Source organism: Elusimicrobium sp., assembly GCA_015062115.1.
In the GTDB taxonomy this organism is placed as follows: domain Bacteria; phylum Elusimicrobiota; class Elusimicrobia; order Elusimicrobiales; family Elusimicrobiaceae; genus Avelusimicrobium.
In genome coordinates, this window is record SUVG01000002.1 from 114,736 (window position 1) to 172,406 (window position 57,671).

Genomic DNA, 57,671 nt, shown 5'->3' on the forward strand with positions numbered 1-57,671 from the left:
TGAAAAAGGGTTTTACTTTGATAGAACTTTTGGTCGTGGTGTTAATCATCGGTATCTTGTCGGCGGTAGCACTTCCGCAATATGAAAAAGCCGTTTGGAAAAGTAGAAATTCTCAACTAAAAACAGTGGTGCGAGCAATTGCGCAAGCCCAAAAGGTTTATTATATGGCAAACGGGGTTGTCTCTAATGATTTTTCTGCTTTAGATTTGGATCTTCCTCTTACCCCGGTTACTACTTCCGGAGGGACTGGGGGAAATGTGTGTCGATTAGCGACACAGGCCGGAGATTCTATCAGAAAGGGAGAGAATTTTATAGTTGTATTGAATAACGGGGGAGACTTTGAACAAGTTTCTGCGGTCTGGACAGAAGGGAAGTATAAATGTACCGGCTTTGCTTGGCGCTTGAGCGAGAGTGATCGAGATTTTATGAGATGTATGGAGGCTCGTCAAGGGACTTCTACAATTAAGGAAGGGGAATTTTGCAAACAGGTGGAGCAAGGAACTTATACCGAAACGACAGGGAGCTGGGCCAAATACAATCTTCCGTAAAATTCCTTTCATAAAAACCCCCGCTCTTTTGGGCGGGGGTTTTGATATGTTGGATAGTGGTTATTTGGACGGAAGGGCACATTTTTCTAGGGTTGTTATGCTTTCCATCACTTTTTTGCAGGAATCTTCCCCTGCCAACGGTTCGCAACAGGGCCACCCACTCCCTTCGGGCAATACTAAAGCAAAATCTTTATCGTTCAGCGGGGTGGCGCGAATACCGTCCTCATCAAAAGAAAAGCGGAACCCCCTTTCCTCAAAAGCGGGGCGCGTGTTGGGTAATTCTTCCTGTAATGTTACCAGGGTGGTAACGGCCCGGAGATTGTCGATTCTATCAAAAATTTCTTGATAAGTAGTATCGGACGAAGATTCCTCCAGGGCGTTTCCCTCTTGCATAATGGCCGTGGCAACGCCTAACCCCATCAGCACAAAGGGCATGATAAAGAAAAGTAATGCCGCCACGATGCCCAATCCCAAAAGCACCGGGTGGGTGGGAACTTCTTCCAACGGTTGCCCGGGCTGGTAGGTTTCGTCCACTACAAAGGTGGAACAAATAAAATCGTGCAGAGCTTGTTTTTTAGCCGTGGTGCCGGCCATCAAGAAGCCGATGTAAAGAATAGCACTGGAAATCCATTTACTGAAAGTACGGCCGGTGGCCCGCCAAAACGAGATGCGGCCCCCTTGGTGATCCACCACTTTTATTCCCATGCATTTCTTACCTAAGGTAGCCTGCCAGGAACTGCTTTCCAACCAAGCATTGTATAACCAAAAAAGAAGGAAGGAAAATACTTGAAGTAATAACACCCCTACATACATTTCCATCATGGTAGCAAAAGATTCCGGGTTACCGGCTGTAGTTTTGGTAGCCTCCAACGATAATATAGTGGAGGCAAATTTATGCATGATAATAGCAAAGCCGACTAGCATGGGGATAGATAAAACAACAGAGTCTATGATAAACGCAACGGTGCGTTTCCAAAAACCGGCATAGGGATAAATTTTAGACATATTTATTTTTCCTTTTATTAAGATGAAACTTCTTATTTTTATTATACTTTTTTCCAAGAAACAAAAAACCCGGTGCTTTGAGACACCGGGTTGAAACGGAACGGGCAGTGTTATCGGCAAGCAGGCAAGCCCGTTTGGGTGCAATCTTGCCCGGGCAGGGCTTGGCAACAAACTTGTTGGCTTCCTCTGGGAAGTAGCAGCATAAATTCTTCTCCTTCCATGGTTTCGAATACGGCGCGGTAACCGTTTGTCGTTCTGGAGTAAGTGGCTTCTTGCGCTTGAATCGGTTGGGGGAGGGGGGCCTGTTCGTTGGCTAACATTTGCAAACGGGTGGAAACCAGGGCCGCTTGCAACGAAGTGCTTTGCATTTGGAACACAAGCCCTAAAAAGAAAGAACCCAAAAGCACCAACGCACACAAAACGGAGAGAATCCACAACCAAACTAAATGGGAAGGAGTATCGGGCAGTTCATCGCCGGGTTGGAAGTCCTGATGCACTACATAGGTTTGGGCAATATAGTCGTGCAGGGCGCGTTTGCGGTTGGTAAGCCCCGCCATAATAAACCCGATGTAGAAAACGGCATAAGAAAGTGATTTGGCAAAGAAACGCCCCGTTGCATGGGCAAAAGAGATGCGGTTGCCGTCTTTGCCGACTACTTTAATACGCAAAAGGCGTTTGCCGTAGGTGGCTTGTTTTTTGCCGCTTTCCAAAAGGGAAAAATAGAGCCAAAAACAAACGGAAGTTAACAAAAGCCAAAAAGCATAAACGAGCATCACTAGCGCCGCTATGCCGGTCATTGCCGGGTCGTTTTCGCTCATTTGGCCCAGTGCTTCTATTTGTTTATACAAAAACGGCAAGCACAACAAAGCCGCCGGGATAGAGGCAATAATTGCATCTACCACAAACGCACATACGCGTTTCCAAAAACCGATGTAAGGATATTTATTCATTTTTTATTCCTCTGCGATAATTAAATGGTACATAAACTGCGCCAAAAGGCTTTTAGCGCGGTTTTTTGTAGCAACGGCGGCAACGGGCCTGGTAAGCGTCCGTAGTGCCTACTACAATGCGTTTTTTGTCTTTGCTGATGCGTTGGGTGAAACTGGCCGGATTGCCGCATTTGGTGCAGACAGCCAAGTTTTTGGTTACATATTCGGCTTTTGCCAAAAGGGCGGCGGTTACTTCAAAAGGTTCGGCGCGGTAATCGGTGTCCAAGCCGGCGGCAATAACGCGTTTGCCTTGTTTGGCCAGTTTATCGCACACTTCGATAATGCCTTTATCAAAAAAGTTGATTTCATCAATGGCTACCACTTGGGTATCTTTTTCGACAGCGGCCAAAATTTCGGAGGAATTTTTGACGCAGGTGGCGGCCACTTTGTTTTGGTTGTGGCTGGTGATGCTGTCGATGCCGTAGCGGGTATCGATTTTGGAGTTAAACAGTTGCACTTTTTGTTTGGCGATAAGTGCAATGCGTACGCGGCGGATGAGTTCTTCGGTTTTACCGGAAAACATACACCCGCAGATGACTTCTATCCAACCTTGTTTGTGGTATATTAACGGATTTGCCATGGTGTTTTCCTCTTTTTGTTAATCTCTTAAATCATACGGCCCGCGCCAGGGATAGTAGTAGGTATCCTCGGGCGTTTTGGCTTTGGCACGGTTGCCCGCGCCGCATAAAATGTTGATGCGAAACGCAAAAGAAAGGTTTTCGTTGCGGTCGCGCACGGTCAGTTCCATGCGGGCATCGTGGAAATCGTACGAGGCGCGTGCCAACTTATTAAACCCTTCAAAAGTTCCTCTAAATAAGGTGGCATCTATCCCAAAATCCAAGAACCATTTTTGGCTGGTCGGGCGGATACCCCAAGTGGTAGTGAGGGTGAAGCGGTCGGCATTGGTTTCGTATTCGGAGGCGGGGTCTGTGCGGTCTGCAAAGTTATTGAGCCCCAACCCGATTTGATGATTTTTGAAAAAGAAATTAGACTGTGCGATAAAGTTGATGTTTTTATCTTCCAAATCGTACTGGTCTTGAATAAAGAAATGGTACTTTCCGTTCGGGTCGGTATAACCCCACTCGAGTAAAATGGGTTCAATGCGCTTTCTTAAATGATCCCAACCGAGTTCGTACCCTTCCCCCGTGTGTAAATCATAAGTGTAATTGGACAAATTAAAGCCCGATTCAAAGCGTACATACGAATTGAAAGTAGGACGATAATAATTTTTGATATACAAACGGTTGGCTTCGATTCCTTTATCCGGAGAAATTTGATCGGAAGATAAAGTGCCGGTAGAAAGGCGTTTTACGAATTGATAGCCAAAGTCCGTAGTCCCCAAGAAAGAGTGGGTTTGAAGGTTTTGGTCTGTGCCGATGCGCCCCACCCAAGCATCTTTTCCGTTTTTATAGTTCTTGTCGGACAAGGTAACTTGTTGGTCGTAAAATACGCTGGGCAGATAAGTAAAGGCTTTATTTAAGCGGAAAGATTTTTCCGTTGTCCAACGGGCATGCATTTGGCGTTGATAAGGGCCTTCTTCATTGGGCATACCGTCTTTGTATTGCAGGGAGGACGTATTGTGGAAGTCCGCTTCGAAACGGTGTGCCAACTTGAAAATGGGGTCATTAAACGGCAACAAGGCATATTTAATTTCCGGCAGGGTGCGTTTTTCCGCCATGAATTTTTTCTTATCCCATGCAAAAATATCTTTCTGCTGATAACTTACACGCAAGGTAGATTTGCGGGTTTGGCGCGAAACGGCCACATCGGTTTCTTGGTCGGGCATAAATACATACGGGTTACTGCGGAAGAAAGTATCGTTAAAATACGGGTCGGATACCATGCGGAACTTCGTTTGGAATTGATAGAGGGCACCCGTATCGTTGTTAAAATGATCGGACGAGTCGTACATTTCCCACCAATATCCGCCTTGGAGGCCCCAGCGGTTACTGCTGGCCAAATCTAATTGGTCATTATCGGCATGGTCGTTAATGTAATAAAATTCACCCGTCCCGCGCAGTGTGGGGGAATCAACAGCCGTTAAACCAAAACCCATACCCACGCCGGACTTGGTGTAATAATCTAAATTTAAGCGCGGCCGCAAGCCGAGTACAGGCCCGAAAACGGTGGAGGTTAAAAGCCCAAAACCCGTTTTGTTGCTTTGGGTAAAATCTACATAAGTCGTCCATGGTTTTTGGGAATCAAGCGAGCGCCAAAAAACGGGCAAATACATAATGGGGAAGCCGTCCAATCTAAGCACCGCATTGGTGCCGAACACTTTTTGTTGGGGAGAAACCGACAACCGCCCGACAGATAGAGAATAGTGCGGGTCGGGTTTGTCGCAGCAGGTTACTTCGGCTCCTTTTAATACCTTTTTCCCGTTTTTGGAAGAAATTTCTTCGGCCCCCAAAATACGCAAGGGGGGATATTCGGTGGTAATGTTATCGGCGGAAAAATCTTTAGTAGTATAGTTGCCGAATATGTTTTCCCCGCGTAGCACCCCGCCTTGTCCGTCATCTACGGTTACCGGGCCCACGGAAGAAACAGTGGTGTTGGTTTGGTCAAAAGTGATGTTTTCCCCGGTAACGGTGCGTTTTTTTCCGTCGGGGGTTTTTTGTATAAGGGTTACATTGCCGGTAAGGTTGATTTTTTTATTGTTAGGTTCTACGGTAGCATTATCCGCCGTAAAATAAACAAACCCTTCTTCCCCGGGGGACGGCAACACATTATCCGCCCCATACAAAGAGGCGGATACACAAAAAAGTCCACAAAATAAAGCAACAAGTTTTAATCGCATTTGGCGTTATGAATACTTTCTTTTTGGGCTTGGAAAATGGCGTACATGGCGGCACCCACGCCCCCGATATTGGGGTTTTGGGAGACCTGCAAATTAAGCCGTTTGAAAGGCGTTTTGATTTGTTGGTTTTCCAATACGCGCTTTAAGGACGGCATAAAGAATTTAGCCGCGCCGGACACGCCCCCCGCCAAAACGACGGTGTCTATATCCAAAACCAAAGTAAAGTTGGCAATTCCTATTCCTAAATAATATCCCGTGTCTTCCCATACTTTCAAAGCCGCTTTGCAACCTTTTTCGGCCGCGCGGGAGACGAGTTCAATTTTGAAATCTTTGTTTTCGTTTACGAGTTTTGCCAGTTCGGATTCGGGATAGTCTAAAATAGCATTTAATACGCGGCGTTTGATGCCGATCGTGCCCACGAAGGCTTCCAAACAGCCGCGTGCACCGCACCCGCAAAGCGGGCCGTTGGTTAAATCGGCAATTTTGGTGTGACCGATTTCTCCGGCTGTACCGTTGGAGCCTTGGTAAAGTTCTTGGTTGATAATCATGCCGCCGCCTACGCCGGTGCCTAAGGTTACAACAAGTACATTGGTGCCTTGGCGTTTGAGGTCTGCTTCGTACACACCCCACGCCGCGAGTGAAGCATCGTTGGCTACATACGGCAAGATACCGGTGTACTTATAGAGCATTTGGGCAATCGGCCAATCTTCCACATCTTTGAACTTTAAGTTGGGGTTGTAGCGCAAGATGCCTTTTTGGTGGTCAACATCTCCGGGCGCACCGACGGCTACTGCTACGCGTTGGTCAGCAAATTCTTCTTTGATGGCATTGATAAAATCTCCGATTTGGGCAATAAAACCTTTGGCCCCTTTGGAATAGTCGGTTTCAATTTTTTCTTTGCGGAAAATTTCTCCGTGTTCGTTCATGACAAACAGTTTTACAAAAGTCCCGCCGATATCTACACCAATACCAATCATAAATTAAATCTCCTTGCTTTTAGGATGAGCCTGCCTATACACATTTTTTAGTTTTTCAAGCGACACATGTGTATAAACCTGCGTAGCCGCCAAACTGCTGTGGCCCAACATTTCCTGCAAACTTCTCAAATCGCACCCGTTGTTTAATAAGTGGGTAGCAAACGAGTGGCGCAAACTGTGCGGCGTAACTTTGCGCGCCAAATGGGCCGAAATGGCCGTGTTCTTAAAAATATAGGCAAGTCCGTCTCCGGTAAGGGGTTTGCCTTTGTTGTTCAAAAAAAGTGCATCTTCCGGTTGCGGGTTCGGCCTGGAGGCTAAATAATCTTTAATGGCTTGCAACGCCGCATCCGTTACGGGCACCAGCCGTTCTTTGTTGCCTTTTCCCAATACCTTCACAACCCCGTTAAAATAGTTTACATCTTTTATTTTAAGCCCGGTTACTTCACTTCGGCGCAACCCGCTGGAGTACATCAGTTCAAAGAGGGCTTTGTCGCGCGGAGCAAATTTTTTACTTTGCGCTGCCGTATCCAGCAAACGCTCGGTTTCCGGTTCGGTTAAAAACTTGGGCAAAATTTTTTGCCGTTTGGGAGCCGGGAGCAGTTTGAACGGGTTGACCGCTAATTTGCCTTGCGTCATCAAATAGGCAGCCAAACTGCGCAGGGCCGCTATTTTGCGAAGTACCGTATTGCGTGCGGGGTCTTTCCCTGTTTGTACGGAGGCCAAAAATTGGCGAATCCGTGCCGGGGTAAGAGCCCCCAAATCGTTCCAACCGCGTTGTTTACAAAAGAGCAAAAAATCGTTTAAGTCTGCGCGGTAGCCCCGTATGGTATGGGCAGAAAAATTTTTATTCTCTAAATGTACGAGGAAATCTTCCACCCATTTTTGCATACAGGCTCCCCGCGGTTATTTTTCCGCTTGTTTGGCCTCGTGTGCGGCTTTGAACTGCTCGATTTCCTGCGGGGTTACGGTTACGATGGTTTTACATTTCGGGTAACCGGAACAACCCAAAAATTCCCCGCGTTTGGAGTTGCGAAGTACCATGGGTTTCCCGCATTTTTCGCACATGCGGTCCGTTACAATCGGCCCTGCAGAAGCCACTTTGTTCCCTTCCGCATCGAGCGAATAGGTGTTTTTGCATTTCGGATAAGCCGAGCAGGCTAAAAATTTTCCGCGTCGTCCCATGCGAATTACCATGGGCGCGCCGCATTTTTCGCATTTTTCCCCGGTTTCCTGGGGCTGTACTTTTTCCCCGGAACTGCTGAGGTTTACTTTACCTTTGCAGTTTTCGTCACTGCAAACCAGGTATTCCCCGAAGCGGCTGCGCTTTTTGAGCATCATTTGTCCGCAGACAGGACATTTTTCGTCCGTTTTTTGTGCGCCGGGGCGTTGCATGCCTTTATCGGCAAGTTCAAGTTCTTTTTTGAAATTGTTGTAGAACCCGGATAAAAGCCCTACCCATTGTTCGGCCCCTTCTGCCACTTTATCCAATTGTTCTTCTACTCCGGCCGTGTAGGAAAGATCCATAATTTCTTTGAAAAAGTCTTTCAAACTTTCCGTTACGGTGATGCCCAAGTCCGTCGCCACGAGTTTGCTGCTTTTGGGTTGGCGGGCGATATACTTGCGGTCTAAAATCGTTTTGATAGTAGGGGCGTAAGTGGACGGACGGCCTATGCCGTGTTTTTCGAGCGTTTTAATCAAACTGGCTTCGTTGTAGCACGGAGGCGGCGTGGTTTTGTGGGGTTTTGTTTGTAATTCTAACAGGGTTAAAGTATCCCCTTCTTCCAAAGCGGGCAATAACGCACTTCCGTCCTCTTTATTATTGTCTTCTTCGTCGTCTTGGTCTTTATAAATGGACAAGTAACCCGGGAATTTGACCGTGCGGCCCGTAGCACGCAGGATACATTCTTGTTTTTCTCCGGCGGCAATATCGATGGACACGGTATTGAAAATCGCTTCGGCCATTTGGCTGGCTACGAAACGCAACCAAATCAGTTCATAAAGTTTGTATTGGTCGGCGGTCAAGTAAGGTTTCATCAGTTGCGGGGTGCGGCGCACATCGGTGGGGTGGATAGCCTCGTGAGCTTCCTGCGCACCTTTTACCTTGCTTTTGTAAACAGGTTGTTTGGCGGGCACAAATTGCGCGCCGTATTTTTCGCCGATAAATTTTTTGGTTTGATCTTGCAAGAGTTTGGACACATTGAACGAGTCCGTACGCATGTAGGTAATCAAACCGACGGTTTGCCCGGAAATTTCGATACCTTCGTAGAGGTGTTGGGCCGTCATCATGGTTTTTTGAGAGGCAAAACCCAATTTGTTGTAGGCGTCCTGTTGCATGGAACTGGTAATAAAGGGCGGTTTGGGTTTTTGTTTAACTTCTTTTTTCTCTACTTTGGTAACGGTGTTAGGGCCTTTGCGCAAAATGTCGGAAAGGGGGGCCAACTTTTCCGGTTTATCAAAAACGGTATTTTTAACTTTGTAATCTTCCGCAAACAAATGATAGGTGGTAGATTGTTCCACATTTTTCCCTTGCCATTTGGTTACGCGCGCCCAAAATTTGGGGGCGGTTTGCGGTTTTTCGAATTGGGCGCCGATAGTCCAGTATTCTTGTTCTTTGAATTCGGCGATTTCTTTGGCGCGTTCGGCCAACAGGCGGACGGCTACCGATTGCACACGCCCGGCAGAAAGACCGGAAGTAATTTTGCGCCACAAAAGCGGGGAAAGTTTGTAACCCACAATGCGATCCAAAATACGGCGGGCTTGTTGGGCGTTCACAAGGTTGTCGTCAATTTTGCGCGCATGGGCAAAAGATTCCTGAATAGCGGTGGGGGTAATTTCGTGAAAGAAAATGCGTTGGTAGCGTTCTTTGGGGAGTTTTAAGAGTTCCACCAAATGCCACGCGATGGCTTCTCCTTCACGGTCAGGGTCGGTAGCGAGATAAATTTCGCTGGCATTTTTGGCTACGGCGGATAATTCGGCAATTAAGCGTTTGGCGCGGTCTACCGGCACATAAGTGGGGGCAAAGCCGTGGTCGATATCCACTCCGATATCTTTGGAGGGCAAGTCGCGCACATGGCCAAAAGAACTGCGTACAATAAAATCGTTTCCTAAAATTTTACTAATCGTTTTTTGTTTGGTGGGAGACTCCACAATCACCAATTTTTTGCCTTTTACATTGGTAGTTGCCATAGTTCACTTCCTTATCAAATTAAAATTTGCTCTTACTGTAGAGGCCGTTTTCGCAGGCTAAAAAACCTTTTACCTCTAACTCAAATAAAATTCCAGCCGCCTCGGGCACATCGGCCCCGATGGCTTCGGCCACTTGGTCCAGGCTGGCTTGCCCGTCTCCCACCGCGGCCAAGGCTTCGCGTTCCCGGGGAGATAAATTATCCTGTTCTTTGTTGGGGGTAACGGACGGCGTTTCAAAGTAGCGAGCGTCCAACCCGAAACGAAGTTGCTGTGGTATATAGTCTAGTATATCTGCGACGGAAGTTACAACCCCCGCCCCGTCCTTTATGAGAGAATTGGGGCCTGCGGATTGCGGACTGTCTATCGGGCCTGGAACGGCTAATACATCTTTTCCCATCTCCAAGGCCAGTTTAGCGGTGATGAGCGCGCCGGACTTAATTTCTCCTTCCGCCACCACAACGGGTTGCGATAAACCGGCAATAATGCGGTTGCGGCGCGGAAAGTGAAAAGCATTGGGCGGCTTATTAAAGGGAAGTTCGGAAACAATGGCTCCGCCGTATTCCAAAATAGCGCGCGCCAGGGCTCTGTTTTCCGGGGGATAACAACGCCCCACCCCGGTGCCGATAACGGCTACGGTAGGTTTTTTCAGGCGAACTGCCGCCGCATGGCACTCGCTATCTATTCCGCGGGCCAAACCGCTGACAACCGTTACTCCGCAGGCGGTTAAGTCCCCCGCCAATTTGTGGGCAACACGGCGGCCGTAGGGGGTAATTTTGCGTGTACCCACCATGGCCACACAGGCTTGTTTGTCCGCGGGTAATTTTCCAAGCACATAAAGGGCAATAGGGGCCTCTTTAATGTTTCGTAAAGATTGGGGGTATTCTTCGTCTTCCGGCACATAAATGTGCCCGCCCAAAGCGGCTGTTTTATCCCATTCTTCTTGCGGGTTAACGGCAAAAGCATCTCGCAAAAGATGGGCAGCGGTATCGGGGTTTAGGTTGGCTTCGCGGGCTAAAGTGGGGGCATCTTGGCGTAAGATTTCTTGTGCGGAGCCGAAAATTTGTATCAGTCTTTCTAACCAATCTGCCCGAAAGTAAAGAAAAGCGTTTAATTGAATACGGGCCAACCGTTCGGCGGCGGAGATGTTTTCGTTCACAGGTCAGCCACTCCTTTGCGATCCAACGGACGGTATTGCATTACTTCTACCAAGTGTTTGGTTTCTATGGACTCTTTCCCTTCCAAATCGGCAATCGTTCGGGCCGTTTTTAAGATTTTGTCCAAACTGCGTGCACTTAAACCGAATTTGCGCATAGCCGTTTCCAAAATGGTATCGGCTCCCGGAGGCAGTGTGCAAAAATCTTTAATTTGTTTGGGTGTCATAAAGGCATTAGCCGTGGTGGGAGTGCCCGCAAAGCGTTTGCGTTGGATTTCACGCGCTTTGATGACCCGTTCGCGAATTTGACCGGAAGACTCCCCTTCGCTTTTTTGGTTCCAGTCCGTATATTTGACGGGATTTAAGTTGACGGTTAAGTCAATACGGTCAAGCAACGGCCCCGAAATACGAGATTTGTAGCGGTTTACCTGCATGGGGGAGCAAGTGCAGGGTTTTAACGGATTTCCCAAATTACCGCAGGGGCATGGGTTCATGGCGGCTACTAAAGTAAAGCGGGCCGGATAGGACACCGTTTCTTTCGCGCGGGAAATGGTCACACGGCCGTTTTCCAACGGTTCGCGCAGGACTTCTAAGGAAGAACGCGAAAATTCGGCAAATTCGTCCAAAAAGAGTACGCCGTTGTGCGCCAGGGAAACTTCGCCCGGGCGCGGAGAGGAACCTCCGCCGATAAGGGCAACATCGGAAATGGTGTGGTGCGGATCTCGAAACGGACGGCGGGTTAAGAGTTTGCTTTTTCCCATCAAATTACAAATGGAATAAATTTTGGTAATTTCCAACGATTCTTCCTGCGTGAGCGGCGGCAAAATACCGGGGAAGCGTTTGGCCAACATACTTTTTCCCGTGCCGGGAAGGCCAATCATCAGCACATTGTGCCCGCCTGCGGCGGCAATTTCCAAGGCTCTTTTGGCCAGGGCCTGCCCTTTTACTTCGCTGAAATCTACTTCCGGCAAGAGGTCTTCTTCCGCTTGGGGAAGGTAGTTGATTTTAAGGGCTGATGCATCTGTTTTTTCTTCCAAATAGTCGGCTAACTCTTTTAAGGTATGCGGTGTGATAAACGGCGCGCCCGATACTTGCCCTTCCAATACATTTTGAGGGGGGATAACCGCGGTTTTTTGCAGGCCTTTACAGGAAATCAGCATCGGCAGGACCCCGGCACACGGACGGAGCGAACCGTCCAATGCCAGTTCTCCCAAAACGAGTAAGTCTTTTAATTTGGCGGTGGCTTGAGGGGAAAGTTGTTCGCTGGCGGCTAAGATGCCAAGGGCAATCGGTAAATCGAATTGTGTTCCGCTTTTGCGCAGTTCTGCCGGGCTTAAATTGACGGTGATGCGTTTGGAAGGGAAGTCGAACCCGCTGTTACGAACGGCCGCCACCACGCGTTCTTTGCTTTCGCGCACTTCGGCATCGGGCAGACCCACCACGGCCAGGGTAGGAAAACCGGGGGCAATATCTACCTCTACGGATACGGTAAATCCGTCGATTCCTTTGATGCCCCCGGTAAAAACATTGGCTAACATAGTTAGTTAAAACTCAATACAATGGTGCTGGGTGTAATGTTTACTACCGTAAAATTAACATTGTACTTGCGGATAATTTTAGCGGCTAATTCTTCGGGTGTGGAAATGTTTGCCGAAATTTCAAACTGGGCGCTGGAGTTGGCATAGCGCACTAAGTTGAAATCTTCAATTTCTCGTAAGTCTTTGAAAATGTCTTGAATTTGTTTCAGGCGCTCAATGGTGTTAACATCTTTTACCGTCAGTTGGAAAACTTGGGCGGAGTTGATGGCCGCGTTAATGGGTTCCACCAATTGTTTGGCGGCGGCTTCACACGCGGCGGAGATAGATTTTTGAGCGGCGATATCTTCCAGCGGATCCAAACCGCTTAATTGTTGGGCTCCCTCGGCCACTAACGCGTAGTTATGGGTGGCATAGGTGCGGATATTGGCGCGGGCCCGGTAGGACTTAAAGGGAGAAGTTGTTCCCGGCAAGGCGGCCAACGGATTGGAAACAACATCGGCCATGATGACAAAACGGGCCCCTTCTTGGCGGGCTTTATCCACCACCGGGTTGGGGTTTTCGATGTTGTTTTGACTCAGGTTATCCCCGTTTACGAGAGCAAAAGATTGGTCTTTTAACGCACGGTAAATGGCTTGTTTGCATTCTTGGCGCAAAGATAAATCTTCGCCGACCGTTTCGCGGGAGGTAACCAAAATGTTCGTTTTTTTGGCAAACGCATCCGATTCGGATTGCTTGATAATATCCCCAATATCTTTTACAAGCACCATGGCTTTGATTTGGGTGTAAAATTCATCTCCTTTGCGGTACGACTTCTTAACAGCCGTGCGACGAATAAAACCGGCAGTTTTGGAGACGATTTTATCTTCCACCAGTTGGGCTTGATCCACGGTGGTGGCGGAGGAAATAAAGATGCCTGCCACTTTTTCTACGGCGGCTTTTTGGGCGGCTAAAATACCGTCTTTCTTCATTTGCTTTAGGTTGTTTTCATCGTAGGGGACTAACGATTCGGCCGTTACATACTCCCCTTCGCCTTTCGGGCCGATGCGTAAGGAACTGCAGGCAGACAAAGCCAAAGAGGCCGCTAAAAGAGATAAAACCAGTTTCTTCATTATTTACCCTCCGGGTCAATTCCGGCGGCTTTTAGGCGTTCGCGAGACAAGCGCATCACTACCGCACAACCGCCGTCTTGTAAGTATTCGGTGGAAATCAACTCCATTTGTTGCACGATTCCTTCGGAGGAAGACTCTATCGTGCTACCGGTGGAAAGTGCATCTACCACTTGCACATGGGCTTCCAAATGCGAACCGTAAAGCACTTCCGTGGCGCGTTGATACGCATGAGCGATGGCGGCTTCGCGGCTCATGATGCGGCGTTGCGAGTCGCTGGTGTGGGCCGGGTTGGCGGCTCCAAAACCGCGCACCCACAGGTAATCTCCCGTCAGTAAAGTATCATTAAAAGAAGGCGCAATTGCCCCGTCTTTTACCGCGGTTTTAAGCCCGCCCGCGCACGCGCACAGGCAACACACACAAGCACACAAAGCAAGCAGTTTTCTCATATACTACCTCAAGAGTTCCGAAATCACTTTTACATAGGTGCTGGGGGCTTTTACGTTTTCGTAATTGATAATACCGCAACGAATCAGCATGATTTCCAACATGTGCGTTAAAATATCGTAGAAGTTTTCACGCACGGACGGATCGCAAGCAGATTTTTGGGGCCCTAAAATAACAGCACCTTTCAATTTTTTATTATCGCACAAGTTAGCGATTTTGAAAGCGGAAGAGATAACATTTTCCGTTGCGTAAGAAGAACGAACCGCAATTTCAAACCCGCCGGGAACACCCAATTCTTTGGCGCGTTGTTCCAAAGCATATACCATCCAGTTCATCATGTGAGAACTGTTTTGCGGATAGAAGAAACCGATTCTTCCCCACTCTCCGTTTCCGGTAGTGGCTAAGGTGGTAATGGTTTCGGGCGATTGGTTCAACACTTCGCTGGTGGCATCTTCACCGGTGGTGGCCAAGAGTTTTTCAAAAATGTTGGCTTGAGAACGGTCATTTTCGTTCATATTGGCGAAGATTAAATTTTCCAATACTTTCAAGCGGCGGATGCTGCGGGTAACCGTGCCGAGCGTCATGTGCGGGCCGCTAAAGAAAGCGGTAATTTGGGCATCGTTCAAATCTACCCCGTTATCCAACAGCATTTTTTTGACGATTTTTAAGTGTGCCGCGCCTTTAGCCGGTTTTAATTCGCTAATCCAACCCGAATCTAACTTAAAGCGGAGGAGTTCTTCCAACTTGGCCAAACTTTCCGGCGGATATTTGGAAGTGATAACAATTTGCTTTTGTTCCTGGCGGAATTTGTTGAGCAAAGCGGAAATGTGGGCGCGGTTTTGTTCGTTAATGGCAATCAAGTGGATATCGTCGATTAACAATACTTTTACCGTATCCATGAATTTTTCGAATTTTTCGATGTTGCCTTCCATTACATAACGCTGAATCCCGCGGGAAAGACGGACACCGTTAGTCATGAAGATGTTTTCTTGTCCGTATTTTTTGGAGAAGGCATAGGCCATGGCATTTAGGAAGTGCGTTTTCCCTGTGCCGGTGGAACCGTGAAGCACGAGCGGATTGTACATTTTGCCGGGGGTTTCAATGACCGAAATGGCCGTAGCATGCGCAAAACGGTTTACCGACATTACCATATTTTCCAAGGTGTAAGTGGGCACGAGCGGCACTTCAAGCGGCCAGTTATGTTTTTTAAGTTCGGAAAGAGGGATTTCGATGGAGTGGTCGATGGTTTTGGTTTTTTCAATCGTAGTGTTAGCCGCCGCGGGTTCCGGTTGTGGCGTAGCAGGGGCCGGTTGAGCCGGGGTAGGAGGGAGCACCGGAGCAGGCGCGGGAGCGGGTGTACCGGGCGCGACCGGGCCGGCAGGCATAGCAGGAGTCGGCGGAACGGGTGCAGCAGGGGCCGGCGGTTGCGGCGTGGCAGGCGTTTCCGTCTTGCGTCTGATTCTAAAAGTAGTTTTTAATTCGTTGTTTTCTTCCATATCTTTTTCCCTCTGTATAACTGTTGAATTGTTTTGCGGTTGCTGCTCTTTTTTTCTTCCCACCAAGCGTAAAATTTTTTGTTTTCGTTTTGGGGGTGCGGCTTTTGTATCGGCGGCCGCAGGCGGCGGAGTGGAGGACGCGGTTTGAGGCGGGGCGGCAGGCTCCGCGGTAGGCCTTTCAACCTGTGCCTTCATCAGTTCCGTATTAAGAGTGGTTTCTAAATTGAAAGTTTTATCCAGCGAATCTGTTTTTTGCCCTTGAACGGTGTTCAACAATACTTCTTCCGGGCAATCGCTGATGAGTTGGCCTTCCGTATGCGCCGTAGCCGTTTCCGTCGGTTGAGACACAGGGGGTTCTTGGGCCTGCACGGCCAAAGGCTCGCTCTGTTCTGCTTCCGGTTCTTCCTCAGGCATTGCGTAAGAACGGGCATACTGCATTTGCATACCGGTATTGAGAGTCGTTTCCAAATTAAAAGTTTTATCCAAAGATTCTTCGTCCATACCGTCTTTAACGGGCGGTACGGTATTCAAAATTTCTTCTTCGTTGGGCAACTCCCTGGCGGATACAATTTTGCAATTTTCTTGCGAGAAAACAGTTTTTTGTGCCGCTTGGATAATCTCCTGTTCTTGGGGAGAGGTCGGCAACGGTACCGGAATTTTCCACCGCAAAGTGGCTTCCGCCACATCGGGGATTTCTTCCACTTTGGAACTTAAAGTAAAAGTTCCTTGGGTTGCAGTCATGGTATTGGCTAAATTTTCTTCTTTTTGATCTTCTTTTTCCGTTTGTTCCACGGGGCGAGCCTGAACGCGCAGTTCAATCGATTCGCCCGCATCTTTGCCCTTGTTCGGATCCGGTTTAGGGGCGGGCTTTTCTGCGGGAACTTCCGGCGCTTTGGGAGCGGCGGGTTCTTTGGTTGCGGAAGCGGACGGGGCGGCAGGCGCTTGAGGCGTCGGCTGCTGGGCATGTTCCACAAAGCCTAAATCTTTTTGAGCCAAGCGATCCGTTACGTCTTTTAAGTCGTCTAAATCGATAATACAAGTTTGATCTTTGATTTTCTGTTCAAAGACATTAAAAGAATCTTCTAAATGGGGTTTCCCGTCGGCGAGGACATCGATTTTTTGTTCGCGTTGAATTTGGGAATTTTTAACGAGTTTTTGATTTTCCAAATCTAAAAACATATCGTATTTTGTTTCCGCACCGAAAATATCATCTAAAGGCATTTGTCCGAGTAAGGTGCCTTCCATATCCTTGATAAGCATATCCTTATCGTTGATGGTAATTTCGTTGGAATTTTCCTTGGTGTTTAAGGAAGGGGTTTGCACGGTTTGGTGTTCTAATCCCATTTCGGCGGAGCCTTCCGGCGCAGAAACCTGTTGAGATTGCAAATCTTCCACGGGAGCCGGCGGTTGCGGCGCATCCTGCGGGGTGCGGAAAAAACTTTCGGAGGGGTCTAAAGTCATAAAAGTAGGGAAATTTTTATCTTCTTTGGTTACTTCGTTATTAAAAAGAGGGTCACCCAAAATTCCGCCCGGTACGAATTGGTTTACTTTGTTGGTTTGTTCCACCCCTTCGCGTACAGCGGTGCGAATTTTTTCCAGGGTGTCTTCGTCCAGGTCTGCAGGCAGTTCAAACGCATACACATAAGGCGCTACCGCCGGAGTGGGGGGGTGCACATAGCCTTGTAATTTTTTGGCAATTAAACGGGCATCATGCTCCGTCCCGTCCGTAACGAGCGTGTAACAAAGAGAACCCGCTTGCTGGTCCAGGCGGGAGATAATATCCCAGTTGTTAATCATTTTCCCTCTACAATTTTTACGCCGCTGCTGGCGCCGATACGGGTAGCCCCTGCGGCTACCATGGCATCAAAATCTTCCCGCGAACGCACTCCGCCGGAGGCTTTTACCTGCATTTCGGCCGGAATAGATTTTTTCATTAAAGCCACATCGGGTGCGGTCGCTCCGCCGCCGGTAAAGCCGGTGGAGGTTTTTACAAAGTCCGCCTTGGCCTCTGCGGAAAGTTCGCAGGCTTTTACTTTTTCTTCTTCCGTCAGTTGGGAAGTTTCGATAATCACTTTTAAGATGAACCCTTCGCACGCGGCACGCACGGCTTTAATGTCGTTCAAAACGGTGTCGTAATCTTTGCTTTTTAAGGCGCCGAGGTTGATGACCATGTCAATCTCTTCGGCGCCGTTTTTCAAAGCGTCTTGGGTTTCGTATGCTTTTACCGCGGAGGTATTGGCCCCCAACGGAAAACCGATGACCGTACATACTTTTACATCTGTTCCTTGCAAGAGTTCCTTGGCGTAAGATACCCAATACGGGTTTACGCACACACTGCAAAAGCCGTATTCGCGGGCTTCTTGGCAGATTTTGGCAACATCTTCTTTGGAAGCAACGGGTTTTAAGATAGTATGGTCGATCAGTTTGGCTAAGTTCATACGAAACCTCTTTTTAGTTAAAGTTGATGATGCGGGCAAATTTATCCGCAATTAAGGACTGACCGCCCACCAAGGCGCCGTCCACATCGGGTTTGGCCATGATTTCATCTACATTGGAATCTTTCACGCTGCCGCCGTACAAAATGCGGGTGGCTTCGGCATAAGCGGCGGAATAGGCTTTGGCCAAGTAAGCGCGGATAGTGGCGTGTACTTCTTGGGCTTGTTCGGGCGTGGCGGTTTTGCCGGTACCGATGGCCCAGACGGGTTCGTAAGCAATTACGAGGCCGGCCAATTGTTCTTCGGTAAAATCTTTCAAGCCGTTTTTGAGTTGGTTTTCAATAACTTCCAAGGTTTTGTTGGCTTCGCGTTCTTCCAAGGTTTCGCCTACGCAGAAGATTACTTTAATGCCATGGCGCAAAGCGGCGGCTACTTTTTTGTTCAAAATTTCATCGGTATCACCGAAAACGCTTCTGCGTTCGCTGTGGCCGATTAAGGTGTGGGTGGCGCCGGCATCTTTGGCTTGTACGGGGGAAACGGCGCTGGTGAAAGCACCTTTGTCTTCCCAGTGGACATCTTGAGCGGATACTTGGATATCGGAGCCTTTGGCGAGTTCGGCCACTTTGGCTAAAGAAGTGTAAGACGGGGCAACAATAATTTCTACATTGTTTTTATTGCCGGCTTTGGTTAAAGCAGTAATCAAGGCTTCGGATTCGGCCAAGGTGTTGTGCATTTTCCAGTTTCCGGCGATAATGGGGGTTCTGTTGGTCATAGATAAATTCCTCTTTATAAAAAGTGATATAGTGGCACGGCCTCGCGTTCGGGCGAGACTCTTCCTATTAAATACTATCATATAGAAAGCGAATTGAAAAGATGTTTTTAATTGTTTTTTGAGAGACCCCTTTTGCCGATGTGCAGAACACAACTTACATTGGGAAAAAAGGGTAAAAATTATCCATACCCAAACCTGACAGACTGCTCTGTTTTTTAGGAAGATTTAATATTCTTTGTTTGTGGCGGTGTTAACTCCACCATTTACCTGTTTATCAAATGCGCCTTGGGGCGACTACTTTTTATTTTTTTGGGGGCCGTAAAAGAAGGGGTTTCTCGCCCAAGGCTTGACCCGTTTTTTTTTCTTACAATAGTGCTAATCGGCAGGCAGGAAGAATTGTAGTATTGTTTGTTTGCCGTAAATCTGTTTATAAGAGGTTTTGTATGAAAAAGGGTTTTACTTTGATAGAACTTTTGGTCGTAGTGTTAATCATCGGTATCTTGTCGGCGGTGGCGTTACCTCAATACGAAAAAGCCGTTTGGAAAAGCCGTGCTTCTACCATGCTTCCCAATGTGAAGGCTTTGGCAAACGCGCAGGAGTTATATTATTTAGCGAACGGCACTTATGCTACGGCCTATGATCAGTTAGATATTTCTTTTGACAGTTTGCCCTATACAACTAGTAGTGACGGTCGTTTAACCGCGGCTTCCGGAAATGCTACTCGTGCAAACAAAGATTATAAATTGGTTATAAATTCTGTGCCTGCTAGATTTTTTCATAGCACGGCGATTTTTACTACAGGTCCTTATAACGGAGGTGGCTTGCTGATTCCACATGTAGTTTATAATTTAAGCGTGGAAAAAGGGGCTTTGTATTGCTTTGAATATGATGTGGTAAAAGATAAATTCTGTAAGCCTTTTTACGGGGGTATAAGTGTTGGGAAAGCCAACGAAATTACTTATTATAAAATTCCTTAGTATTATAACAATAAAACACCCCGCAGATAAGTCTGCGGGGTGTTTTTTCAAACTAACAAATTTTTATCTACACTGCCAACAAACAAAGGTGGTGTTTATCTGCCAAGGTAATTACTTCTTCCAAATCTAAAACTAAAGTTTTTTCGGCCTCAAAAGCCAGTACCGAAAAGCCGGCCTTCACCACGGTTTCTACGGTGCCTTTTCCCAGAACGGGTAAGTCGTAGCGAAAATCTTGGTTGGGGCGGGCCACCTTTACTACGGCTACGGCGGAGTGTTTTTCGGCCCCTTCGCGGTAGAGTTCCCCGGCGCGTAAAATACAGCGGTCGGTTCCTTCCATGCCTTCTACGGCTATCACGGCGTTTTGCCCTACCACACAGGTAAGGCCGATATCCATGGCGGCAATTTGTTTAGCCGTTTGATAGCCGAAGTCCACCACTTTTTGTTCTTCTTCGGTGGGTTTGCGTTTGGATAAAACGCCTTTGGCGGGCATAAAATCTTCCAAAAACAGAGCGGAACTGGTAAATTCTATTCCGTCTTTTTTGAACTCGTCCATCACACGCGAAAGCAAGTTTTTGGTTTGCATATTTTTTAAGGAAGCCAAAAATTTTGCTCCGCGCAAGTCCGGCATGAGGTTAGAGAAGATATTGGTGTGCTTTACGCGCCCGGCCATTACAATTTGCGTAACGCCGTTGTTTTTGAAGAAGGAAATGGCTGCGCCCAGTTGCCCCAATCTTAAGGATTGGAACACTGTGGCGCAGTGTTTGAAATCTTCTTCTTTGGCATTTCCTTTGGCTCCGGCGACAAAAACCTCATACCCCTTTTCCATGGCTTTTTGAGCAATGTAAACGGGCATTTTCCCTTCGCCGGCAATGATGCCAATTTTATTCTTCGTCATCGGTTTCGCTTGCTTTGCGTTTGGCCGCCGTAATACCGCGTTTGGTGGCTTTGCAGAAGTCAATCATATGTTGAACTTCGGCGCACGGGTTGGTGGCTTCCAATTCCGCAATGGCTTCTTGTAAGGTTTTATTGGTTCTAAATAGTGCTTTGTACGCGCGGCGGATAGCCATAATGGTTTCGCGGGCAAGGCCGGCGCGGCGTAAACCCACTACATTGAGGCCGATTAACTTGGCGCGGCCGCCTTGGGCAATACAGTAGGGGGGAATATCCAACGGGGCCATGGTGCCACCGGAAATCATGGCCATGGTGCCGATGCGGGAGAATTGGTGCACGCCCACCATGCCGGAAATAACGGCACGGTCTTCAATAATTACATGCCCGGCAATACCGGTGCTGTTGGCGATAATGATGTTGTTGCCCAATTGGCAGTCGTGTGCGATGTGCGAGTTGGCCATCAAAAGGCAGTTGTTGCCGATTGTGGTGGGTACATCTACAAAAGTGGAGCGGTGAATCGTTACGCATTCGCGGATTTGGTTGCCGTTGCCCATCACTACGCGGGTGGGTTCGTCGCGGTAGGACAAATCTTGCGGTTTTACGCCGATAAACGAACTGGCAATTAAGTGGTTGTTATCGCCCATAGTGGTGTTTTCAATGACGCAGAACGGGCCGATTTTATTGTTTTTGCCGATTTGTACATCGGCCCCGATAACCGTGTAAGGGCCTACTTCGGTAGAGGGGTCAATTTTAGCAGAAGGATCGATGATAGCGGTAGGGTGAATTTTAGTCATGGTTACGGGCTCCTAAGATAAAGTTTAGAGTGGCCTGCGCACACAGTTTTCCGTTTACATAGGCCTCGGCATAGATTTTAGAGATTTTACCTAAACGCAAAACCTCAATGGGCATTTCAAGCAAATCCCCGGGGCGTACAATTCCGCGGAATTTGGCGTCGTCGATGCTTAAGAAAAGCGGCAAACTGTTTTCGTCCGCCACTACATGCATCAAGGCTCCGCCAAAGGCTTGCGACATGCTTTCAACTACTAAAACTCCGGGCATTACAGGGCTGCCGGGAAAGTGCCCTTGAAAGTAATACTCCTCGCCGTTTACATGGCGAATACCCAGGTATTTTTTACCGGATTCCAACACGCGCACTTCATCAATCAGCAGGAACGGCTCGCGGTGGGGAATATTTCTTTTAATTTCTTCTTGATTGTACGTTTCCAAAACGGGAAGCGTCAAAAAATCTTTCAAACTGCTTGCTTTTGCGCTCATTTATCCTCCGAGTTGGCTAAGAGTATCTTAGCAAAAATAACATTGTGTTTGTGTCCGCCGCAGGCGCAGGTAATTTTGAGCGGGGGTAATTTCCGTCCGGTGAGGCTTAAATCTCCCACTAAATCTAAAATTTTATGGCGTACCATTTCATCGGCATAACGAAGTTCGTTTAAGAATTTTTCTTTTCCGATGATGACGGCATTTTCCAAGGAGCCCCCTTTCGCAAGGCCGTGGGCTTTCAAAAAGGCAAGTTCTTCTTCAAAACCGAAAGTGCGCGCGCGGGCAATTTGCTCGATGTAATTTTCGGTGGAAAATTCCAAGGTAAATTCCTGGCGGGCCACTAAAGGGTGTTTGTGCAAATACAGAAAAGAGAAAGTCAACTTATCTGCCGGTTCGGCTTCGTAAGAAATGTTACCGCTGGTGTAAGTAATTTTGTTTTTGATAACAAGCGGTTTTTGCTCTTCACCCAGTTCCGTGATGCCGGCTTTTTGCAAGGTTTCGATGTAGATATCGGTTGCGCCGTCCGTAATGGGCGGTTCGGGGCCGTCCATTTCCACGGCAACATCCGTAATGCCCAAAGCATGCAGGGCAGACAAAGCATGTTCCACCGTCCACACTTCGGCGGTTTCGTTTTTCAGGTTGGTTCCGCGCAGGGTAGAACCTACATTGTCCACATGGGCCACAATCGGCAAAGCGTGGGGAAGATCCGTGCGAAGAAAGGTAATTCCGTTTTGGGCAGGTTTGAAGGTCATGGTGGCCGGAACCCCGGTGTGCAGACCGATGCCTTTTACAACGGCAGTAGAGGAAAGTGTTTTTCTCATAATTAGCGTCCCATTAGTTTTTTAATTTTACCGAAGAAGGAAAGTTTTTTCGTTTCTTCCAGTTGTTTTTTGAAATTCTTAAATTCTTTGTGCATTTCGGGCAGTTTGCGCAAAATGGCTAATTGCTTGAAGGCTTCTTTTTGCGGCATGGCCGGATAGCCGAAATAGGTTTGCCCGGCAGGAATAGAACTGATAACCCCCGATTGGGCCCCCACTTGCACACGGTCGCCTATTTTCATGTGTCCGGCTAAACCCACTTGACCGGCCAAAATAACGCCGTGGCCGATATCGGTGGTGCCGGCAATACCTACTTGCGCGCAGAAAATATCACTCATGCCGGTGCGGACATTGTGCCCCACTTGCACAAGGTTGTCGATTTTGGTGTTATCGCCAATAATCGTGCTGGCAATTTTGGCACGGTCGATACAGGTGTTAGATTGGATTTCCACATCGTTGCCGATTACCACATTGCCGATTTGCGGGATTTTTTGGTGGCGGCCTTCATGGAAGGTGAAGCCAAACCCGTCGGAGCCGATTTTAGCCCCGGCTTGCAAAATGACATAATCTTTTAAGATGCAGTCTTCCCGAATAACCACTTGCGGGTAAATGTAGCAGTTTTTACCGATGGTAACATCTTTGCCGATGTAGCATTGGGGAAAAATGACGGTATTGTCCCCTACGGTTACGCCGTCTTCAATGACGGTGTAGGCGCCCACGGATACATTTTCGCCGAGTTTGGCTTTTTCGCTGATGACGGCAGTGGGGTGAATACCGGTGGTATGTTTTTGGCGGGCGGCATCAACATATTTCATCAAAAGAACAAAGGCCCACTCCGGGTTTTTGGCGTATAAAAGGGCCCCTTCAAAAGGAATTTCCTTTCCTTTGGCATCTTCGGGCAAGATAAGGGCCGCAGCTTTGAAATCTTTGGGAAGATTTATTTTTTCAAGAGAGGTAAGATAGCAGATTCCGCCTTCGTGCGCTTCGTCCAAAGCGCAAAGTTGGGTGATAGCGGTTTGCGGGTGGGTGCCTACTTCGGCCCCGGTGATTTTGGCAACTTCGGTTACGGTCAAGTTTAGCATAAGCGTCCTCTATTTGCCGCGTTTGCGGTATTTTTTAGATTTTTTAAGCCGGTTGATAAAGTCCTTCGTTACATTTACCGGTTTTTCGCCGTATAATACTTCATCTTTGCGCACCAACGCACCGATGTTTCTTTTTTGGGCGAAAGATTTTAATTCTGTATAAATATCTTTCAAAATGGCATCGACTTCTTTTTTTTCTAAAGTCAAAATTTCTTCGCGGGTGTTATATTTATAATTATCAATAAATAAACTGCGCTCTGCAATCACTTTTTTGTTGGCCGCTATTCTGGAAGTTAAGTCTTCCCGTCTGGCAGGGGTGTTTAAGGGACTCGTGGAAAGAGGTTCCGAACCGGCAAAAGTCAGGCGGTTTAACAAGTTTCCCATAAGCAGAGAATCGGCATTTTCTTTGATTTGCGGTTGCAGGCGTACGGGTTCTACCACGATGCGCTCGTAATAGGGTTTCAGTTCTCTTAATTGGGCGGAAAGCAGTTCGTTCTCTTGGGTTAAGAGGTCTATTAACTGGCGCGCCCCTTGCACTTCTTCTTCTTTGGCTAAAATTTTTAACCGAATTTGTTCTTTCACGGCTACCGTGCGCGGGTGTTGGTTGAAGGCTTCGTCTATATCCACATACGCCACCGTTAAGCATTTTAATTTTTCCACAGGCGTATTTTCTTCTTCATCTTCCTCTTCCGTTTCTTCCTCGGCAGGTTCCGTTTTTGGTGTTGGCGGCGCGGCTTGTGCGGCCAAAATGGCAGCCACGGCAGCCTCTTCTTCTTTGGACAAAACCCCCACATCAGCTGTTTCCTGTGTCCAAGCGAAACTTGCTAAAAAGAGTGTTAAAAGAAGAAGGCCTGTTTTTTTCATGTAATTCCTAAATCATATTGGACATATTGAAATAGAAGTGGGAACGGTCTTCTCCGCCCTTATGGTTTAAGCCGTAACCCCAGTCAATACGAATTGGCAAGGACGGTGTGGTAAAGCGTAAGCCTACCCCGACGCCGGCCTTAAACTGATTTTCGTTCGGGCCGAGAGAAAAGTCTAAATCATTAAATTCGTTCCAAGAGTTCCCGACATCGAAGAAGAAGGCAAACTGGGCCATGTTGCGCCGTCCTTCGCGTGCTAACGGAAAGCGGAGCTCCGCGTTTAACACATAGTACATATCCCCGCCGTATTCCGGCCCGATTTCTCCCGCTCTTTCGTATCCGCGGACGGTGTCTGCTCCGCCCAGGAAAAATTTTTCATAAGGGGGAACTTCTTTGGTGCGCCCGTAAGGTTGCACGGAACCGAATTTATTGGAGAGAACGAAAACAATGGGGTAATTCCCGCCCACGTTCCAAACCGTATGATTGAATACGGAGCGTGCGTTGAAGTACCATAAGTCCAAATCTCCGCCGATCGGCCCGCCGGCCAGAGCAAGCCCGATGGAGTTGCGCCAACCGCGGGTAGGATCCCAAATGTTATCGCGCGTATCTACGGCAAAGTCCGTGCTGATGGTGGACATATTCGTATCGCCTTTTGCGATACACTCACCGGACGGTTTCGTGCCATCGCATTGATAGCGTTCGTCGATATCGTAAATGTCGATATTTTCAAACGAGTAGCCCAAAGACAGTTGGTAAATATCGTCCTTAAAACGCGGGCCCACTTTTACGCGTCCGCCTACGCGTCTTTCCGTGTAGGCTTGGTTTTCGGTCGCAAAAGAACGGTAACGGCGAGTGTTAAATAAATCTAATCCCAAGGAAGTGGGTTTATCGTAAATCCACGGGGTGGACCAACTGACGGTATAATCCAAAATTTCTTCCCCGAATAAGGTGCGTAAAGCCAAGCGTTGGGCGCGGCCAAATAAGTTCATGTGGTTAATGGAAAGTTCCCCATAAAGTCCGTCCATAGAACTCATGGCAAGGCCTGCCGTAAACATACCCGGGCGGCCCTCCACCACATTAAAGCCCAAGTCCACTTTTTGCGGGTCGGCGGTAGGTTGAAGGTCTATTTGTACATCGTTGATAAAACCCAAATTTAAGATTTTGGTCTGGCTGCGTTTGATTTTTTCATTATCGTACAAATCGCCGGGCTTAATGGAAAGTTCGCGCGTAAAGACATGCTTTTTGGTGTTTTCGTACCCGGTTACATCAACATGGTCAATGTAGAAAATATGCCCTTCGGCAATATCGAAATTGACATTTAATTGGCCGTTTTCGACAGTGGTTTCCGGGTTGACGCGCACTTGCAAATAGCCTTTGTTGGCGTATTGTTCTTGAATAGCCACAATGGTGTCGTCAAAATCTTTTTGATTGTAGAGTTTTCCTTCGCGGAAGAATACCTGCTGGTTGAGTTCTTCGGGGGTGAAAACATTGTTCCCGGCAAAATTAACCGTACCGAAATTCACCTTTTCTCCTTCGGTAACATCGTAAGAAATGGTTACTTCGGTTTTATCGTTATTGATATCTATTTGAGGAGCCGCCAGGTTAAAATTGGCATAACCTTTGTTGCGTCCGTAAAGAATCATTTTGATGTAATCGCGTTGTAAATTTTGCGGTTTGAACACTTTTCCGGGGCGGTTGGAGGCTTTTTTCAAAATTTTTTCGGCCGGGATTTCGGCCAAGCCGTTTAAGTTGACGGTTTGCACGCGAACCCGTTCGCCTTCGTTAATGATAAGTTTTACATCTACCGTTCCCAGTTTTTCGTTAGGGGTAAGTTCGTAGGAAATATCTGTATTTACATAGCCTTTTTCGGCGTATTTGGCTTTGATACGATCCAAGTCGCCCTGCAGTTTGGCTTCGTTGAAGGGATCTTTGATTTTAAGCGTCATGGCTTGGGTAATAGCGCCTTTGCCCAAGTGTTTTCGTCCTTCGTAGGTCAAACGGTCGAAAATCGGTTTTTCCCGAACAATGTAGGTAATGCGGTGGCAGGGGTGGAGTTCGCCTGTGCCGTCTTTTTCTTTGCGGGTTCCCGGTATGGGGGAAATGTCTATTTCCACGCTGTCAAAATTTCCCAGCGCGGATATTTCGTGTACATCTTCGGCCACTTGAAAACGGTCGTAGAGTTCGCCTTTTTTGGCAGTGGCCGCTTTGGTAACCGTTTTGGGGCGGATATTCTTTAACCCTTCGGTGGAAATGTTACAAATCATCCACGGGCCGTTGGGATCCATCTGTGCTTGCGCGTGCTCGTCCGCGCGCGCGTACGAAACGGCCGTCAGTATAAGTAATGCCCACAGGGCGGTATGCTTAAAAAATGTAATAACCCCCTCCTTCAACAAAAAAGCCCGCACTACAGGTGTAAGCGCGGGCTGGTTCGTCCAAAAAAACTGACTTATTTGGTAGGTCTTGTCGCCAAACCGCTTTTGATGCAGTTAGTGCAGACGTACGCCGTTTGGGTTTTGCCGTCGAGCACTACTTTTTGTTTTTGCAAATTCGGTTTGAAAGTTCTTTTCGTTCTCAAGTTAGAGTGGCTGTAAGAACCGCCGGACACGGGGGCTTTGCCACACACTGCACATTTATACGCCATAGTTTCCTTCCTTGTAACTGAAATAAATTTGGTCTTTATATTTTAGTAAAAAATTGCGGGTCTGGCAAGTTTTATGCCTCTTTGGGCGGGAAAAACTTGCTGGCCAAAATGGAAATGGCCAAGATGCCTACAATCACTCCTAAAGATGCCACCACCGGTATTTTGAAGTGGTGGGAAATAATCATTTTTACACCTACGAAAAGCAAAATAACGGAAATACCGTATTTAAGGTACGGAAATCTCCCTGCCATGCCGGAAAGCAAAAAGTACAACGAGCGCAAGCCGATAATGGCAAAAATGTTGGAAGAATAAACGAGGAAGGTATCCTGGGTAATGGAAAGCACGGCCGGGATAGAATCTACCGCAAAAATAAGGTCGGACATTTCAATCACTAACACCGCCGCAAAGAGGGGGGTGGCATAGCGTTTGGCATTTTCCAACACAAAAAAGTTATCGCCGTGATAGTCGGTTTTAATCGGCATAAATTTTTTGAGAATTTTAAGCGCGGCAGAGTTTTCGGGGTCAAACTTTTCGTCTTCCTTTTGGAAAAGCATTTTGCCTGCAGTAAATACGAGTAACGCACCGAAAACATAAATTGTCCACGCAAACATGGAAATCAGTTTTACACCCAGGAAAATGAAGATAAAGCGCAAGATAACCGCACCCAAAATACCCCAAATAAGGGCTTTGGGTTGCAGGTGGTTGGGGATAGCAAAGGCACCGAAAATCATAATAAACACGAACATATTGTCGATAGACAACGAGTATTCAAGCACATACCCCGTGTAAAATTCCAGCGCGTGACGCGGGCCTTCGGTCAGCCAAATGGCCCCGCCAAACAGTAACGCGAGCGAAATCCATGCGGCTACCATCACGCCGGCTTCCTTCATGCTTACTTTGCCGTGATGTTTGTTCATAACGGCCAAATCGATAAATAACGCCACCAGTACGATTACCCAAAAAGCAATCCACATAGCAACGGAGGTTGTAGCAGAAACAGGTTCCATGAATACTCCTAGTGTGTAATTAAGATATAAATATTATAGCAATTTGCAGGTTTGCAGATAGAGAAAAAAGCGACAAAAAAGCCGAGGATGGGAGTCGAACCCACAACCTACGGTTTACAAAACCGTTGCTCTGCCAGTTGAGCTACCTCGGCGAAAAACTTTCATATATTCTAGCATTTTTGCGTTATTTCTCCAAGTTGTCATTATGCTACAATACAAGAATAGGAGGAATTATGAAAAAAATCTCTCTTTTCTTTCTTATTTTTATGTTAATGGCTTTACCGGGGGCAGCCACTTTATGTGATATTTCTGCCGAGGAGCCGATCCGCCTTATGGAGGCGGAAATGAAACGCGGTTTTAAGACCTATAAAAAGCAAAAGCCGTCCATTTATTATTTATCCTACTCCTACCACGAACTTCTGTTGCGTAATTTGTGGGTGTATGCGGGAGGCGTAGCAAGCAAAAGCGAACAAGAAAGGCACGCCCTCAGTGTGCTTGCCCGAGCCGGAAGCACTAAAATGGATAATTCCCGCTACTTAAAAGGAGAAGCGAAAAAGGAGTATGTGGCGTTTGCAAATATGCCCTTTGGGGAAAAGCCTTTTTCCATCGTTTTGTGGGGGGCTACGGAACGTGCAATCAAGTCGGCGCAAGAGGGCCTGAGTCAGGTTCAAAGTAATAATCAGGTGGCTTCCAAACGGGCTGACGATTCTCCTGATTTTGTCATGCCTCCCGTTTCTGTTTATTGCAGAAATGAAGAATATACCCCCATAGATATGCAAAAAATAGAGGATTTGTTAAAAGAAGCCTCTTTGGCTGTCCTCGGGAACAAAATAGTACTGGGTTCTTCTTTTGTTTTTTCTCAAAAACAAGGACATACATACTTCCTTGATTCCAACGGAACCAAGTTAAAAACTCCCGTCAATTTGGGCCGTATTTCCTACGAAGTGTGGGGGAAAAAAGCGGACGGAGCCTATATTGAAAGGGGCAATTCCTACGATATCATTTCTCCCGAAAGTGTTCCGTCCCTTGAAACTTTAGTGGCAGATGTAAAAAAATCGTTGGCGGAACTGGAGGCCCTGTTTCACGCTCCGGATGCCGAACCTCTTACGGCTCCGGCTATTTTGAAAAACAAGGCTATGGGTGTTTTCGTGCACGAAATTTTGGGGCACCGTGTGGAAGGACACCGCCAGAAAATAGACTCTTTCGGCAAAACTTTTACCGATAAGTTGGGGCAACAAATTATGCCTTCGTTTTTAAGCATTGTGGACGACCCCACCATGGCTTATTTTAAGAATATCCCGTTGCGCGGTTTTTATGAGTACGATGACGAAGGCGTAAAGGCGCAACCCGTTACGATTGTTGAAAACGGTGTGCTTAAAAACTTTTTGATGAACGCCAGCCCGATTAAGGGTTTCCCGGTTTCTAACGGCCACGGCAGAGCTTCTCTCGGAAATAGCCCGGTGGCTCGCATGGGGGTAACCCGTCTTGTGTCTTCTCAAAGTGTTTCGTATGAAGAACTGGAAAAAATGTTGATTGAAGAAATCAAAAAACAAGGCAAGCCGTATGGTTTTATTATTGAAGATTTATCCGGCGGATTTACCCAAACCGATTCTTTTGCTCCGCAAACATTTAAGTTGGAACCGACTTTAGTTTACCGTGTTTATCCGGACGGTAAAAAAGAATTTGTCCGCGGGGCAGATTTAGTAGGTACGCCGCTGGTAAGTTTCAGCAAAATATTAGCCACTGCCGATGACGACGATGTCTTTAACGGAAATTGCGGGGCAGAGTCCGGTTGGGTGCCGGTGTCTGCCATTGCCCCCAGTGTGCTATTGGAGTCCATAGAGGTGGAAAAAACGGCGAAAAGCAGCAGCAAGCCTCCGCAACTGCCGTCCCCGTTTTCGCTGCCTGAAAGGGGGAACAAATGAAGAAAATTCTTTTTATTTTGATTAGTCTTGTAAACATTTCCGCTTTAGAGGCGGTTGCTTTGCCGGACAATGTGTATTTTCGTGCCATGAAGGACGAAATGGATCGTACCATGAAGGAATACCGGATAGAAAAAGGCCCGGAACTTTTTTACATGGCATATAATCTAAAACTTTACCAAAGAGTAAAAGCGGGGGGCCTTTTCGGGAAGAGAGTCTCTTTTAATCAAAGTGAAGAATTGCAAGTCGCGGCCCAGTCTAATGTGGGAAGTTACAAAAATGATTCCCTGGGGTTTTTCTCGGACGATAGTATGTACGGGGAGGTATTTCCTTCTCCGCGAAACTATGAGGGGATTCGGCAGAATTTGTGGCGTGTGTCGGATAGCGAAATTCTTAAACAACAGAAGAATTATGAGGAAAAACAAGCATACAAAAAGCAAAAACAGATTAAACAGGATAACTTTTATGATTTTGCTCCCGTGAAATCGAGTTCTTACGTGGAGGAACTAAAAGAATTTACGCCTCCTTCTCGAGCGTACTTGGAAAACCTGGTGGAAAAACTGTCTGCCCGAGGAAAAGACTATTCGTTTATAGAACATTTTGAAGCCTCTGTTTTGGTTTCCAACACCACTCATTTTTTCTTAAATTCAGAGGGCAGTTTCAGTCAATACAGCACCCCGGAAGTTATGATAGTGTTTCTAGGGAAAGTCCGCCATGAAAAAGGATATGTGTTTCAGCGCCAAGAAAGAATCTCTTTTTCCGCTTTAACACCGGAACGCGAACCTTTATTAGAACAAAAAGCCGATGAATTTTTACAAAAATTATTGGTTTTTCATAAAGCTCCTATGGCGGATGCTTATATCGGCCCCGTATTATTTAAGCCGGCGGTTGCGGGTTCTCTGATTGCATCGGGGCTGGATTTGTCAAACATTACTCCCTTTTTTAACAGTCAGCACGACACAGACCCTTCGGCCAGCCCGTTGCGTGATAAAGTAGGTATGCGGATTATGTCTCCCGGAATCAATGTTTATGACCGCCCGCTTTTGCGGGAATATAAGGGGAAGCCGGCAATCTTTTCCCCGATGGACGATGAGGGAGTTTTGGCACAAGAGTTATTATTGGTTAGTAAAGGAAAGTTAAAAAATCTGCCGCTTTCCCGTCGTTCCGGTAAAAGAGGAAAAAGCAACGGACATGGTTTTGGGTTTTTGCGTCAGCCGCGCGAAGATACTACTACCCTGGTTATAGAGCCGGAAAATCCTCTTTCCCAGAAAGAATTGGAAGAGAAATTATTGACGCTTTGCCGCGAACAGGAACAGGAATACTGCTATATTGCCCATGACGGTAGCTTTTTTGAGCGCATTGATATGAAATCCGGCGCGCGGGAGTTTGTTTTAGGGCTAAATATGAAATATTCAGCCACGCGGGCGTTACGGGATATTTTGGCTGCGGGTGATGATTTTGACTTAAAAAACGGAAGCGTCGTTCCTTCCTTGCTGGTAGATGAAGTGGAACTGGAGCCTAAAGAGATGATTCCCGAACGGAAACCGCTTATCCCTCGCCCTTAATAAGGCTTATATTTACAACCCCCCCGCGAGAGGTTTTCTCCTGCGGGGGGTTTTATGTGGCGTAAAAATGTTGTTAAAAGTTATTTTCTAACAGTTTTGCGGCTACTTTGCCGGTAAAGGAGTAGGGGTCGTCATGGGAAAGTTTTTCCAACTGTTGGCGTGCGGAAACAGTTTTGCCCAACCGATATTCATTAAGGGCTTTGATAAAAAGGGCGAGCGGGTCTTCCGGTTCTGCGGTTAAGATATATTGAACGGTTTGCAGGGAAGCCTCGTAAGATTTTTCCTGATAGAGCCACAGGGCTTTTTGTGCCAATAAATCCTTACGCTCAGGGGCCAATACCAAGGCTGTGTTCAAGTCCTTAAGGGCTTCCTGTGTTTGGGAAAGGCCGTAACGGGCTTTGGCACTTAGGAGCCAAAAGTCCGGGTTTTCGGGTTCCTGGTTTAAGGCCAAAGTAATGTTTTGGAAGGCTTTAGAAAACTCGCGTTGTTTTAAGAAGGTGTTTGCGTAGCGCGCCCGATAAATGGGGGTTGCGTTGGGCTCTTGTTCAAAAAAGCGGTCGTACAGAACGCGGGCTTTGGAGTAAAAACCTTGTGCGGCATAGTTATCGGCTTGGCCGGAAAGGGCCGCCAAGTTGTTCGGTTCCTCTTTCAATACTTGCCCGTATAGTTCCATAGAACGGTCTGACAGGCCGGTGCGTTGATATAGTTGGGCAGCTGCCAGTAATAACGGTATATTATCCGGGTGGAACTCCAAGGCTTCCAAATAGACTTCCAATGCTTTTTCCGGGTTGTCTAAATGTTCGTAACTAAGCCCCAACAAGCGGTAAGCGCGCACTTCGCGTCGTTTCACATTTTTTGTTTTATAAATGTACTCGGTCAGTTCTACCACGGCTTGCTCATATCTTCCTTCGTTAAAACAATCGCGCGCCCGTGTGTATTCTTGGCGGTCTCCCACCGGGGCCAAACCCAAAAAGCCGGCCCGGCAAGCGCCTAAAAGAAGGCTTAATAAACAAATAAAAAATACTTTACGGTTTAAGTACATAAGGCAACGCAAAGAGCAGGAGATCTTCCTGCAGTTTCTCCAATTTGTGGTGAGTTTCCAACATGCCTACTTCTCCGGCTTTGTGGAGTTTGTCCATTTCCAAAGTTCCGATATCCAAAACCCTGCTATTGAGTACAAAGTTGGCTTTTTGGGCAGATTCTTCAATCATGGCTGCCCCGCGTACATCTCCTACGCGCAGTAAGTAGGCCGCTACACTTTGGGGGGTTTTGGAAAAAAAGTCCGGCGGGGTAATGGACGCTAAAATATAGTCTGCCCCCATAGATTTTACAGATTCTACCGGCAGATAATCTACCACGGCTCCGTCCACAAGCGCACGGTGGCGGTATTCGACGGGTTCAAATACCCCCGGCAAGTTCATGCTGGCCCGTACGGCAATGGCAAGCGGGCCCGAATCAAACACTACCCGTTCCCCGGTTTTAATGTCCATGGCGGCACAGGTAAACGGGATACGCAAATCTTCAAATTGCATATCGCCCAATTGTTCGTGGAAAAAATTGAGTAAATTGGAAGAGGACGGGAGCCTTTTGGCAAACAGAAAACGGAAAAGCCCCATTAAATCAAAATCGGGGGTGATATTGTCCAGGGTGAGGTGCTCGCTGATGTCCCACAACCGTTCGGTAGGCAAACCTGCCGCATAAAGAGACCCGATAACCGAACCCATGGAAGTACCGGAAATCATATCGATAGGGAAGCCGGAATTATCTAATGTTTCCAAAACTCCCACATGGGCAAAACCCCGTACTCCGCCGGCGGAAAGAGCCACCCCCACTTTGGGGCGTTCTTCTTTGGGAAGAGAAACAAACTGCTGCCACAAAAAATCGCGCAACACATCGTCATCACTCTGTATTTCCAGAGCACCGGAAGGTTGCACGGCCCATAGGGCAAGCAGCAGACAGCCCGCCAAACGGCGGAGAAAATTTTTCATTATAAATCCTGGCCAATGGCCCACTCTAAGCGGGCTTTAGATACATGGTTTTGACGGACGGCATCTAAATAGTTTTGCGCCGCCGCGGAATAAGCACCCAACGCTTCCAACGGAGCCGTGCCTGTTTTAGGGGAAGAATCGGCTTTTTTCAGTAATTTTTTCAGTTCGTTATAGGTGTTTTGGCGAACCAATACCTCTTCTTGCCAAAAGAGCATATCGGCAAAATTTTCGGCCACTTGAATACGTATTTTATCTTCAATGGCGGCACGCCGTAAAGAACTTTTCTTTTGTTCCGCTTTCTTTTGCGCAATCTGTTCCGAAATGTTGTAGGGAATCGGTAAACGCACAGCCAAAGAGATTTGTTTGTTTACTTCATCTAAACTATCGGTTCCTAACTGTTCAAAGGAGCCGTTCAAAATAATATCGGGGTAGCGTTTGGAGAGGGCTAAATCCATGGCGATATTATCCGCTTCCAACGCATACAGGGCTGATTTCAATTCCGGGCGGAACTCCAAGGCCCACAGGTTGAGGTGGGGGAGGTCTCTATCCGTATGAACGGGAGAAAAATCCCCTTTAATGGTAATGTTGGAATTGAGTTCTTTGTTTAAGCTGACGAGCATGGCCAGCTGGGCTTTTTTAAGCAGTCGGGCAGCATCGCTTTGTTTGGTTTTAAGGTCGGCCAGCAAGGCATGAATTTGTATTTGTTGCCACAAATTGCCGCCGGGGCGTTTGTACCAAGAATCTGCCATAGTGGCTATTTCGTTTGTCAGTTTGGCATATTCCTGCGCGTACAAAAGGCCGTAGAAAGATTGTTTGATGTCCAAAATCGCCGCGCTTTTGACGATTTCGTAGCGGCTTTGGACTTGCTTTAAGTGGGCCCGCGCCATTTTAAGCGTGTTATTGATTCTCCCGCCGGAATAGATATATTGCGTGGCGGTAATTCCCACTCCGTAAAATTGGTCTTTCCCGCCCAGATATTCGCTTCCCGGCAAAAAGCGGTTGGCTACAGCATCGGGCAATACCATGGGATAGTCCAAATCGAACCAAGTAGCGGTGCCTTGGAGAGAAAATTGCGGCAGATAACGAAATTTTGCCTCGTTTACTTTTTGCTCTGCAATGATAATTTCCTGTTGGGCGGTGAGAAATTCGGAATTATTTTCCAAGCCCAAGCGAATGGCATTTTCCAAGGTTAAATTGTCGTTAATCAGGCTGGAAAATTTAAGCCCGTATTCTTTTTGCGCAAAAACGGTGCCGGCGCAACACAACGCAAGCACAAGCGCAACTAATTTTTTCATACAACCCCCGTTTACTTCTCTTTATTTTTATTGATTTCCGCTTCTACGCGGTCCATCATTTTGTTAAATTCGGCTTGCAGTTCGGTCAGTTGATCGCCTTGGCGCAAGCGTACCCGTTGGGAAAAATCACCTTTGGCGATTTCTTTGCAGGTTTGTTCAAAGCGATACACGGGCCCTGCCATTTTGTGAGACAAAATAGCCGATATCAATACCACAAACAACAGGTAGATGGCTATTTTATAGAAAAAACTGGCCGCAATGGGGATAAACTCGTCGTAAATGGGTTGAACCAGTACGGGGTAGGAATCAAACAGATCATTTAAGGTTGCGGTCAGTTCAAAAGTCATAATAGCCAACCCGCACAGCACGCTTAAAATAATCATCATCATGTAGCGCAGTTGCAACGCTTTTTTGATGAAAATCGTGCGGCGTTTGAATTGCGGGTGTTTGTTCGGGGGAACGGTCGGTTGGTTCATAAGGCCTCGTTAAAAATGGGTTACATAGCGGATTTGTAAAATGCGTTCGCTTTCGCTTCCACGGCCGATGCGGCGCACGGCTGCATCTAAGGCTAAAGAGGGGTGGAGATAAAAACGGGCCCCCAAATTCAGGCGGGAATCGCGCATATTGCGGATATTATCCCACTCGGCAAGCAGGCCTACTTTTTCGGCCAGGTTGTAATAAAGACCGGTGAACATATACAGTTCGCTCCAGTCAAAATCGGAAAAATTGATACCGGCAGTGGCGTGGAAACCCGGTACGAAAATTTCGCGTGTGAGGGTTAAGTAGCCGCCTTTGCGGTCGTCCAGATAGTGTTTGGTATCTCTGTATTTGCGGGTTTCGTCGTAACCGTACCCATAGCGGCGGCCGTCGTAGCCGATGGCAATGGCAGGCAAATAGAGGCTTCCGTCGTAAATTTTCCATTTGGCTTGAAAATCCGGATCCAACACGCGCACCGAGTCGGACGAACCGAGCAGTTCATGCGCGGCAACGGATACCCCGATGTTTAAGCGGGGGAATACGCCGAAATCCAAACTTTCCATGACGGTTCCGTGGTCGTAAGTGCGGGTAAGGAAGGAAACTTGGTAACGGTCAAAAGTTTCAGCCGTGGGGACATCAATGACGGTCGTTTCCACACTGATAGGGTCTCCCTGGGCGGCAAAGGCCGCCAAAGGCAAGAAGAAAAGTGCGGCTAAAAGAGAAATTTTCAATTTCATGTTAATTATCTCCCAAGTTATAAGAAAGTGCGGACATCTTGCACTTCGGGTTTAGTGATGTAGCGGACGTTATGCAAATAGACGCCTTCGCGAGCGGGCATAAAGTCGTTGCGATCGCGCGGAAATTCTACATCTAAAATGCCTTTTTCCAAACGGGAAGTAGAGGATACCACCGCTTTATGCCAGCGGTCTGTGCGGTCTTGATCCAGGGGCTCTTGGGGGTTCCAATAATTGCGGAGCACCACCGTGCCTTTGGTAATCGGGTCAGCCGAACCCATGGCCGCCGTTTTTAAGATGACATCTTCCGTCCATACCACTTTGCCGCTACAGGGGCCGTTGATAAATTTTACTTTGTAGCGGGGGTTATCGTCGGACGGGCGTTTCTTTAGGTCTGCCAAGGAATAGAGGGCATAAGGTTGGCCTTCGTGTTGGCAGGCGGCAAAAACGTGGGTGTTCAAAAAGCGTTCGTAATCTTGTTTGTTATCCGTGCGGTTGTAGGGGGTTTTTTCAGAGTGGCACCCGGCAAGCAATGCCACGGAACAAATTAAAAAAAGGCTCAGCAGTTTTTTCATAACGGTTCTCCTTTGGGGGCTTTGCGCGTACGGGCGCGCGCGTAAGGCCGATATACAAATTATACCCGTTTTTTTACGGAAAAGGGAAAAAGTTTTTTGTTTTCGGATAAAAAAATCCCCGCCCGAGTAACAGGGCGGGGAAAAGCGGAACTGAAAAGCCGATTAGTTGCGTTGATAAGTTCCTACATCTGTGCGGCTTTCTCGCAGGTTATCAGTATTTTCTTTATCGCCTTTAAGCTCGTCGGGGGTGGAGGTACCTCTTTTGAAAGAAGATTCCATTTTTGCCCGCAGCTCTTCTTTTCCGAAATGCTGTTCAAGTGCTTCGTGCGCTTGTTTGCGGAGGGTGAGATTGTAGGATATATCGTCCGAGATTTCTTTTGCCCTGTCTATACTGGAAATGGGTTTCTCTCCGGAGCTTTCAGAGATTGCAACGGCATTTTTTCCAATGGCGGGGGATAAGCCTAAACCAATCAGCGTTGCGCCGGTTTTAGCGGTAGCAGTGTAGGCGAGGGTAGTTTCGGTTGCGGTGTTTTTATCCCGTGCCATTTCTCTGTTTTGCCTGCCCCAGGCTTGGAGGTCTTCTTGCGTATAGGCTACATAAGCGGGGGAGAAATTTTGGGCAAATTCAATTTCTTGTTGAATTTGTTCGGGGGTTTTCCCTAATTCGGCCAGTTTTTCAGGTAATGCTTGGATATATTCTTCCCGTATTTGGGCATAGCGGTTTAACGGATCCCCTTTGAAAACAACATTTCCGGCCATATCCACGCTTTCTTTCAAAAAGTGATCCGGTTGGTCGGTTGCGGCCACCCAAAAACAAGAGTTTTTTTCGCAATTGGCTTTAGATACCATGAATTGATACATTTGTTGAGCGACAAAACCGGACTGCTTTGCCAGATAATTTTTTTGAGCTTCGGGATCGGGATCGTTTTGCAATCCCTCACCATCCACTAGATTTTCCTGTAATCCTTGGGAAAATTTTTCTATATCCATTTCTTGCCCGTAAACAACCGTTACGGGAAATCTGTAGTTTTTTCCGTTATCGAACTCAGGATATTTTTTGGCATTTTCCCGTCTTACTTCTTCTTTCTTTTTTTCATCAATGGGGTTTGGACCTTTAGTGGCGCAACTTACACTGTTATGAGATTTGAGAGATTTGTTTCCTCCGCAGCTCAGCGTTTCTATCAAACTGGGAGTGGCATTTTCCGGTTCTTCTTTTCCTTGTTGCACAGCCAAGGTTTCTTGTTTTACACTTTGCATTGTTTGTCTTATAAAAGCGCGTTGTTCTCCGGTGAATTGTTGGATAGCTTTTTGTTGTTCCGGTGTGTACGGAGGGGGCCCGAAACGTTCTTCAATGATTCTTTGGATATTTCCTTCATATTTTTCTTCCGGATAGAAAAGGGATAAAACCTTACTTAAGATTTCGTTTTCATTTTCGCTATCGGCATTTTCTTCCTTATTTGTGCCGTTATCCCCGTCGTAGGAAATGTTGGGCATATTCATATCCGGCATGCCGGCGCGTTTGAATTGGCGCGGGTTCTTGGCCGATTCACGCTCTCCCTGTGCATAGGCCAGGCGGGCGGCTTCTTCGTCCGTCCAGTCCGTATCTTCCAAGGAGTAAGGGTCGTCAAACCCGAAGAATTGTTTAATGGGGTTAAAAATGCGGGCCAGTTTGGAGTCCGGCACGCGTTTGGTTTGCGGGTTGATAGCTACCGGGGTGAAACGGGCGGCGCGTTCGGCGCGGACATAGTTATCATACGCATCCCCCTTGGCGCTGATTTCGTGCATACCGCGGGAGGTGCCTTCCGGGGCTACTTGCGGAGCTAGCACCCATTCATCTTCGTAATCGCCAAACAACAGACCGCCGCCTTCCCCGCCGCCTGCTTGGGGTGTTTCTTCGGTAAGGGGGGAACCAGCAGCTCCGCGGGCATCAGCCAGCATTTCTTCGTTTCCTGCCAAGGCATTTTCGTTTGTGTTTTGCGCGGCGTTTGCGCCCGGGTGGGCGGAACCTTTTTTGGTAAATACGGACGCAATCCGATTGACCAGTTCCGTCAACGGATTGGAAGTAAAAATTTGAGGGGTGGCTTGTTGGGCTGATTCCCCCGGTTTTTGGTTAACGGGTTTGTTGCCCATAAAAAACGGCAACGATAAAAAGAGCAACACCGCTACACCGAGCGAAATACCGACGATTTTAATAGTTTTTTTCATAAGGGATCCTTTCTATGGTTAATTTCTAATAGTTTATAAGGTACTATTTGTGATTCCGAGCGTAATTCGTTCCTACAACACTTAAAGGATTTTGGATCTTTTCCAATGCTTGCTGGAGTGCCTCTTTCGGGTCATAAAAATTGATGTTTCCGTTGAGAGCCATGCCAATAAAGGATCCCTCAAAGGTGCCATCGTAATCAAGAGTAGCATCTCTCTCTGCCTGTTCACCCGATCCCTCAGCCAGTTCTGTTGTGTCTTTATTGAATTCCTCAGAAAGATTCAAGAGGGAGTCTCCATTTCTAGGATTAACATTGATCGATTTCCGTCCTTCAGACGTCCAAGAAATAGCGGAATCGTTCACTGTTTCCCCATAGATGAGACCTGGGGTAACAATTTCTACGGATTTATATGGTATGCCTTGCATTTCTCCTTCTACATGTGTAGGATCTTTGGCTCCTTCAGCGCCTTTTTCCTCGTTTTCAAGATGTTGCCAAAAGCGAGAAATAACAGTTTTCGAAGTAGACAGCATGGAATTCGCACTTGAGGAGATTGCCTCCCACGTGGTCGCTTCCTTCCCCGCAGTTTTCGAAGTAGACAGCACGAGATCCGCACCTGAGGTGGTTCCCTTCCCCGCGGCCTCTACTGCTGCTGCTACTCTTTGTAGCGTTGCAGTGTTAGTAAGGCCCATTTTCGTCAAACGAACTTTTCCTTCTTCTTCTTTAGAGACAATAGTTATCGGCAAATCTATCGTTTCCTTCCCTTCTCGTTTGGCGGCACGAACATAATTACCCAAATAATCTTTCGCGGGCGGAGGCGGGGGCTCTTGCGAATCTAACATGCGCATGATATCTTCCCATTGGAGGCGGCGGAATTCCTTAATTACCTGTTCCTTTTTCTCTTTAATAAAAGCCTCTTTTTCTTTTAACGAAGCAGGTGTAGCCGGAACTAAACCGAATTTAACACTAGCATAATCTTCAACCAGTTTGGCTAATCTACGTTCGGGGTAAACAACATCCATGAGTTCTTTGAGGGCTTTTTCCGTCTCGCTGAGCGGGGCTTGTGTTTTGGTCGGTTCCGGGGCGTACCGTGCGGGCTTGGGCAATTGCAGATTTGTATTGGCCCGGGCCAACAAAAGCGGTTCTTTTTGCGCCGAGAAAGAGGCGTTTTCTTCCGTCGGAGAGACAAGCGGCAAGGCTTGCAACGGTTGTTCCGTTGCTTGCATCTCGGCAGATTGGGGCAGTTCCTCGTCGGTGTTGACCTCGTGCATACCTTTGACGCCCATATCTTCGGGCGAAATTTGCGGGGCAATCAACCAGTTCCCGTCGTCCTCTCCTTGCGGCAGTTCAATCGGTTCGCCGGGGGCATCTTCCTGCGACGGAAGTGTTTTTAACAGAGCGGCACGGTAATTGGTGGGGGCAAGTTTCCTTTTTTCCTGCATGCGCGCTACCGCCAAGCGGCGTTTTTCCCGTTTTTTATCCCACTCGGTTTGCAGAGCATTTACAATGCGTTTTACTAAAGTGGTAAGCGGGTTTGAAGTAAAAATTTGCGGACGGGGCCGGGCCTGCGCCGCAGGGACGGCGGACGGCGGAGGGGTGGTTTCCAAAAACGGAAGAAGTACAAAAATAATGCCGAGAATAAAAACCAATACAAATAAAAAACCCATCAGTTTCTTCATACACAACCTCAAAGAAAGAAAAGTAGCAAACCGAAGACACACTCGTCTATGATTAGTAGTGTAGTTTTTTATAAGAGGTTTTTCAAGGGTTTTAAGACCTAGCAGTAGCCTGGGCCTTTTGGGGGCGGGAGAACAATCGTTTTACAATTTCCCACGATTTTTGAATATGCGCCTTAAAAGGGTTGGTTTCTTGCTGGGTTGCGGTGGCGGGTTGGTCTTCCGGGTGGACGGGAAGCGAAAATCCCGCCCGGTACGCCAATTGGCGTAAATAGTTGGAAGGAATAGCAAAGTTGAGATTTTGGTTGCCTTCGCCGCTGTAACTGGCAAACGCAACGGAAACTACTTTCCCTTCCGCATTAAAAACGGGGCTTCCGCTGGAACTGGGCGAAATGGGCGCGCTGATTTGATGCCAAATCACACCGTCCGCCTTTTTGCGTACCTGGCTGATAAGACCCGAAGAAATAGTGTTTTGCAAGCGGCGCGGATTGCCGATAACCGTGATGGGTTGCCCGGGGAGGACGGTGTCCGAATCGGCCAAATACACAACGGGCAAATGCAAGGCTTTTATTTTTAGCAGAGACAAATCTACATTTCCTGCTTCGGCCACCACAATGGCTTCGCCCGATACGGCGCCTGTATTAAAAGTAATGTTGCTGTAGAGAGAGTCTTGTGTAACATGGCGGCTTGTGGCAATAAGCCCATCCTGTGTGAGTACAAAACCCGTTCCCGTGAAGGTGGTTCCGTCCTTTTTGGCCACATTGATAGTTACCACGGCCGGTGCGTTTTGGTTGGCAATAGCCACGTGGTCGTTCTCCGCCCCGAAACAGAGCGGCGATAAAAGGAACAATGCAGTAAAAAGGGGCAGATATCTCATATTTTGATTATATATAAATTTGGGCGTTTTGCGCCTTTAGTTGAAATAAAGTTGCATAATTAGTACACTAATAAAAATAAGGAGTATGATTATGCAAGAAGTGTTTTATGTAAGCCGTAAAAAATATGAATCGTTAGTAAACGAACTAAAAGATTTGAAAGAATTAAAAGCGCAACTTTCCAACGAAATCGGCGAAGCTGCCGCTCAAGGCGATTTGAAGGAAAATGCCGAATATCACGCCGCTAAAGAAAAACAGGCGGAAACACTTATCCGTATCCAAGAATTGGAAACCCGCCTGAGAAATGCTCAAATTACGGACGATTTAACCGTAGATAAAAGCGAAGCACGCATCGGGGCGACCGTAACCATTGCCGATTTGGACGCCGGTATCGAATTTACCTATACCTTGGTAGGGTCTATGGAATCTAACCCGGAAAAAGGGTTGTTGTCCGTTAAATCTCCCTTAGCCAATGGGGTGCTCGGTAAAAAAGAAGGCGAAACTTTTGAAGCCATTTTGCCGCGCGGGCCGAAAAAATACAAATTGGTAAAGTTGGAATATAAATAATCTGTTTTTCGGTTTTACAATCAAAAACCTCCCTTGATAAAAAGGGAGGTTTTTTGTGGGTTATAAATTGAGTTCCGGAACATCGGGGTATCTGTACTTTTCAAACAAGGAGCGGAAGCTCACATCTTTTGTCCACCAGTAAAAGACACTTTCCAAAAACAAACCTTCCGCATAGGTAAGAGTGTTTTCATCTTCCGGCCAAGAGGGGGTTGTGCCATGCTTTTCCACATATTCAATTAAGCGGTCGGTGGTTTCGTCCAGGGTGATATATTTTTTGGGATAGGATTCCAAAATAGTTTGTATTTTTTCCCGCAACGGAAGAACATCTTTGAAAAAGTTAGTTTGGTTATGTTCCATGATTACCGAAATGCGGTTAAATAACAACCGTTCCTGCGGGTCTCCGCTGTGCCACGCCGGTAAACGGCCGTGTTGTGCCACAAACTGTTCCAAACGGGCCAACATTTCTTGGTAAACAATAACGGTAGATTGGGCGTTATGCTCCGCTTGGACAATAGATTTTGTATGTTGGGTGTATGCTTCTTTTAACAACTCAAGGAGTTGCTGTTGTTGCACGGGAGTTAAACTCCGGGCCGCTATATATCCGCGGAGCAAGTCCTTTAAGGAAGCATCCAAAAACGGATTTTTCATAATCTCGCGGAACTTTAAGTTAATTTTATGCGGGTGGCGTACCATGTAATTTACCGCCGATTGGGCAAAGGTTTCCGCCGGGTTTTTAGAGGCAATAAAACGGAGTTCCGTGGAGGAAATAAATTCTACCGGAACGGAGTAGTAGTCCGCTAAATCCATTAAAAACTGTTCGTAGTTTTGGGTTTTTATCGATTGGGATAAGAAATCATGCAAAGCATTATTGCGTACGGCGATAATTTCGGTAAGCAAAGCTTCGCGGGCGGCTAAATCACCCAGGTCTAAACGGGGTTGCAACTGCTGGGCTTTGCCCAAAATGGCTTTGGCGGTGTAGCGCTCCAAATCGTATGTATGTTGGCGGTTGAGCAAATTTTTCGTTGGAGAGTTGCTCATAACTGTTGCCAATATTTCTCCTTCCGTAGCGGCAGTTAGGGGGCGCAAGTTGGTGTTGATAAGGGTTCCGTTGACAACACGGAAACCGGCCCCCGCGGGCACACCCGTGACGGCCTTGGAAACACCTTTGGCGGTAACGGCCTTGGCGGCACCTTTTACAAGTTGCCCTTGCGCATGGGAAAGAAGAGGGGAAATAGTTAATAATAAAATAAGTATCGTGTTTTTCATGTCTATATTCTAATACAAAAAAATACCCCCCGCCAGGGTCTTTAGGCCCAGAAGGAGACTGGGCCTTTTTTAAGGCACAAAAACCCCGGTTTTGAAACCGGGGTTTGAAAGGCATTGGGCGTATTAGTATTTTTTTAATACGGCTTCTTTAGCGGCCGTGGAATAGACATTGTAGTCCATTTGTTGGAAAATGGAATCACGCTGTTCCAGGTCGTACACATAGCCTTCGTTGATGCGGTTGCCTTGAATTTGTTCATACAACTCGTTGAAACGCTGGACATGGTCTTTGGTGCGTTTGGTGGAGTATTCTTTTGCGGTACCCGTGGTCATCAGGAAGGCCCAGTCGGACGATTGCATCAATACCAACTCGCGGGCTAATTGATTGAGGGCTCTGCGCAATAAGCCGTCAGCATGGGGGAACTTGTTGGCCAGTTCCATCATGCGTTCAGCCGATTTGATGAGGTGGCGGTAAATCCAGTCGTTACCGCTGTTGAGCCACACATCGTGGTAGCCTTTATCACCCCAAGAGGACATGGAAGGCTGCACCGCTTGGTTTTCGGGGTACATTTCCAAGTATTCGCTGGGGGTAACCAGTTTGATGTCGGTTTGATCGTAATAGATTTTTTTGAATAAAAATTCCAAAAATTCAATCCCTTCGTACCACCAGTGGCCGTACAGTTCCGCGTCATACATGGAAACCACGAGCGGTTTGCGGTCGATGACGGTGGAAAGGTATTCGATTTGTTTTTGGCGGTTGAACATAAAGTTCCCCGCGTGATCGGCCGCCACCTGGCGCGCTTCGTGCGGATTGTAGGCCTGTTTTTGGTTGAGGGCTACTTTGCCGGTAATCTTGTGATATTTCACGCTGATGTTGCGGCGGACACCGTCGGAGTGCAGGTAGGGTTTGATATAGTCGTAGTCCAAGTCGTAACCCAAGTCGCGGTAGAATTCGCGGTAGCGCGGATCGCCGGGGTAACCCGATTCGGCACTCCATACCTGTTGGGCAGATTCCATATCGCGGGCAAAAGCGGCAACGCCGGTTTGCGGGCAATACACGGGAGCGTAAATGCCGTATTTCGGGCGGGGAGTGCCATGCAATACCCCGTGAGATTCGGTAAAGAAGAAACGGATTCCTTCGTCGCGCAGGAACTTGTCGTCTCCCGGGTTGTAGGCGCATTCGGCCAACCAAATACCGCGCGGGCTGCGGCCGAAACGGCTGCGGTAATCGTTCGCGGCGGTTTTGATTTGGGCGTTTACGCTTTCTTTGTGTACCATAAGCGGCAAGTAACCGTGGGTGGCACAGCAGGTGATAATTTCCAATTTACCCATATCCTGGAATTTTTTGAAACCTTGGAGCACATGCCCGTGGTAGCGGTTTTCAAACAAGTCCTGGTAGCGGCGGAATTTGTCGTAGTACATTTTGGCTACGGCTTCAAATTCGGTGCCTTTGGTGCGGGTTAATTCTTTTTCGGTAAGTTCAATGCGCTGATTCAAATAATGGCGGAAGCGGCTGATTAAAAGCGGGTCTTCCATCATATTGCAAAGCGGAGGAGTAAGAGACATGGTCAAGCGGAAATCGGTTCCTTCTTCCGTTAAATTTTCAAATACATTAAGTAACGGAATATAGGTTTCCACCATGGCTTCATAAAACCAATCTTCTTCCAAAAAGTCCGGATATTCCGGGTGCTTAATGAAGGGTAAGTGAGCGTGGAGTACGAGGGCTAAATAACCTTTTTCTTGTCCCATAATTATTTTCCTTGCTCGCGCAGAGCTTTGATGTTTACAAAGCGCGTTTTATCGCCTTTGGCGTTGCGCGCGTGAATGGGCAAGTCCACCACGCTGCCGGCCGGGAGCGGCTGTCGGATGGAAAATTTGCCTTCTTTGAGTTCTATTTCTTTTCCGTTAATGGTTACGATGGCATTTTTGGAGGCGGAACCGTAGATGATAATTTCGCAATCGGCCTTGAGCCAAATGTCTTCGTCCTCTACTTGTACTTTATCCAAATGCAGGGAAAAAGAACTCCAGGAACTCGGGGCCCCGGAAGGGGTTAAATCGGTAATTTTCCAGCGTTGGCTGAGCACTTGCATGCGTTCGCTGGCGCCTAAACCGATGTAATCGGCCCCGGAAAGTTTCAAAAGTTTTTGGAAGTCGCCTTCTACCACAATCCATTTGTCGTCAATAACATTGGAAATGCGGCCGGGCGGTAAAGTGGTGGTATTGCTGCGGGAAAGCAGAATAAAGCGGCCGTCGGCGGTTAAATAACCCAATTCAGCCACATAAGCGCGGCCGGACTCCGGCGCGTTGATATACCAACTGCGGGCTTCAAAAATAACCGGCAAGTCGTAGTGGCAGACGGAGTTATTCCCGTCAAAATACGGCACATCGGTTACATCATGCAAGCGAATAATGGTGCGTGCGGCATCAAGCAAGTGGCCGTATTCGCTTTTTACAAAGTCGATAGTGCTTTGGGTGATTTCCCAAAATAAAAATAACCAAGCCGGATCTTTCGGCAGTAGGTAACTTTCGGTTTTGCCGTATCCGGACGGAATATCCGCTTCGGCATTAGCGTCCTTTACAATGGGTTTTACCAAGGCGGACGAAGAGAGATGTTGCGTCATTTTAATACCTCTATCCTATTAAGTTAAAGTTTAGTAGTCGTTTAAGTCCTATTCACTCTATTATATTTTAGCATTTATGGAGCCCAAATAGGGGAAGAAAAAACCCGGCCGTCAAAGGAGGCCGGGTTTTTGAAAGAAAGTTCATTTAGGCTTTCACCGGTTTTTGAATCAAAAACAGACTGATAAATAAAATTCCCAGCCCTACCAGTTCCAGTCCGCTCGGTATTCTGCCCCGGGCAATAATATCGCTCCCCATGGCTACTACCGGGGTAAAATAGGTAACCGAAGCCATACGGGTAGCACCCCAGCGTTTGATTAAGGCCACCATCAACAGAAACGCCACCGCGGAAGAAAATACGCCTGCGCTGATAATGGAAATAATCACTTTAGGCGTAAAGGCTTCGGCAGGGGGGAAGGGTTCTGTCAGGCCGGCTATCAGCAACAGTGCCACCGCCGCAAAGAGATACTGATGAAAGGTGTTTGCCTCGTGGGGAATCGCTTTGCTGTTTACCATAATTTTGGCGGTTATTACATTTCCAAACCCGTAAGACCAAGCCATAATCAACAAGGCCATACAACCATATAAGGCAGTGGGGTTTTCGGCCAGATTAACGGAAGAAATGGTGGGATACATAAACACAATAAGGCCTGCCATACCTAACCCGACCCCAAGGGCGCGCGTCCAAGTAAAGCGATCTACCCCTTTTAACAGGATTGCCCCCGCAATAAAAGACCAAATCGGCACACTGCCGTTAAATACTCCGCTGATAGTAGGAGCAATAAAGCGTTGTCCCCAAGACATTGCGGCAAAGGGAAGTAAAATCAGCAGCAGGCCGATCGTCCACGGGCGCCATAATTCTTTAACCGGGCATTTCAGGTTTTTGCGTTGTACTCCGTAAAGCACAATAAAGAAACTTAACCCTGCCAATACCCGAAAAAAAGTACCCCAATAAGGCGGCAGTGTGGTAACAAAATTTTTAGTGGCTAGAAAAGCCGTTCCCCAACATAAAGCCAAACAAAATGCTAAAAAATAACTCATACTTCCTCCTTTTTCTCATTATAGTAAATTGTGTGGTAAATTCGTGTTCGTACGGGGAGAGAAAATCGTATAATATAGGCACACGGGGGAAAATATGAAGAAAACAATTTTTTGGGTAGGAATATTCTTAGTTATTATCGGTGGTATTTTTTGGAGTACACGAAAAATGCCTGTGTCGGCAGATAACCATAAACTTCGGGTGGTAACTTCGGGTTATGTGCCTTATTCTTTGGCCAAACAAATCGGCAGGGAGCGGATTGAGGTGTCTATGCTGCTGCCCGTCAATGCGGAACCTCACTCGTTTGAGCCTACCCCCGGGGTAATTGTTGCCATAAACCGGGCAGATATGTTTGTGTATATTTCGGATCGGTTGGAACCCTGGGCGCAAGATGCGCTGGGGGAAAGTGCAACCAAAGCGGTACGGTTAGCCGCTGCGGCGGCTCCGGCAGAAGATCCCCATGTGTGGATGGATTTTAACAATATGCGCCAAATGGCGAAATTGTTAACGGAAAAATTAGCCGAAAAAGACCCCGAAAATAAATCTTTTTACGAAGAAAACCTACATGCGTTTTTAACGGAGATGAATTTGTTGGACGAAGCCTTCCGCGAGGGCCTTTCCGCTTGCCAAAGCCGGGAAGTGGTGCATGTAGGGCACTTGGCTTTTAAGAATTTAACTCAAAACTATCAACTTTCTCTTTCCGCATTGGCAGGGGCTTCGCACGACGGGGAACACTCTGTTCATAAATTGGCCGAACTCATAAAATTTATTCGGGAAAAACAAGTCAAAGCCATTTTTACGGAAGAAACTCTTTCTCCGCGCTTGTCTGCTGCCGTGGCGGAAGAAACGGGCGTGCAGGTGTTGCCTCTTTATACGGTGGAACATGTCAGCAAAGACGATTTTGACCAACAAGTAACCTACGGCGAATTTATGCGCCGCAATTTACAAAGTTTGAAAAGGGGGCTTGTGTGTCGGTAATTAAAACTCAGGGCCTTAGTTTTGCCTATACGCGCGTGCCGGTATTGGAAGATATTTCTTTTTCTATTCAGGCAGGGGACTATGTAGGGCTTATCGGCCCGAACGGCGGTGGAAAAACCACGCTGTTAAAAACAATTTTGGGGCTGGAAAAGGCCCGGGGCGAAATTTCGCTTTTCGGCACTCCGCTTCCTGCTTTTACGGATTGGCATAAAATCGGTTATTTGGCGCAAAAGAGCCCCGTGTCGCAAAGCAGGTTTCCCATATCCACCGAGGAAGTGGTGCTGATGGGTTTGCCTAATTGCCGCGGAATCGGGGTGAGCCGAAGTGAATTAAAACAAGTCTATGAGGCCATGGAAAAAACGCACACGCGGGAATATGCCGGGCGTATTTTCCATGATTTGTCTATCGGGCAACAACAGCGTGTACTGCTGGCGCGGGCCATCGTCGGCAAGCCCGAACTTTTGATTTTGGACGAGCCTTCCACCGCGTTGGACGCGTCCTCCCGCGAGATGTTTTTTGATTTATTGGGAGAATTAAACACACACCACCGAGTAACCATTTTGCTCATCACGCACGACACCAGCGAAGTAGGAAAATACATATCCAAATTTATGTATGTAGATAGGACGCTTGTTTTTTTTGGTACGAAGGAAGAGTTCTGCCGTTCGGAAAAAGTGGCCGAAAAACTGGGTGCGTTTGCCCAACATACCATTGACCATTTGCACAACCAAGGGCATTGTCCGTTGGGGTGCCATTGCGAGGAGGGTAAATGATAACCGAGTTTTTGAGTTACGGTTTTGTGCAACGCGGGTTACTGGCGGGGAGTTTGGTGGCGGCCGCGTGCGCGTTATTGGGGGTGTTTTTGGTACTCAAACGCCTGTCACTTATCGGGGACGGCATGAGCCATGTTTGTTTGACGGGTGTAGCGGCGGCTTTGCTGACGGCTATGAACCCTGTTTATGTGTCTATTCCGGTGGTGATGATTTCTTCTTTAGGTATTATGAAATTGGCCCGAAAATTCAGGATTTACGGGGATGCCGCTATCGGTATTGTCAGCGCGGCGGGGCTTTCGGTAGGGCTTTTGTTGACTGCCTTGGCGGGTGGATTTAATACCGATTTGCTGGGGTACCTGTTTGGCAGTATTTTAACGGTAACATGCACGGAAGTAATGCTCTGTGTCGTTTTATTATTGGGTGTGTTAGCGGGGTTGTTTATTTTTTACCGCGAACTGGTGGTAACTTGTTTTGATGAGCCCTTTGCCTGCACGCGCGGCGTACCTGCCGAGTGGTTAAATGCAGGATTGGTAATGATTACTTCCGTAGCGGTGGTGCTGGCATTTAAGGTGGTGGGTATCTTTTTGATTTCCGCTCTTATTATTATCCCTCCGGTAAGCGCGCTGTTGGTCTCGCGTACTTTTAAGCAAGTCTTGTGGCGTGCGGTTCTTTTCGGGGTAGGTAGTGTGTGGGGCGGTGTGTATGCTTCGTTTGTGTTCAATATCCCGTCAGGTGCCACTATTATTTTTATCAATCTGCTTTTTCTGTGCGGCAGTTATGTGTACAGTAAATTAGGAGACGGCAATGCCCGCTAAAAAAAAGGATATTTCCCTTCTCATTGACGGTTTGAAGCAGCTATATCCCGAGCATATTATTCCCCTGCATCACAAAAGCGCTTGGGAACTGTTGTGTGCGGTTATCCTCTCGGCCCAATGCACGGACGCGCGCGTCAATCAAATTACCCCGCATTTATTCAAAAAATATCCTACGGTGCAACACTTGGCGCAGGCGGATATAAAAGAATTGGAAAAAATTATTCACTCGGCGGGTTTTTATCACAGCAAAGCCCTGTCGTTAATAGAAATGTCCAAACGGTTGTGTGAAGTGTACGGCGGGGAAGTGCCGCAAACAATGAAGGAACTTCTCACCTTGCGCGGAGTCGCCCGCAAAACAGCCAATGTGATGTTGGGGGACTACTTTAAGAAACCCGAAGGAATTGTTGTGGACACCCATGTAAAAAGATTGGCTTTCCGTTTGGGTCTTACCCGCCAAACCGACCCCGTAAAAATTGAGCAAGATTTAATTAAACAAATTCCCTACGAACACTGGGGTTGGTTTTCCTTGGCTCTTATTCTGCACGGCCGGCAAGTGTGTAACGCACGCAAGCCGGAATGTTCCCGTTGCACATTGGCAAACATTTGCCCCAAAAAAAATGTAGAAACTATGGCCTAACAGATTTCGGTAACAAAATAAAAACCCCCGCTCGTTTGAGCGGGGGTTTTAGTTTGGAAAAATTTATTTTCCCAGCAAGGCCAGTAGCACACCGGCCGCTACTGCACTGCCGATTACGCCTGCCACGTTCGGGCCCATAGCGTGCATCAACAGGTAGTTTTGTTTGTCGTATTCCAACCCTACTTTATTGGATACGCGCGCAGCCATCGGAACCGCGGATACCCCGGCGGAACCGATAAGCGGGTTGATTTTGGTTTTGCTAAAGCAGTTCATTAGTTTAGCAAGCAACACCCCCGAGGCGGTGGCCACAGAAAAGGCGATAATTCCGAGGAATAAAATACCCAAGGTTTCCGTGGTGAGGAACTTGTCTGCCTGTAATTTGGAACCGACCGACAAACCGAGCAAAATGGTTACAATGTTGCAAAATTCGTTTTGCAAGGTTTTGGACAAGCGTTCCGCCACACCCGATTCTTTTACCAGGTTGCCGAAGGTAAGCGCACCGATAAGCGGAGCGGCAGACGGCAAGAGTAACGCACAGAGTAAAAGAATTACAATCGGGAACAGAATTTTTTCACGTTTGGAAACGGGACGCAATTGAGACATACGAATTTTGCGTTCCGCGTCCGTAGTAAGCAACTTCATAATGGGCGGTTGGATAATCGGTACTAACGCCATATAGGAATACGCCGCCACGGCAATGGCCCCGAGCAAATCGGGTGCCAAGCGCGTGGTGAGGTAAATGGAGGTAGGGCCGTCCGCCCCGCCGATAATACCGATAGAAGCCGCTTCTTTTAAGCCGAAGGCGAACAACTGGTCCCCGCCGATATGAATATAACTAAGGGCAATAGCGCCAATCAGCGTGGCAAAAATACCAAACTGCGCCGCACCGCCTAAAATGGCCATTTTCGGGTTGGCAATTAAGGGGCCGAAGTCCGTCATGGCGCCTACCGCCATGAAGATAAAGAGCGGAAACAAGCCCGAGTTAATACCGAAGTTAAACACAATGCCCAAAAAACCGTTGGGGCCGGCGATGGCTTCGCCCGGAGGCATGGGGATGTTGGCTAACAGGCCGCCAAATGCAATGGGAACTAACAAAAGCGGCTCAAATTGCTTTTTAATACCCAGCCACAAGAGGAAACAACACACCGCAATCATGGTAAGTTGTTGCCAGGTAACAGAGTAAATCCCTGTGGTTTGCCAGATTTGATTCAATGCTTGCATGATATCCATAGGGTAGCCTCTTATTTAATTTCAGCCAATACATGGCCGGTTTGTACTTGGTCGCCTTGTTTGACGGTAAAGTGAATCGTGCCGGCGGCCGGAGCGGAAACCGGGGTTTCCATTTTCATGGCTTCCAAGACGATGATTTCCTGGCCTTCGGCTACGCTGTCTCCGTCTTTTACGCTAAAGCGAAGCACCGCACCCGGCATGGGAGCCGTAACGGTGGCGCCGTTTCCTGCCGGTTTGGTAGCGGCGGTTTTGGCATCGGCCGCGCCTACACCGATAGCATAGCGTTTGCCGTTGACGACAGCCGTGTCGTTGCCTTCAAAAGCAACTTCGTAGGCTTTGCCGTCCACGGTTACTTTCACGGGGCCGTCCGCGGGAGCAGCGGCTTTTTTGGCATCTTCTGCCCAGCGGATACCGTTTACTTTGGCTTCGCCTTTAAGATACAAGATACCTTTGTCGGCACAAGTGGCTACGATAAAAGCATTTTCTTCGGTTACGGGCAGGCCCGCTTCTTTCAATTTTTCTTCCGCTACTTTGAGGCCTTTTTTCGGGTCGGCATCGTTGATTTCAAGCGGAGTTTTGGTGGTGGGTTCCAAGCCCAGTTGTTCACTGGCGGCTTTTACCACTTCGGCAGCGGGTTCCACGGGGGTTTTACCGAAATAACCGAGAACCATTTTACCGTAACCGGGAGTAATTTTTTTCCAAGGGCCGCTCATTACATTGGAGTAGGCTTGTTGGAAATAGAATTGAGAAACCGGGGTAACGGAAGTACCGAACCCGCCGAGTTTCACGCATTCACCCATGGCTTTTACCACTTCGGGGAATTTGTCAAAGGTGCCGTTGTCGCGCATCATTTGGGTGTTGGCTGTTAACGCACCGCCCGGCAAGGGAGAGAACGGAATAATCGGGTTGACGGCGGTGGCTTCCGGCGGCAAGAAGTATTTGCTCATGCAGTCCTTGAATACATTTTCGGCTTCTTGAATTTTTTGAGGGTCGATATCTAAGGTGTATTCGGTACCGCGCAAGGCGTGCCACATGGTTAAAATATCGGGTTGGCAGGTACCGCCGGACACAGGTTGCATGGAAAGGTCTAAAGAATCCGCACCCGCTTTAATGGCTTCTAAACAGCAGGCAATGGCGTTGCCGGCGGTTTCGTGTGTGTGGAAAACGATTTTGGTTCCTTCCGGAAGTACGCGGCGGGCCATGGCGATGGTTTCCGCGACGGTTTTGGGGGTAGAAGTACCGGAAGCGTCTTTGAAGCAGACGGAATCAAACGGTACGCCCGATTTCAAAATATCGCGGAGGACTTTTTCATAAAATTCGGCGGTATGGTATTTGCCGGTGGTGTCCCAACCCGGAGCCAAAGACATCATGGTTACGCAGACTTCGTGTTTCAAGCCCGCATCATGAATACATTGACCGGAATAGATGAGGTTGTTTACATCGTTTAAGGCATCAAAGTTGCGAATCGTGGTGGTGCCGTGTTTTTTGAAAAGTTGGGCGTGGGCTTTGATGACATCGGAAGATTGGCTTTCCAACCCTACCACGTTTACCCCGCGGGCGAGAGTTTGCAGGTTAGCATCCGGCCCGGCGGTTTTGCGGAAGGTGTCCATCATATCAAAAGCATTTTCGTTGCAATAGAAATAAAGCGCTTGGAAGCGGGCCCCGCCGCCAAATTCCATGTGGTTAATACCGGCATGGCGGGCGGCTTCAACGGCCGGCATAAAATCTTTGGTAAGAACGCGAGCCCCGTAAACAGATTGGAATCCGTCGCGGAAAGCGGTTAACATAAAGTTTACTTTTTTCATAATGTTCCTCTTAAATTAAAATAGGTTTATTTCTCTTGAAATTTTTTCGCGGCCGCAATGGCTACGGCGATTAAAGAAGCGTCTTGAGCGGCGCCCGGTGCAACGGCCACTTCTTGCGGAAAGTATTTTTCCATAGCCTGCACAATTACCCCAAGCAGTTTCATAATTCCTATCATGATAATAAGGAAGGAAAGCACAACCCCCATACCGATGGCGGTTATGTTGAAGGATTGCATCAATAAACTATCTGCACTCATACCTTAACATCTCCTATGTATATTTCTTCGAGGCCTTTTTCGGTACGCAACAAAAGCGTGCCGCGTGCGGAAATGTCTTCCGCCAGGCCGAAAATCGTTTTATCGTTATTTGTAACGCTGATTTCTTTGCCCAAGAAACCGGAGCGTTCTTTGTAAGCGGTGCGAATGGTTTGAAAACCGCTTTCGCACAAGAGGGAATATCCCTTCCAAAAGTACTCTAAAATTTGTTGTAAAAGAACTTCTTTTTCCGTGTTAATACCCAGTTTTTTAAGTGAAGTGGCGGGTTGGTCTATTTGTTCCAAACCTTCTTGGGATAAGTTAAGCCCCACGCCCAAAACGACGGCTCCTATACAAGAACCTTTCACGACGGCTTCGCTTAAAATACCGCAAATTTTTTGTCCGTTAATTAGCACATCGTTGGGCCATTTTAACTGCGGGTTTAGTCCTGCCGTTTCTAAGGTTTGGCAGATGCAAAGTGCCATCAGTTGGGTAAGATTGGGCAAAAAATCTTGCCGGGTCGGTTGTAAAAGAACGGAAAAATAAAGGCCGCCTTCTTGGGATACCCACACTCGGTTGTAGCGACCGCGGCCCGTGGTTTGTTTGTTTGCTACTACGACGGTATCCGGTGGCAAGGATTCCCAGTTTTTTTTGAGGTAAGTATTGGTAGAATCTAACTCGTCAAAATGCACCAGGTGTTCCATACCCTTATTGTAACAAATAAAGGAGGAAAAGGGGCGTTTATTCGCGTGGAAAAAGTGTGCAAAACAATAAAATAACCCCCCGGGTATTAACCGGGGGATATTTAATAAGAAAGCAGTTTCTTTCCGCGTACGGCCGCAAACAAAATGGCGGCTATCATGCTGGAGGGGTCTGCTTGATTGGTTCCGGCGATATCAAAAGCCGTTCCGTGAGTGGGGGAAGTACGCAAAAATTTCAATCCTGCCGTAATATGTACGATAGGCTCTTTGGCGGCAATTTTCAAAGGGGCGAGGGCTTGGTCGTGATACATACACAAAATGCCGTCATACTTGCCCTGCGCGTGTGCATACCACAAACTGTCCGACGGGAAAGGCCCTTCAATTCGAATACCCTTTTTTTGAAGTTGTTTAATAACAGGCGTGAGAATCTTTTTTTCTTCCGTGCCGAATTTGCCGTTATCGCCGGCATGCGGGTTTAAGGCGGCCACCGCCACTCGGGGGTTTTCTATTCCCAGGCGCATTAAGGCGGATACAAATTCCCGCGCTGTATGAAAAACTCGTTTTTTGGTAATGGCGGAAGATAAGTCGGCAATGGCAAAGTGTTCGGTTACAAGCGCGCACCGCAATTTCCCGCTCACAAACATCATCAGGCCTTCTTTGCCGCCTTGTTCGCGCAAAAATTCCGTGTGCCCGGTATAGGGAATATCGGCCAAAGTCCAACTTTGTTTGGAAATAGGAGCGGTTACCAAGGCAAAGCCGCTCTGTCGGGCCAGTTTGGCACCCAATTCTACGGCCTTGAACGAGCAAAGCCCGCCTGCCCGGGTGGGGCCCGGTAAGGCGTCTTGCAGACACTCGCACGCGTCAATGTTAATAAAACGAGCCAATTTTTCTTCAAAGCCGGCCCGTAAAAGAGAACTCGCTTCTCCTATTACCACAGGGGAGCACGCTTGCTGAACGAGTGGATTTTTAAGTGACTTCACCGTCACTTCCGGCCCGATCCCGAGGGGATCTCCGGCGCTGATAAATACAAGGGGTTTCATAATTTGTCCGTGACGCAAAAAAGGAAATTGGGGAATCGGAAAGTTCTTTTTTTGGAGAGTTTTGGGCAAACTTCTTACTTATTTTTTCTTTTCTTCTTTTTTTGTATTTTCTTTCTCGGCTTTTTCGGCGGCGGCCTTGGCGGCGATTTCTTCAATCACTTTGTCGGATTCGTAAGTAATGGTTACTTTTACATCCGCTTTGGTGTAAAGGTCTTCGATATATTTTGCCATGGCTAACTGCACGCGTTGTTGAGCGAGATATTGGGCCAAGTCGCGCGAGATGTCTTCATAAGAAAGGGTTTTTTCGGCCCGTTTTTCTTTAATTTTGATGATGTGGTAGCCCACATCACTTTTGATAGGTTCGCTTACTTTGCCGACGGCAAGCGTAAACGCCTTGGCATCGATTTCTTTGGGGGCGATGCCTTTAATCAAAATCATATCACCGCCGCTGGCGAGGGCGGCTTTGTCTTCGGTGTATTTTTTAACCGCGGAAGAAAAATCCAATCCGCCGTCAATTTCTTTTTTAATTTGTTTGGCCAGTTCTTCTTTTTTCTTTACCTCTTCGGGTTTCATGTCTTTGGTAACGGCCAAGAAGATGTGCCCCAAGCGCACTTGTTCGGCAGTTAATTGTTTAAGTTTGGCCGCAATAGCCTGCGCTTCTTTTAAGCGGGTGGGGTTTTCTTTTTCCAATTTTTTAAGGGCTTTGGTGTTATTTTTCAAAGCGGCATCTACATCGGCATACAAGGCTTTGGCGTCTTCTTCGTTCACCGGAGTAACGGAGGCTTTTAATTGGCCTTCCATCAGTTTGCGAACGGCTACATCTTTTTTGATTTTTTCTTTGTAGCGTTTCAAAGACATGCCTTGTTTTTTAAGGGCTTCATTAAAGCGTTTATCGGCCCCTTTGGGGTCTTGTTTGCCGGTTACTTCGTCGATAATAAAACGGGTTTTAATTTCGTTGATGCCGGCATCTACTTCGGAATCTTTCACCTGAATTTTGGCTTCTTCGGCGGCTTGGTATAAGAGTTCTTTAGAGATGAGTTCTTTGAGCACTTCGCGGCCCAAGATGTCTTCGGCATACGGTTGTTGCAAAATTTGCGGCGCGGCCGCTTTGTATTGTTCGATAACTCCTTGTAAATAGTCGTTATATTCGGAGGCCAATACCGGGCGACCGTTTACCGTGGCAACGGAAGAATCCATCACCTTGGCTTGTAAATTTGTTCCGCACACCGCAAACACGGCGGCTAATAATAAGTTATTCAGTTTTTTCATAAATGATAACCTCGTATTTATTTTTCAAATTTTCCAGTACTTCGTCCAACTTTTTATTTTCGAGCACTTCGCGGATGCGCGGCTCGGCTTCTTTGCGGGAAAGGCGTTTCTCTCCCGTTTTCATTATTATATGAAATCCCAGCGGGGTTTTGATAAACCCTTGCACACTCCCGGAAGCGGAATTGGCGGCAATTACTTCGATTTCGGGGAGGAATTCTCCCGGCATGAAGGAAAATTTATCTCCGCGGATAATTTCCGGCGCTACGCTATATTGGCGTTCCATTTCCTTCCAGCGGCGGGGAGAGCCTTTTAAGGTGCGCAGTACCTGTTCGGCCGTTTCGGCATTGTCTATCACAATCTGGCGAACGGTCATTTCGTAAGGGTATTTGTCGAAATAGGCATTTATTTCTTCATCCGTAACGGTTAAGGTTCCGTTTTCTTTTAAGGAATCGTACCACAATTGTTCCAAGGTTTGGGAAGCAAAATCGTTAAATACTTCGGCCAGTTGGGCGCGTTTATCTTCCAGTAAGGTAAGGTAAATATCCGTTTCGTGAATCCCGGCTTCTTCCGCGGCGGCGGCAATCAGTTTTTCGCGTGCGATGATTTGCAGGAAATTTTGCCGTCCGATAGGAGTTTGGGCAAATTCGCGGTCTTCCTCCGGCAAGAAACGAAGGCGTGCCTGCACATCATTTTCCGTGATGACTTCCTGCCCGATTTGTACAGCCGCTTGCCGGCCGTCGTCTTGCGGAGCTTGTTGTTGGCAAGCACTCAAAAGAAGGAAGGGGATAAGAAATAAAAACGATTTTTTCATACTTATACTATATCATTTTTCCGTTAGAATAATGCGCTCAAAAAATACTAAAGTTTCCGTGGCAAAAGAAAGCGGGGTTGCTTCTTGCGGGACTAATATGCGCAGGCCGTCTCCGTTTTTAGATTTGATAAATTCCAGATTCCGGGGCCCGAAACGGTTAAAAAGTTCTCCCGGAAGGTTCGGCGGCATTTGGAAACGGCGCGTAAAGAGTAGTTCCAGTTTGTCATCTATAAAATCAAGGTGGTAAATTTCCAATTTTCCCGCACGGGCGGAAAGGCGGAAGAGTTGGGTTAAGTTCAAAACTTCTTGAGGAACGGGCCCGCATAAATCGGTCAAACGCGTTAAAATCGTTTGGGTTTTAGATTCGTCTGCGTCCATAAGTTCTTTGTAGTATTTTAAGCGGTCGGCGTCATCGGGCAGATAGTCCGGCGGGATAAAAGCAGGCACGGGCAAATTGACGGTGGCGCGCAAGTTTTTCTCTACTCGTTCTCCGCGTAATTTTTTTACTTCTGCTGCTACCAAATCGCAATACAGGCTGATGCCTACTTCGTTTACATAT

General features: G+C 47.5%; 51 protein-coding genes, 1 tRNA gene and 2 pseudogenes (2 of these 54 only partly in view). 9 read left to right on the top strand and 45 right to left on the bottom strand.

Annotated elements, in window-relative coordinates; genetic code table 11:
- Positions 1-116 (top strand): annotated as a pseudogene (locus E7027_01810) (prepilin-type N-terminal cleavage/methylation domain-containing protein); it begins 1 nt to the left of the window's first position.
- A 492-nt stretch (positions 117-608) separates the two neighbouring features.
- On the opposite strand, the gene E7027_01815 reads toward E7027_01810, so the two are convergent.
- From E7027_01815 to E7027_01880, 14 genes are all read right to left on the bottom strand, one after another.
- Positions 609-1,553 (bottom strand): RDD family protein, encoded by a 945-nt coding sequence (locus E7027_01815; GenBank protein ID MBE6420869.1) that lies wholly within the window; start codon positions 1,551-1,553, stop codon positions 609-611.
- Between the two features lie 110 nt (positions 1,554-1,663).
- Positions 1,664-2,503 carry an RDD family protein gene (locus E7027_01820; GenBank protein ID MBE6420870.1) on the bottom strand — a complete coding sequence of 280 codons (840 nt, stop codon included), beginning with the start codon at positions 2,501-2,503 and terminating at the stop codon, positions 1,664-1,666.
- Between the two features lie 52 nt (positions 2,504-2,555).
- Complete coding sequence (locus tag E7027_01825) at positions 2,556-3,122, bottom strand: thymidine kinase (GenBank protein MBE6420871.1); 567 nt, start codon at positions 3,120-3,122, stop codon at positions 2,556-2,558.
- An 18-nt stretch (positions 3,123-3,140) separates the two neighbouring features.
- Positions 3,141-5,339 carry an LPS export ABC transporter periplasmic protein LptC gene (gene lptC, locus E7027_01830; GenBank protein ID MBE6420872.1) on the bottom strand — a complete coding sequence of 733 codons (2,199 nt, stop codon included), beginning with the start codon at positions 5,337-5,339 and terminating at the stop codon, positions 3,141-3,143.
- A complete protein-coding gene (locus E7027_01835) occupies positions 5,330-6,316 on the bottom strand; it encodes an ROK family protein (GenBank protein ID MBE6420873.1) in 987 nt (328 codons plus the stop codon). The genes lptC and E7027_01835 overlap by 10 nt, the downstream gene beginning before the upstream one ends.
- Positions 6,317-6,319: 3 nt before the next feature.
- The gene (locus E7027_01840) at positions 6,320-7,204 is read right to left on the bottom strand and encodes a tyrosine recombinase XerC (GenBank protein MBE6420874.1); all 885 of its coding nucleotides are present in this window, start codon (positions 7,202-7,204) and stop codon (positions 6,320-6,322) included.
- A gap of 15 nt (positions 7,205-7,219) precedes the next feature.
- The gene (topA, locus tag E7027_01845; GenBank protein ID MBE6420875.1) at positions 7,220-9,502 is read right to left on the bottom strand and encodes a type I DNA topoisomerase; all 2,283 of its coding nucleotides are present in this window, start codon (positions 9,500-9,502) and stop codon (positions 7,220-7,222) included.
- A gap of 19 nt (positions 9,503-9,521) precedes the next feature.
- Entirely contained in the window at positions 9,522-10,658 is a 1,137-nt protein-coding gene (gene dprA, locus E7027_01850; GenBank protein ID MBE6420876.1) for a DNA-protecting protein DprA, read from the bottom strand.
- Positions 10,655-12,193 carry an ATP-binding protein gene (locus E7027_01855; protein ID MBE6420877.1) on the bottom strand — a complete coding sequence of 513 codons (1,539 nt, stop codon included), beginning with the start codon at positions 12,191-12,193 and terminating at the stop codon, positions 10,655-10,657. Before E7027_01855 ends, dprA begins: the two co-directional genes overlap by 4 nt.
- Positions 12,194-12,195: 2 nt before the next feature.
- Positions 12,196-13,302, bottom strand: coding sequence for a hypothetical protein (locus tag E7027_01860; protein ID MBE6420878.1), 1,107 nt, complete (start codon positions 13,300-13,302; stop codon positions 12,196-12,198).
- Entirely contained in the window at positions 13,302-13,748 is a 447-nt protein-coding gene (locus E7027_01865) for a hypothetical protein (protein ID MBE6420879.1), read from the bottom strand. Before E7027_01865 ends, E7027_01860 begins: the two co-directional genes overlap by 1 nt.
- A 3-nt stretch (positions 13,749-13,751) precedes the next feature.
- Complete coding sequence (locus tag E7027_01870; GenBank protein ID MBE6420880.1) at positions 13,752-17,039, bottom strand: AAA family ATPase; 3,288 nt, start codon at positions 17,037-17,039, stop codon at positions 13,752-13,754.
- Positions 17,036-17,680, bottom strand: coding sequence for a deoxyribose-phosphate aldolase (gene deoC, locus E7027_01875; protein ID MBE6420881.1), 645 nt, complete (start codon positions 17,678-17,680; stop codon positions 17,036-17,038). Before deoC ends, E7027_01870 begins: the two co-directional genes overlap by 4 nt.
- Before the next feature lie 13 nt (positions 17,681-17,693).
- Positions 17,694-18,449 (bottom strand): triose-phosphate isomerase, encoded by a 756-nt coding sequence (locus E7027_01880; protein ID MBE6420882.1) that lies wholly within the window; start codon positions 18,447-18,449, stop codon positions 17,694-17,696.
- Positions 18,450-18,892: 443 nt separating this feature from the next.
- Here E7027_01880 and E7027_01885 point away from each other — a divergent pair.
- A pseudogene (locus E7027_01885) lies at positions 18,893-19,006 on the top strand (prepilin-type N-terminal cleavage/methylation domain-containing protein).
- A 487-nt stretch (positions 19,007-19,493) separates the two neighbouring features.
- Here the strand turns inward: E7027_01885 and E7027_01890 are convergent.
- The 10 genes from E7027_01890 to E7027_01935 all read right to left on the bottom strand — a co-directional run bounded on the left by E7027_01890 (position 19,494) and on the right by E7027_01935 (position 28,155).
- Positions 19,494-20,321 carry an LpxI family protein gene (locus tag E7027_01890; protein ID MBE6420883.1) on the bottom strand — a complete coding sequence of 276 codons (828 nt, stop codon included), beginning with the start codon at positions 20,319-20,321 and terminating at the stop codon, positions 19,494-19,496.
- Positions 20,308-21,111 carry an acyl-ACP--UDP-N-acetylglucosamine O-acyltransferase gene (lpxA, locus tag E7027_01895; GenBank protein ID MBE6420884.1) on the bottom strand — a complete coding sequence of 268 codons (804 nt, stop codon included), beginning with the start codon at positions 21,109-21,111 and terminating at the stop codon, positions 20,308-20,310. The genes E7027_01890 and lpxA overlap by 14 nt, the downstream gene beginning before the upstream one ends.
- Complete coding sequence (gene fabZ, locus E7027_01900; protein MBE6420885.1) at positions 21,104-21,592, bottom strand: 3-hydroxyacyl-ACP dehydratase FabZ; 489 nt, start codon at positions 21,590-21,592, stop codon at positions 21,104-21,106. The genes lpxA and fabZ overlap by 8 nt, the downstream gene beginning before the upstream one ends.
- Complete coding sequence (gene lpxC, locus E7027_01905; GenBank protein MBE6420886.1) at positions 21,589-22,413, bottom strand: UDP-3-O-[3-hydroxymyristoyl] N-acetylglucosamine deacetylase; 825 nt, start codon at positions 22,411-22,413, stop codon at positions 21,589-21,591. Before lpxC ends, fabZ begins: the two co-directional genes overlap by 4 nt.
- A gap of 2 nt (positions 22,414-22,415) precedes the next feature.
- Positions 22,416-23,492 carry a UDP-3-O-(3-hydroxymyristoyl)glucosamine N-acyltransferase gene (gene lpxD, locus E7027_01910; GenBank protein MBE6420887.1) on the bottom strand — a complete coding sequence of 359 codons (1,077 nt, stop codon included), beginning with the start codon at positions 23,490-23,492 and terminating at the stop codon, positions 22,416-22,418.
- A gap of 9 nt (positions 23,493-23,501) precedes the next feature.
- Positions 23,502-24,356, bottom strand: a complete 855-nt coding sequence (locus E7027_01915; GenBank protein MBE6420888.1) for a hypothetical protein — start codon at positions 24,354-24,356, stop codon at positions 23,502-23,504.
- A 7-nt stretch (positions 24,357-24,363) separates the two neighbouring features.
- Entirely contained in the window at positions 24,364-26,760 is a 2,397-nt protein-coding gene (bamA, locus tag E7027_01920) for an outer membrane protein assembly factor BamA (GenBank protein ID MBE6420889.1), read from the bottom strand.
- A gap of 41 nt (positions 26,761-26,801) precedes the next feature.
- A complete protein-coding gene (gene rpmB, locus E7027_01925; protein ID MBE6420890.1) occupies positions 26,802-26,996 on the bottom strand; it encodes a 50S ribosomal protein L28 in 195 nt (64 codons plus the stop codon).
- A 71-nt stretch (positions 26,997-27,067) separates the two neighbouring features.
- The gene (locus E7027_01930) at positions 27,068-28,003 is read right to left on the bottom strand and encodes a TerC family protein (GenBank protein ID MBE6420891.1); all 936 of its coding nucleotides are present in this window, start codon (positions 28,001-28,003) and stop codon (positions 27,068-27,070) included.
- Between the two features lie 79 nt (positions 28,004-28,082).
- A tRNA-Thr gene (locus E7027_01935) sits at positions 28,083-28,155 on the bottom strand.
- An 81-nt stretch (positions 28,156-28,236) separates the two neighbouring features.
- Between E7027_01935 and E7027_01940 the strand changes: the two genes are divergently transcribed.
- Positions 28,237-29,928: a TldD/PmbA family protein gene (locus E7027_01940; protein ID MBE6420892.1), complete on the top strand. Its 1,692-nt coding sequence runs from the start codon at positions 28,237-28,239 to the stop codon at positions 29,926-29,928.
- Positions 29,925-31,490, top strand: a complete 1,566-nt coding sequence (locus E7027_01945) for a hypothetical protein (GenBank protein ID MBE6420893.1) — start codon at positions 29,925-29,927, stop codon at positions 31,488-31,490. Before E7027_01940 ends, E7027_01945 begins: the two co-directional genes overlap by 4 nt.
- A gap of 73 nt (positions 31,491-31,563) precedes the next feature.
- Here E7027_01945 and E7027_01950 read toward each other — a convergent pair whose 3' ends face one another.
- From E7027_01950 to E7027_01990, 9 genes are all read right to left on the bottom strand, one after another.
- A complete protein-coding gene (locus E7027_01950) occupies positions 31,564-32,532 on the bottom strand; it encodes a tetratricopeptide repeat protein (GenBank protein MBE6420894.1) in 969 nt (322 codons plus the stop codon).
- On the bottom strand, positions 32,516-33,478 hold the full coding sequence (locus tag E7027_01955) for a hypothetical protein (protein ID MBE6420895.1): 963 nt from the start codon (positions 33,476-33,478) through the stop codon (positions 32,516-32,518). The genes E7027_01950 and E7027_01955 overlap by 17 nt, the downstream gene beginning before the upstream one ends.
- Positions 33,478-34,773 carry a TolC family protein gene (locus tag E7027_01960; protein MBE6420896.1) on the bottom strand — a complete coding sequence of 432 codons (1,296 nt, stop codon included), beginning with the start codon at positions 34,771-34,773 and terminating at the stop codon, positions 33,478-33,480. Before E7027_01960 ends, E7027_01955 begins: the two co-directional genes overlap by 1 nt.
- 11 nt (positions 34,774-34,784) lie before the next feature.
- The gene (locus tag E7027_01965; protein ID MBE6420897.1) at positions 34,785-35,249 is read right to left on the bottom strand and encodes a HAMP domain-containing protein; all 465 of its coding nucleotides are present in this window, start codon (positions 35,247-35,249) and stop codon (positions 34,785-34,787) included.
- A 9-nt stretch (positions 35,250-35,258) separates the two neighbouring features.
- The gene (locus E7027_01970) at positions 35,259-35,987 is read right to left on the bottom strand and encodes a hypothetical protein (protein ID MBE6420898.1); all 729 of its coding nucleotides are present in this window, start codon (positions 35,985-35,987) and stop codon (positions 35,259-35,261) included.
- 17 nt (positions 35,988-36,004) lie between these two features.
- Positions 36,005-36,559 carry a hypothetical protein gene (locus tag E7027_01975; protein ID MBE6420899.1) on the bottom strand — a complete coding sequence of 185 codons (555 nt, stop codon included), beginning with the start codon at positions 36,557-36,559 and terminating at the stop codon, positions 36,005-36,007.
- Positions 36,560-36,721: 162 nt separating this feature from the next.
- Positions 36,722-38,764, bottom strand: coding sequence for a hypothetical protein (locus E7027_01980; protein ID MBE6420900.1), 2,043 nt, complete (start codon positions 38,762-38,764; stop codon positions 36,722-36,724).
- 43 nt (positions 38,765-38,807) lie between these two features.
- Positions 38,808-40,439, bottom strand: a complete 1,632-nt coding sequence (locus tag E7027_01985; GenBank protein MBE6420901.1) for a hypothetical protein — start codon at positions 40,437-40,439, stop codon at positions 38,808-38,810.
- A gap of 91 nt (positions 40,440-40,530) precedes the next feature.
- Positions 40,531-41,313: a serine protease gene (locus E7027_01990; GenBank protein ID MBE6420902.1), complete on the bottom strand. Its 783-nt coding sequence runs from the start codon at positions 41,311-41,313 to the stop codon at positions 40,531-40,533.
- Between the two features lie 85 nt (positions 41,314-41,398).
- On the opposite strand from E7027_01990, the gene E7027_01995 reads away from it, so the two are divergent.
- The gene (locus tag E7027_01995) at positions 41,399-41,878 is read left to right on the top strand and encodes a transcription elongation factor GreA (GenBank protein ID MBE6420903.1); all 480 of its coding nucleotides are present in this window, start codon (positions 41,399-41,401) and stop codon (positions 41,876-41,878) included.
- A gap of 60 nt (positions 41,879-41,938) precedes the next feature.
- On the opposite strand, the gene E7027_02000 is transcribed toward E7027_01995, so the two are convergent.
- From E7027_02000 to E7027_02015, 4 genes are all read right to left on the bottom strand, one after another.
- A complete protein-coding gene (locus tag E7027_02000) occupies positions 41,939-43,144 on the bottom strand; it encodes a hypothetical protein (protein MBE6420904.1) in 1,206 nt (401 codons plus the stop codon).
- A 123-nt stretch (positions 43,145-43,267) separates the two neighbouring features.
- A complete protein-coding gene (locus E7027_02005; protein MBE6420905.1) occupies positions 43,268-44,890 on the bottom strand; it encodes a DUF1957 domain-containing protein in 1,623 nt (540 codons plus the stop codon).
- 2 nt (positions 44,891-44,892) lie between these two features.
- Complete coding sequence (locus tag E7027_02010) at positions 44,893-45,762, bottom strand: DUF4912 domain-containing protein (protein MBE6420906.1); 870 nt, start codon at positions 45,760-45,762, stop codon at positions 44,893-44,895.
- 145 nt (positions 45,763-45,907) lie between these two features.
- A complete protein-coding gene (locus E7027_02015; protein ID MBE6420907.1) occupies positions 45,908-46,801 on the bottom strand; it encodes a DMT family transporter in 894 nt (297 codons plus the stop codon).
- 94 nt (positions 46,802-46,895) lie between these two features.
- On the opposite strand from E7027_02015, the gene E7027_02020 reads away from it, so the two are divergent.
- The 4 genes from E7027_02020 to nth are packed head-to-tail and all read left to right on the top strand — an operon-like array spanning position 46,896 to position 50,002.
- The gene (locus E7027_02020; protein MBE6420908.1) at positions 46,896-47,777 is read left to right on the top strand and encodes a zinc ABC transporter substrate-binding protein; all 882 of its coding nucleotides are present in this window, start codon (positions 46,896-46,898) and stop codon (positions 47,775-47,777) included.
- Positions 47,726-48,550 carry a metal ABC transporter ATP-binding protein gene (locus E7027_02025; GenBank protein MBE6420909.1) on the top strand — a complete coding sequence of 275 codons (825 nt, stop codon included), beginning with the start codon at positions 47,726-47,728 and terminating at the stop codon, positions 48,548-48,550. Before E7027_02020 ends, E7027_02025 begins: the two co-directional genes overlap by 52 nt.
- Positions 48,547-49,365 carry a metal ABC transporter permease gene (locus E7027_02030; protein ID MBE6420910.1) on the top strand — a complete coding sequence of 273 codons (819 nt, stop codon included), beginning with the start codon at positions 48,547-48,549 and terminating at the stop codon, positions 49,363-49,365. The genes E7027_02025 and E7027_02030 overlap by 4 nt, the downstream gene beginning before the upstream one ends.
- On the top strand, positions 49,355-50,002 hold the full coding sequence (nth, locus tag E7027_02035; GenBank protein MBE6420911.1) for an endonuclease III: 648 nt from the start codon (positions 49,355-49,357) through the stop codon (positions 50,000-50,002). The genes E7027_02030 and nth overlap by 11 nt, the downstream gene beginning before the upstream one ends.
- A gap of 63 nt (positions 50,003-50,065) precedes the next feature.
- On the opposite strand, the gene E7027_02040 is transcribed toward nth, so the two are convergent.
- From E7027_02040 to E7027_02075, 8 genes are all read right to left on the bottom strand, one after another.
- Entirely contained in the window at positions 50,066-51,223 is a 1,158-nt protein-coding gene (locus tag E7027_02040; GenBank protein ID MBE6420912.1) for a sodium ion-translocating decarboxylase subunit beta, read from the bottom strand.
- A 20-nt stretch (positions 51,224-51,243) separates the two neighbouring features.
- On the bottom strand, positions 51,244-53,040 hold the full coding sequence (locus tag E7027_02045) for a biotin attachment protein (GenBank protein ID MBE6420913.1): 1,797 nt from the start codon (positions 53,038-53,040) through the stop codon (positions 51,244-51,246).
- 23 nt (positions 53,041-53,063) lie between these two features.
- A complete protein-coding gene (locus E7027_02050; protein ID MBE6420914.1) occupies positions 53,064-53,294 on the bottom strand; it encodes a sodium pump decarboxylase subunit gamma in 231 nt (76 codons plus the stop codon).
- Entirely contained in the window at positions 53,291-53,995 is a 705-nt protein-coding gene (locus tag E7027_02055) for a biotin--[acetyl-CoA-carboxylase] ligase (protein MBE6420915.1), read from the bottom strand. The genes E7027_02050 and E7027_02055 overlap by 4 nt, the downstream gene beginning before the upstream one ends.
- Before the next feature lie 101 nt (positions 53,996-54,096).
- The gene (pdxA, locus tag E7027_02060) at positions 54,097-55,032 is read right to left on the bottom strand and encodes a 4-hydroxythreonine-4-phosphate dehydrogenase PdxA (protein MBE6420916.1); all 936 of its coding nucleotides are present in this window, start codon (positions 55,030-55,032) and stop codon (positions 54,097-54,099) included.
- A gap of 78 nt (positions 55,033-55,110) precedes the next feature.
- Entirely contained in the window at positions 55,111-56,301 is a 1,191-nt protein-coding gene (locus E7027_02065; GenBank protein ID MBE6420917.1) for a hypothetical protein, read from the bottom strand.
- Positions 56,285-57,112 carry a hypothetical protein gene (locus E7027_02070; GenBank protein ID MBE6420918.1) on the bottom strand — a complete coding sequence of 276 codons (828 nt, stop codon included), beginning with the start codon at positions 57,110-57,112 and terminating at the stop codon, positions 56,285-56,287. The genes E7027_02065 and E7027_02070 overlap by 17 nt, the downstream gene beginning before the upstream one ends.
- Positions 57,113-57,124: 12 nt before the next feature.
- Positions 57,125-57,671 carry the final stretch of a DEAD/DEAH box helicase gene (locus tag E7027_02075; protein MBE6420919.1) on the bottom strand. It continues 2,597 nt past the right edge of the window, so the window shows 547 of its 3,144 coding nt (coding positions 2,598-3,144); the start codon falls outside the window, past its right edge; it ends in the stop codon at positions 57,125-57,127.

What these genes read in the sequence shown, in the direction of transcription:
- E7027_01995 (MBE6420903.1), top strand. Translation starts at nt 41,399, where the DNA reads ATGATTATGCAAGAAGTGTTTTATGTAAGCCGTAAAAAATATGAATCG.
- E7027_01880 (MBE6420882.1), bottom strand. Translation starts at nt 18,449, where the DNA reads ATGACCAACAGAACCCCCATTATCGCCGGAAACTGGAAAATGCACAAC.
- lpxC (MBE6420886.1), bottom strand. Translation starts at nt 22,413, where the DNA reads ATGAGAAAAACACTTTCCTCTACTGCCGTTGTAAAAGGCATCGGTCTG.
- E7027_01955 (MBE6420895.1), bottom strand. Translation starts at nt 33,478, where the DNA reads ATGAAAAATTTTCTCCGCCGTTTGGCGGGCTGTCTGCTGCTTGCCCTA.
- E7027_01870 (MBE6420880.1), bottom strand. Translation starts at nt 17,039, where the DNA reads ATGATTAACAACTGGGATATTATCTCCCGCCTGGACCAGCAAGCGGGT.
- E7027_01930 (MBE6420891.1), bottom strand. Translation starts at nt 28,003, where the DNA reads ATGGAACCTGTTTCTGCTACAACCTCCGTTGCTATGTGGATTGCTTTT.
- E7027_02070 (MBE6420918.1), bottom strand. Translation starts at nt 57,112, where the DNA reads ATGAAAAAATCGTTTTTATTTCTTATCCCCTTCCTTCTTTTGAGTGCT.
- E7027_02030 (MBE6420910.1), top strand. Translation starts at nt 48,547, where the DNA reads ATGATAACCGAGTTTTTGAGTTACGGTTTTGTGCAACGCGGGTTACTG.
- E7027_02065 (MBE6420917.1), bottom strand. Translation starts at nt 56,301, where the DNA reads ATGAAAAAACTGAATAACTTATTATTAGCCGCCGTGTTTGCGGTGTGC.
- E7027_01985 (MBE6420901.1), bottom strand. Translation starts at nt 40,439, where the DNA reads ATGAAGAAACTGATGGGTTTTTTATTTGTATTGGTTTTTATTCTCGGC.
- E7027_01975 (MBE6420899.1), bottom strand. Translation starts at nt 36,559, where the DNA reads ATGAAAAAACTGCTGAGCCTTTTTTTAATTTGTTCCGTGGCATTGCTT.
- E7027_01890 (MBE6420883.1), bottom strand. Translation starts at nt 20,321, where the DNA reads ATGACGAAGAATAAAATTGGCATCATTGCCGGCGAAGGGAAAATGCCC.
- E7027_02055 (MBE6420915.1), bottom strand. Translation starts at nt 53,995, where the DNA reads ATGGAACACCTGGTGCATTTTGACGAGTTAGATTCTACCAATACTTAC.
- topA (MBE6420875.1), bottom strand. Translation starts at nt 9,502, where the DNA reads ATGGCAACTACCAATGTAAAAGGCAAAAAATTGGTGATTGTGGAGTCT.
- E7027_01840 (MBE6420874.1), bottom strand. Translation starts at nt 7,204, where the DNA reads ATGCAAAAATGGGTGGAAGATTTCCTCGTACATTTAGAGAATAAAAAT.
- fabZ (MBE6420885.1), bottom strand. Translation starts at nt 21,592, where the DNA reads ATGAGCGCAAAAGCAAGCAGTTTGAAAGATTTTTTGACGCTTCCCGTT.
- E7027_01980 (MBE6420900.1), bottom strand. Translation starts at nt 38,764, where the DNA reads ATGAAAAAAACTATTAAAATCGTCGGTATTTCGCTCGGTGTAGCGGTG.
- E7027_01945 (MBE6420893.1), top strand. Translation starts at nt 29,925, where the DNA reads ATGAAGAAAATTCTTTTTATTTTGATTAGTCTTGTAAACATTTCCGCT.
- E7027_01915 (MBE6420888.1), bottom strand. Translation starts at nt 24,356, where the DNA reads ATGAAAAAAACAGGCCTTCTTCTTTTAACACTCTTTTTAGCAAGTTTC.
- E7027_01860 (MBE6420878.1), bottom strand. Translation starts at nt 13,302, where the DNA reads ATGAAGAAACTGGTTTTATCTCTTTTAGCGGCCTCTTTGGCTTTGTCT.
- nth (MBE6420911.1), top strand. Translation starts at nt 49,355, where the DNA reads ATGCCCGCTAAAAAAAAGGATATTTCCCTTCTCATTGACGGTTTGAAG.
- E7027_01990 (MBE6420902.1), bottom strand. Translation starts at nt 41,313, where the DNA reads ATGAGATATCTGCCCCTTTTTACTGCATTGTTCCTTTTATCGCCGCTC.
- pdxA (MBE6420916.1), bottom strand. Translation starts at nt 55,032, where the DNA reads ATGAAACCCCTTGTATTTATCAGCGCCGGAGATCCCCTCGGGATCGGG.
- lpxD (MBE6420887.1), bottom strand. Translation starts at nt 23,492, where the DNA reads ATGCTAAACTTGACCGTAACCGAAGTTGCCAAAATCACCGGGGCCGAA.
- E7027_01820 (MBE6420870.1), bottom strand. Translation starts at nt 2,503, where the DNA reads ATGAATAAATATCCTTACATCGGTTTTTGGAAACGCGTATGTGCGTTT.
- E7027_01970 (MBE6420898.1), bottom strand. Translation starts at nt 35,987, where the DNA reads ATGAAATTGAAAATTTCTCTTTTAGCCGCACTTTTCTTCTTGCCTTTG.
- E7027_01815 (MBE6420869.1), bottom strand. Translation starts at nt 1,553, where the DNA reads ATGTCTAAAATTTATCCCTATGCCGGTTTTTGGAAACGCACCGTTGCG.
- E7027_02005 (MBE6420905.1), bottom strand. Translation starts at nt 44,890, where the DNA reads ATGGGACAAGAAAAAGGTTATTTAGCCCTCGTACTCCACGCTCACTTA.
- E7027_01965 (MBE6420897.1), bottom strand. Translation starts at nt 35,249, where the DNA reads ATGAACCAACCGACCGTTCCCCCGAACAAACACCCGCAATTCAAACGC.
- lptC (MBE6420872.1), bottom strand. Translation starts at nt 5,339, where the DNA reads ATGCGATTAAAACTTGTTGCTTTATTTTGTGGACTTTTTTGTGTATCC.
- E7027_02000 (MBE6420904.1), bottom strand. Translation starts at nt 43,144, where the DNA reads ATGAAAAACACGATACTTATTTTATTATTAACTATTTCCCCTCTTCTT.
- E7027_02015 (MBE6420907.1), bottom strand. Translation starts at nt 46,801, where the DNA reads ATGAGTTATTTTTTAGCATTTTGTTTGGCTTTATGTTGGGGAACGGCT.
- E7027_01950 (MBE6420894.1), bottom strand. Translation starts at nt 32,532, where the DNA reads ATGTACTTAAACCGTAAAGTATTTTTTATTTGTTTATTAAGCCTTCTT.
- rpmB (MBE6420890.1), bottom strand. Translation starts at nt 26,996, where the DNA reads ATGGCGTATAAATGTGCAGTGTGTGGCAAAGCCCCCGTGTCCGGCGGT.
- E7027_01940 (MBE6420892.1), top strand. Translation starts at nt 28,237, where the DNA reads ATGAAAAAAATCTCTCTTTTCTTTCTTATTTTTATGTTAATGGCTTTA.
- E7027_01865 (MBE6420879.1), bottom strand. Translation starts at nt 13,748, where the DNA reads ATGAGAAAACTGCTTGCTTTGTGTGCTTGTGTGTGTTGCCTGTGCGCG.
- lpxA (MBE6420884.1), bottom strand. Translation starts at nt 21,111, where the DNA reads ATGACTAAAATTCACCCTACCGCTATCATCGATCCTTCTGCTAAAATT.
- E7027_01960 (MBE6420896.1), bottom strand. Translation starts at nt 34,773, where the DNA reads ATGAAAAAATTAGTTGCGCTTGTGCTTGCGTTGTGTTGCGCCGGCACC.
- E7027_02050 (MBE6420914.1), bottom strand. Translation starts at nt 53,294, where the DNA reads ATGAGTGCAGATAGTTTATTGATGCAATCCTTCAACATAACCGCCATC.
- E7027_01835 (MBE6420873.1), bottom strand. Translation starts at nt 6,316, where the DNA reads ATGATTGGTATTGGTGTAGATATCGGCGGGACTTTTGTAAAACTGTTT.
- E7027_01825 (MBE6420871.1), bottom strand. Translation starts at nt 3,122, where the DNA reads ATGGCAAATCCGTTAATATACCACAAACAAGGTTGGATAGAAGTCATC.
- deoC (MBE6420881.1), bottom strand. Translation starts at nt 17,680, where the DNA reads ATGAACTTAGCCAAACTGATCGACCATACTATCTTAAAACCCGTTGCT.
- E7027_02020 (MBE6420908.1), top strand. Translation starts at nt 46,896, where the DNA reads ATGAAGAAAACAATTTTTTGGGTAGGAATATTCTTAGTTATTATCGGT.
- E7027_02010 (MBE6420906.1), bottom strand. Translation starts at nt 45,762, where the DNA reads ATGACGCAACATCTCTCTTCGTCCGCCTTGGTAAAACCCATTGTAAAG.
- E7027_01855 (MBE6420877.1), bottom strand. Translation starts at nt 12,193, where the DNA reads ATGTTAGCCAATGTTTTTACCGGGGGCATCAAAGGAATCGACGGATTT.
- E7027_02040 (MBE6420912.1), bottom strand. Translation starts at nt 51,223, where the DNA reads ATGCAAGCATTGAATCAAATCTGGCAAACCACAGGGATTTACTCTGTT.